Here is a 41,573-nt window from a genome sequence, read left to right as displayed (position 1 = left end):
CCCTGCGCTGACCAGGCGTGATGAAGGCGACGCCGCCGGTCGCCGTGGAGATGGCCAGCAGACCCCGGAACCGGGCCAGACGCTCGACCGCCTCCCATACCGTCTCGCCCTGCTGCAGGGCGAAGCGCTTGAAGGCGGCGCCGACGTCGGCGCGGACCTCGACCGCCAGACCGAAGGGCGAAATCAGGTCGTTGGCGATCTGGGACAGCGTCCGGTTCTTCCAGACACCGGGCGTGTTCATGGCCGAGCAGTCGACCAGGTCACAGGCCTTGTCGCGGCCCTCGACCGAAAGAGACCGGCTGCGCGCGTCGAAGCTGGGCGCGGCCACATCGACCCATCCGGTAATGACGACGTCGCCGCCGACCAGGACCTGACAGGAATCGCCCCGCTTGATCTGGCGCGGCTCGGCGGCCTCGGACGTCCGTTCGGCGTATTCCAGGCTGAAGGCCCCGGCGACGTCGCGGATGCCCTTGGACACGCTGACGGACGTCCAGGCGTCGAACTGGCGGCCGCCGACCTTCAGGACCACGACATCACCCATCGGTCAGGACCTCCAGGGCTGCGCCGCCGGCCACAAAACCGGGATGGGTGATCCGGTTGCGGTCCACGATCTCCTGGGCGCGGGCGGCGTCGCCATACAGGCGCTGGGCCGTCACCAGGGCCGGTTCTGTCGCCGTGGGACTGTAGCTATACAGGCGGGCCAGCGAGCCGCCGCGACGGGTCACGTCGCGCACCAGCGTCAGGCGCAGGGCGGTCAGCGCCTCATAACCCGCATCGTCGCCGGCGTCGGCCAGGAAAGAGGCGGCGTCGTCGATCCGGTCGGCCAGATCATCACGCACCGCGACGGCGTCGTCATAGGAATCGAACGTCAGTTCGGTCGCGGCCTGAACCGCCTCGGCCGAAGCCGTTAGCGTCACCAGCCGCGCCACGGCGTCACTGTTCGCTCTCTGCACCTGGCGCGCCGGCGTGGGCGCCCAGGGTTCCGACGACGGGGCGAAACCGATCAGGGCGCGCAGTTCGTTCAACGCGGCGCCGGGGGTGCTGGCCAGCAGTCGAAACGAGGTGATCAGACCTGTCACGGCGCCCGCCAGATCGGGCGCCGACCGGACCAGCGACAAGGCGTTCGATCGCAGGGCCTGGACGCGCAGGGTCGCTGACGACAAGGCGTCCTGCGCCCCGCCCAGGCGGGCCATGCCCGACTGAAGGCGGCCACCCAGCGACTGGATCTCGGCGGCCGCGCCGTCCGCCACGAAGCTGGGCAAGCCGCCGACGTTGAAGCCCGTTTCAAAGCCCTCTTCAGCCTCGATCGACGCTGCTTCAGCCGCCACCGCCGCCGAAGCGGCCGTGTCCTCTGACGGGCCGGCCTGGGCCGCCACGCCGCTCGCGATGAAGATGATCGAGAAGGCGGCCATGCCGCCGTCCTGGCTGCTCTCCCGCACCGAATAGCGGTCGCAGTTGACCTGAAGCGAGCCGCGATAGGGATGCACCAGAGTGCCTTGCCCCGGCTGCTTGCAGGCCGCGATCAGGGCGTCGCGCTGGGCCATGTAGTCGTCGCCCAGGACGAAGCAGTCCAGGCGGAACTCATCAGGGCCAAGGCCAAGGTCTTCGACGAAGACGTCGTCGCGCTGGGCGAACTCATGCACGACGGCGCGGCGGCCGCCGTCCTGGTCGGCCGACTCGATATGGAAGACGGCTTCGCGGAAGCTGCCGGGTCGAAGTTGGTCGCGCCAGCTCATCGTCCGTTCGCCCCACGATACTGGGCCGAGGTGTTCACCGGCACCTGCGCCGAGCTGGAGCGCGCGGTGACCGAGGCGGGCCGGCCGTCCTGGTGGACACGGACATCGACAGCGACCTGACCATTGGCCGGCCGACCGCCGCCAGGCGCTCCAGGGCGCGGACGGCCGCCGCCTGCAGGGGGATCGCCGCCCGGACGCAGATTGTTCACCGCGTTGGTGGCGACCTTCAGCATGAAGCCTGCGCCGGTCAGGATCATGCGGAACCACTTGGGCAGGCTGTTCCAGACCAGATCGACGCCCGCCTTGAAGATGGACTTGATGCCCTTCCAGACGTTGCCGAGGAAATCGACGAAGCCCGACCACATGTTCTTCAGGCCGGCGACGATCTTGTCCCAGCTACGATAGACGAACCAGCCGGCGACGGCCAAAGCTCCGATGATCGCGATGATCGCGATGACCGCCACGACCGGGGCGGCGGCGACGCCCAAGACCCCTGCGATGGTGGCGCCCAGGGACATCAGGGCCGTGGTCAGCCAGGTGATGGCGACCGCGCCAACGCCATCGACCAGACCCCGCAATCCGCCGATGGCGTTCATGAAGTCGATGAACCCGTTGGTTACTGCAATCACGCCCTGGGCCACACCGACCCAATCGACCTTGCTGACCAGCTCCTTCAGCGACGTCAGCAGCTGGACCATGCCGACGCTGATTTCCTTGGCCCACTTGGCCAGATCGCCGTTGGCGGCCGCCGCATTCACCTGGCTCAGCAAGGCGGCCAGCTCGACCTTCACGAAGTCGAACAGACCCGCGTCAGCGATCTGGCGCTGGAAGCTGGTCAGCATGTCCATCAGGTTGGACCACAGGCCGTTCATGGTCCCGGCCTGACGATCCATAGCGCCCGCGAACCGGCTGTCGAAGATGCTCAGCAGGTTGGTGCGGATGTCGTTTGCGGCCTTGCGCGAGGTGACGGTGACCTCCTGGCCGGCCTTCTGATAGGTCAGGGCCACCGCCTTGCCGGCCGCGCTGCCCCTGACGCCGAACTCCTTCAGCCGCTCGAACTCGCCGGTCTGGGCGTCCGCCAGCATTTCAACGGCCTGCATCAGCGGCTTGTTCATGGCGCTGGCGGCGTCGCCCAGGGTGCGCAGCGAGCCGTCCGTGGGGTCGATGCCATAGGCGCGCAGGGCCACGAAGGCCTGCATTACCTGGTCCAGTTCGTAGGGCGTGGTCTTGGCGAAGTTCTCGACCCAGCGCATGGAGGCCTGCGCCTTCTCTGACGATCCCTCGATCGTCTCCAGCACGGCCGCGAACTGTTCGAACTTCGCCCCTGTCTTGACCGCCCCGACAGACAAGGCGCCGAAGCTGAGCCCGGACAGGGCGCCCAGGGCGGCGCCCGCCTTAGCCGCCAAACCTGTGAGCCGCGACAGGGCGGCGCCGCCGATCCGGGCGGCCGAAGGCAGCTCGATGCGCAACGAGCGCGCAATCCTGCGGATAGGACCGGTCGCCCGGTCCACCGCCTGAATCAGAACTCTAAGATTGAGCTGCCCCATGAATGCGCTGGGCCTGCTTCAGCCAGAAGAGGACTTCGTCCGCCTCCATCTCCCACAAGGTGGGGGGCTGAATGCCGAAGGCCACCAGGTCCCCTAAGCTGTCTGCCCAGTCGCGGGGCCATTCGGCAAAAAACGCTCGACCTTCGAACCGAAGGTCTGCAGGTCCTCCATGCCCAGTTCGTCGATGACCTTGACCGGCTGGCGGGTCATACGGGCGATCAGCGCCAGCAGCTGCGAGCCCCTGGCGTCCTCGGGCAGGCCGTCCAGGGCGCGCAGGTCCTTGGCCTTGAACTTGTAGAGGACCAGCTCGCCGATCGTCTCGACCCGCTCTTCGCCGCCCGCAGGCTTCAGGGTGACCTCGATCGGTTCCTTCAGCGTGATGGTTTCGACAGGAATGGCGGCCATCAGACCATCTCCTCAGCCGGCGGGCCTTCAATCGTGATCTTGGCCTTGCCGTCGTTGTCCGTGGCGGTCGGCGGCGTGGTGTTCCAGCCGTTGGCGACGACCCAGGTCTGACCGGTGTCCGCCTCGAAGGTGAAGGTGACGTCGGCCCACCTGCGGATCTCGTCCAGCGAGGTGCCTTCCTTCACCGAGATCTCGCATTCCAGCTTCGACTGGACGATGGACGACTTGTAGCCGTGAATGGCGTTGGCGCCGGCGACCGTCTCTCGGCTCTCGCCGCCGATATCCAGAGACGCCCCCGGCAGGGTGTCCAGCAGCTTGCCGTTGGCCTTGATCTGGGCGCGGCCCATGACCCGCATCGACATTGTGTGTTCTCCTTTTGCCCGTCTCAGCGGGCGCTAAACGGGCGATTAGACGCGGAACTGGACCTGCCCGGCGAAGACGCGGAACTGGTTGACCAGGTCGGGCGGGATCAGCGCGTTGAGGCGGTTCGGGTCGTTGGGGTCGCGCTGGACGATCAGGTCGGCGATGAACTGGGGTAGGTTCTCGACCAGGCCGGCCGTCTCCCACTCCCTGAACAGGCTGATCAGCTCGGCCTTGATCACCTTGGGCGTCACGATGGCCTGACCGCTGCCATAGAGCGTCCCGTCATTGGCCAGCTTGTGGCGGCCGTACTTGGTGGCGATCCGCGCCCGCATGGACCAGCGCAGGTAGCTGAGGGTCAGCAGGGTGTTGACGTCCAGATAGGCCGTGTCGGGCAGGCCGAAGGCGTTGGTCTGATAGGTCGTGATCGGCCGTTCGATCAGCACCTGGCCGCCAGCGTCCACCGTAAAGGTCGAGATGCCCTCGCGCAGCAGCAGGTCCCGTTCCTCGCGGGTGAAGCGGTCGTTGACCGTGGGGGCCAGAACGCCCGGCAAAGGCAGGGTCTGGAACGGTCGGGCCGGGTCGATGGCGCCGTGATAGGACACGACGCCGGCATAGGCGGCCGCGATGACCGGCGACCAGGTCGGCGAGCCCTTCAGGCCGCCGATCGAGACGTGCGGACCGTTGCGGGTCGAACCTAGGGCGGTCAGCGCGCCGAAGGTCCCGGCGCTAAAGCTGTAGCTGAAGCCGTCGATCATCTTCAGCGGGCCGAACCGCTCGGCCAGCTCGGCGTCGATCAGGTCCAGGTTGGCCGTGTCGGTGTAGGGATTGACGAAGGTGTTGAACCAGTCGTCGCCGATCGCGGTGAAGACGGCGGCCATGTCGGGGTTGCCCGCGCCCGTCGCGCCGGCGGCGACGGCGACGGCCAGACCGGCCGGCAGGGTTTCGCCGCTGCGGTAGTTGACCCGCACGTCCAGCGCCTCGCCCGCCGCGCCCTTGTGGCGGCAGGTCAGGGTCACGACGGCGGCGGCCGACGCGGCGGTCACCGGCAGGTCCGGATTGTCGTTGATGGCGTCGGCCAGGGCGGTGGCCACGACCGTCGCGGTGTCGGCCGCCGCAACCGCCGCCTGGACGCGAACGCCGGCCACATACAGGTTGACGATGCCGGCGGCCGTGGCCGGCCCCGAAACCGTGACGGTCTTGGTCGCGGCGACGCCGGCGGCGTTGTCGGCCAGCGCCAGGCCCCAGGCTTCAGCCGTGGAATTGGCCGTCAGGAAGGCGGCGAACATCAGGGCCAGCATCGAGCCGCGACCGAACTGCTGGACGGCCTGATCGGCGGTGGCGATGCGCGTCGGCTGACCCGCGTTGGCCAGCCCGGCCGCCAGTTTCTGGCCCACGACCAGGACACGCTGGGGCTGGACACCGGCGCCGGAGCGAGCGCGCGACGCGTCGAACTCCAGATACTGGCCGGGGGTGCGCAGATCGAGCGGGATCGAGTTGAACGAAATGGACATCAGCTTTCCTTGGTCTTGCCGACGACGACAGCGTCTTCGTCAGCGATGCGGCGCTGCCAGTAGGCGGTCAGCTCGACGGTCTCGCCGGCGAGATCGAGCGGCCGGCCCGTTTCGGGGTGAAGCGGCCGGCGGCCGGGGGCGGGTTTCAATTTGGCCCTGCTCATTGGGTCTCCAGCTGCAGGTGGTCGGTGGCTTTGGCCTGGTCGTCGGCCGGGACCGCCTCGATGTCGGCGAAGGGCGGAGCGTCCCAGTTGGCGTGGAAGGTCGAGAAGTCGTCGAGCGGGCCGGAGAGGCCGCCGCCGATGGCGATGGGCAGGGCGGCCGAGAACTCCAGGGCATAAACCGACAGCTGGTTCTCGGTGATCGTCTGGGTCGGCCGCACTGATCGACACGGCCCCAGCTGCAGGGCGCCGATGTCCAGGCCGAGGCGCTGGCCATGGAGCAGGCGCGAGACGTCCAGGAGCAGCTGGTAGGAGCCGACTTCCTTGTCAGTCGCCCCGTGCCGCTGGGACTTCTCGTTGCGCAGGTTCCTCGCGGCCACCACCACCATGAACACGGCTTCGGCGTTTAGACTGCTGCCCGCGTCGGTCGGGCGGCGCCACCCGCCGAACACCACCCAGGCGCCGGGGAAGACGTGCCCCGCCTTGATCGTGTTCTTCAGATAGGCGTCGAACTCCTCGGGGTAGGATTCGAGGGTCCGGAACCGGTAGCCCAGGACGCTCTGGTCGCCAGCGGCCTGAAGCCGCGCCAGAATGGCGTTTTCGATCTCGGCGATGCCGGTCACGGCAGCACCTCGGCGATGTAGTCCTGGACGATGTCGTCGATCTCGTCTTCGTCGTCGGCGTCAACGCCCAGGAACGGCCGCGCCGGGATCACCACTTCCTTCGGCGACCTGAAGCCGATGCCGGGAATGACGAAGCCCAGATGGCCGTCGCCCTTGGCCGCGATGGTGGCGCCGTCCTGGTGAACGCCGGCGTAAATCAGGTTCGTGCCCCACTCAGCCGAGTCCCGGCTCGCGTTCCAGGTCATGCTCTGACGCAGACGGCCACTGTCCACCAGGGTCTGACCGCCGGTAGCCTTGGCGCGCAGGCTAGGCTCCCACGGGTCGCCGTCAGGCCCCTTCTGGGTTTCGAACCGGTGGACCGTCGATTCCTCGCCATAGGCGCCGATGCGGCCCATCAGCGGCTCCAGATCGCCTGTGCGGTCCAGCAGCTCGGCCATGGTGCGCTGAGCGCGGACGATGCCGTCCAGGGTGATGCCGGACGACACCATCACAGACCCCGCATGGAGGTGCGCGAGAAGATCCGGTCTTCGCTTTCGATGACCATGACGTCGTCACGGCCGGCCGGTTCAGTCGCGCCGCCGGCGTCGCCCTCGACCGGCAAGGTGATCACGCCCCTGGAGATGTTGGTCAGGGTCTTGATGGCGTCTTCGTACCGGCGACGGACCGAGTCAGTGACCTGAGCCGTGTAGAGGCGGTAACGGGCGATATCGCAGTTCAGGCCATTCAGGATCTTCGGCGCGCTGGCCAGCGGCAGCTTGTATTGGGCGCCGACATAGCCGTCGATCTCGGCGGCGCCGTCTTCGAGCGCCTTGGTCAGGACGGCCTGGTCCATCTCGCCGGTCGGCGGATCGGCGCGGTCCGTCAGCTGGACCAGCTCCTCCAGGCCGCACAGGGCGATCAGATCGTTGATGGTGGCGTACACGGCGGTCAGTTCCTGGTGGTTTGAGCCGGGGGCTCGGGGCTGGCCACGCTGGGATGGACAGACCGGAGGCTCCGGAGAGGACGCCGGCGGGGCGAACCCCGCCGGCGCTTACTCAGTCGGCCCTACTCTTGGTCGACTTGCCGCCCTTGGGTGCGGCGGCGGGCGGCGGCGCTTCCCCCTCGGCCGGGCCGTCTTCACCGCTGCTCGAAGCGGGGTCGGCGGGGGGCGCGGCGACCGTTTCCGGCGGGGGAGCGACCGGATCGCCGCTCCCCTCGATCGCCGTCTGCTCGCTCACGGTATTCACAGGGACCGCCAGGGCGGCGGCCAGTTGCTGGCTCAGCACCTCGATCCGGGTTTCGAAGTCCTCGACAGCGGCGGCGAACTGGGCGCGCTCGGTCGTGATCAGCTCGACCAGTTCAGGGATCACCAGGTGCTGGCGGTCCTCGGCGATGCTGATACCCAGGACAAACAGGTCCTGAGCGTTCACCAGCACCGCAGCGGTCAGGCTGGTAGGCACGCCGCTGGCGTCCAGCGTCTGCTGACCGCTTTCCATGGCCAGAACGGCCAGAAGACCGTCGCGCAGGGCGCCATCGAGCCGCGACCAGCTGCCGTCGTCGTTGTGCCCCTCGATAACCAGGACATCGTCCTGCAGCAGCGCGCGCTTCTGCTCGCTGGTCAGGCTGGAGGTCTCGACCTCCAGCCACTGGGTCCCCAGTTCCAGCCCGCCCCGGCGATAGGGCTGCCTGGACGCCTTGATGCGGATGAGAAGGTCCGTCATGGCGCGCCTCAGGGCAGACGCCGCGCTTCGATCAGCGTGACGTCCTTGTAGTAGATGTTGGATTCACCGCCGGCCTTGTTCTGGGCTTCGAACAGGGTCCGGGCGGCGGCGCGGGTCGAGGTGCCGTGGATGACGTGCGTCGGACGGATGCCCAGGGGCTCGCCCTCGTCATTCTTCAGGCCGGCCATGGCGTTGTAGGCCGCTTCGTAGTTGGCGGCGTTGACAGGGCCGGTGCAGCGGTGGGCCAGCTGCCACAGGGTGTAGCCGGCGGCCCCGCGCGCCTCGCCGCCCATCAGATACTCGCCCGTCTTGAAGACGTGGCTGTCTTCAGGATCGGTGACCATGGCGAAGCTGGGCGCCTTGCGGGCCTGATACAGGATCGGCTTCAGCGCCTTGGACAGATCGACCAGGTACCAGGCGGCGGTCGTACCGTCGCCGCTGACGTTGCTGGCCACGCCCTCGCCGACCGGATGTTCGTCGTCGAAGAAGTTCTGACCGTCGAAGCAGGCGCGGGCATGACCCAGGCTCAGGGCTTCGAAGACCAGCTGGTCCTTCAGGTTGCCGGCGTCCTGACCCCAGCCCGAAACGATCGGACCGTAGAGGCCCAGGTTGTCGTCCTCGATCTTGGTCTTGTGGATGCCTAGGGTCGCTTCGAAGTCGCGGTTGATGAGCTGGTAGCTCTTCTCCTCGACCGAACGGATCTTCTTTTCGCCGATCCATTCGCGGAAGATCGGCAGATCGCCTAGGAAGCCGTAGGTCTCGATTTTGGTGCTGGACGACACGTCCGTGGTGAGCGGACCAGAGGCGGGCGCCGCCAGCGCGATCCCCGCCTGGAAGTTCGTCTTGAAGCCCGTGCGCAGGGCTTCGAGGTTTGCGCGGTTGATGATCAAGAGGGTCGCTCCTTAGGCCCAGGCGGGCTTGCCGATGGACACGAAAACGCCCTCGGCGGTGACGTCTTCGATCGCCCCGGCCTTGGCGCGGGTCGAGTTGGGGGAGGTCTTGGCCACCGTGTCATCATCGACGATGTAGGCGGCCTTGCCGATGTCGGCGGCGGTGATGGCGTCGCCTGCGGCGGAGTTCTTGAAGGCGTAGGGCCGGCTGCGGTCCACCATGACGCTGACGTCGCCGTCCGCCGCGCCGCCCTTCTCGGTGGACTGCGCGATGCCGACAGCGACATAGGTCGCGGCGTCGGCGGCCTTGGCGGCGTTGTCAGCGCCCTGCCCCTCACGGCCGGGGCGAGCCTTGCCCGCCGCCAGGATGACCAGGCCGGACTGGATGATCGTCACGCCTGCGGCGATGGGAACGCGGAACAGGCCCGCGCCAGCCAGCGAGACGATCTTGCGGGGTTTGGTCAGGGCCATCAGGCGGCCTCCTCATCACGGGCCTTGGCGAATTCGGCCTCGTCCCAGCCCATGGTGGCGCAGACGGCCTTTTCGGCCGCCGACAGGTGACCCTTGGCCGGCGCGTCCTCGTTCGGGTCCTTGGCGCCCGGAATGACGATGACGGGGGCCTTGTCCACGATGGAGGCGAAGCGGACAGGGTCGGCGCTGTGAAGGGCGATGAAGTCTTCGCGGGCCGCCGGGGTGATCTTTCCGGCCTTGATGCCGGCGTCCACGGCCGCCTCGGCGTCGCGCTTGGCGGTGCCGGCCTTCAGGGTGTTGATCTCGGCCTGCATGGCCACGATCGTCTCGCTCGACGGGGTCGAGGCGCGGGCGGTGTTGATCGCCGTCACGATCTCGGCGGCGGGCGCGTCAGCAGCCAGACCGGCCGCCTGGGCGACCGTGGCGAGACCCGCGCCGGTCGTCTTCAGACCGGTGATCGCGGCGTGGATTTGCTCCTCCGTCGCGTCTTCGCCCAGGCCCAGGGCCTTGGCGAGCTTGCTCTTGTCCAAGTCGATGTCTCCATCTTGGGGGTGTTCGGCGCTGGCCACGGCGGCCAGTTCCAGGTTGGGGCTGTTGGTCAGCCCGGCGCGGAGGATCGCGCGAACGCGCCCCGACGTTTTCTCGTGGGTGAAGACCGGGCTGATGTAGCGGTACTCGCCCGCCTTCAGCTGGGCATGGGCGCTCTCCGTCCATTCGACGCGGCCCCAGATGCCGTCTTCACGGACCTGCAGTTCCTTGATCCAACCGGACGCCGGCGCGCGGCCGCCGACGCCCTTCTGGGCGCCGAAGTCGGTCTGGTGGTCGTAGTCGACGACGGGGTCGGCCGAGCCGGCGTAGGTCCTGGTGGCGGCGATGACCTGGGCGGCGTGAGCGGCGTCGGCCAGCTCATAGGGACCGCGACCGTCACGACCGCCGAACTTGCCGAACGGGATCAGCTGGACCCAGTCGGTCGGCTCGCCCGAGGCAATCGCAACGGCGGACATGACCGCGACAGCGGCGCCCACGACGATGGTGTTGGAAGGTTTCAAGTGAAGGTGGTCCCCGATTTCTCAGGGAACATGCCGGAACCGGCGGGGGGGCTTCAGGGTGCACCGGTGCACCCCGTCCCGCCTCGGCTTAAGAGGCCTTCACAGCCCTCTTAAACGACCGATCTGCGATAGGCTACATCGCCTGACAGGACGGCGACGATATGAAAGTCCGGTTCGGCTGAAGATCGGGCGCGCCAGCCGTCCGATCCGAACTCTGCCATGGTCTCGATCAGGCCGTCCGGGGTGGCCCATTCGCCGATGTAGCGGCGGACCAGCTGGCGTCGCCCATTCTCGGCCTCGCGCCAGGTCACCCGGATCTGATCCGGCTCAGCGATCGTGCGGGCGATCAGCTCCAGGCTGCGAAGCCGCAGCTGGGGCCACCGCGGTTCCACGCCGTCCAGCCGCTGCAGCATGGCCGGCCCCACGACCAGGTGATCGCCGGCGACGTCCTTCAGCACCCGGCCGCCCGCCGCATCGAGGCGGCCGAGGAAGGCGGCGGCGGCCTCCTCGAACGAAACGTCCGCCGGCAGGAGACGACCCTCGCGCGGCCCACCGGCGGCGTTGATCTCGGGCCGATCTGAACCGGCGGCGTCCGGCGCATCGGGCAGCGGGCGGGGCGTGACCCCGTCCAGGTAGGCCTTGCCGACATTGAAGTTGAAGCCGGGATCAATGCCGGTTTCGACCGTGGTGACCTCCCCTGTGCGAGGGTTGGTGTAGGCCCGAGACGGAAAGCGGGGCGGGTTCTGCGTCACGGTGAAGCCCCGACGCTCCAGCGTCCGCGCGCTCATCTGCGTTACCGTGCAACGGCAGCGCCAGCCGCACGGCGGATAATGGGTGTTCCACCAGGGATCGTCGGCCGGAAGGACGACGCCGTGCCAGGCGCGATGCTGGGGACGGGTTCGATCGTCCATGGTGGCCACGTAGCGCAGATAGGGCATGGCCGCCTTGACGCGCTCGATGCGCTGCCAGCGGCCGGCCTGATAGGCGCTGCGCATGTTGACGTCGAAGATGGTGCGCAGTCGGCGAGGCGAGCCCAGTTGCACCTCGCGAACCTCGCCCGTCAGGGGATCGGCCATGTCCCGGCGGCCCCACCAGCCCCGCGCCTGAAGCAGGGGCGTCAGTTCCTGGCGGAACTGCTGAAGGGTGGTCCCTTCGGTCAGCGCCTTGTCCAGGGCGGCGCGGATATCCTCCAGGACCTCGCGCTGCAACGCCTTGGCCACGGTGAAGGCCTTGGCGTGTTCTTCCTGCCAGACGTCCTCCCAGGCATAGGATTCGGCCAGCCCCTTCGACCGGAAGTAGGTGATGGCCTCTTCCGGCGGCAGGGGCTTCAGGGCGGCAGGGTCAGCCATGGCTCAGGGGCTCGATCTAGGCCAAGGCGATGCCGGCGCGGCCGGCGAGGAAGGCGCCCACGGCTTCCCGGTAATGCTCCAGGCCAGGCTGGACGTGGGAGCCTTCGAACGCCCAGACCTCTTCGATCCAGCCGTTCATGTTGTTGGTGCCCGCGCCACCGGCGTTGAGGATGCCGCCGACAGCGCTGGCCAGCTCGGCCTTATGGGCGATCAGGTCGCCCGTCGCGAAGTTGTTGAGGGTGTTCAGCCCCACAGAGCCCTTGCCCGATGCCTGGTTGTAGGCCGCGATGGCCAGATAGGGCTGACTGGAGGTGTAGGTGGTCGGGCTGATGACCTCGCCGCCGCCATGGATCAGACGAAGACGACGGTTCACGTCGCTGACCAACCAGGCCCGATCCCCCGTCGATGTCCTGGACGCCGCCAGGGTCTGGAATGAAGCGTCGGCATTGGGCGTGACCAGGCAGTACAGGGTGTAGGACGACGGGATCATGACCTGTCCGACGCAGGCCGCAGGAGCACTGCCATTGAACCGTGCTGCTGGACGGGCCGGGGCGCCGACCGTTCCATGGAATACAGCCCCCTGGGAAGTGAAGACGCCCGGACCGACGCCATCACGGTAGGAGACCCCCCGCCCGGTCGGATCAAGGTCCCGCGCGGAAAATCGCCACGCCAGTCCCGGCACCTCAAGCGCCTGAACCTCAAGGGCGGAAAGAGAAGGCAAAGACATGCCCAGGCTCGACCGGGCGCCGGTGCGAACGGCGATGCTCATACGATGATCTCCTGATGAAGGGCGAAGTTGGGCAGCAGCTGGCCAGAGGCGGGGCAGGCTTCCAGGGCGCTGTCATGAATGCAGCTGCGCGGCCCCGCGACTGATCCCTGCCGGGTGTTTGTTCCCGCGAACCAGGCGGTTCTGAACTTCCGGACGCCGTCCGTGGGGCCGCTCAGGGCGCCTTCGATCCTCACGCCGTCGTCTGACACGCGCAGGCTTCCGGGCACCACCACTGGAGAGGCGGCGCTGTCGATAAAGCTCAGGCCGAACGCCCCCGGATCATCGACCAGGCGCTGGGACAGCTGCAGAGGCGGGTTGGAAACGTCGAACCGGATCGAAAAGGCCAGGCCGTTGATCTCGGCGCTGAGCATCCGAAGCGGCCGGGGGTTGTCGAAGGCGCGATTACGGTCGCGGATCACGCGGGCGAAGGCCGCCGCGCGCTGACGATGGGTGGCGGACGGCGGATGGAAGAGGTCCTGATACGGCCCGAACTGATACTGGGGACCGACGCAGATCATGCGCGAGTTGGCGGCGTTGGCGTTGGCCTGGGCCAGCGAAGGTCCGGACAGGACGCCGCCGACAAACAGGCCGCGCTGCATGACGTACATGTTGAAGGTGGCGGCGCCCGTGATGCCGCCCAGGGCGACGACGTCGGCGGTCAGGTCGGTCAGCAGCTCCAGCTGCTTGGCCTGATAAGCCGCCTCTGTGTCGTTGATGTCGTTTTCGCCGTGGTCCCAGATCACCGCTTCCAGGAGGGGCGTCTTGCCGTTGGCGGCGCACCAGGTCTTCAGCGCGGTCAGCGAGGCGATGGCGTTGGCGTAGGGCGTCGTGCCCTTCTTCAGGGCGGCATAGGCCGAGTTGCCCTTGCCGAAGCTGGCCACATGATAGGTGGACCCGCCCGCCCGGCCGGCCGGGCCGTTCAGCATCCATCCCAATGAGGCCCAGCCCGTTTCACCGAAGTTGGGGCTGAGGGTCTGTTCATAGGCAGGAACCAGCGTCGTCAGGGACGCGGGAGTGATGGCGGCGGCGGCGATGCCCGCCGGCAGGACGCCCTGTTGCCACATCAGGACGGCGCTTGAGGGCGGCTCCGCCAGATAGCTGGCCGCGCCGTTATCGACCCCGCCGACCGACAGGCTCTGGCCCATGATCAGGATGATGCGCAGGAAGGCGTCAACGGGTTCGGAGCCCCGGCCGCGATAGGAGGCGTGGCGGATCGTACCGTCCGCACAGACCGCCCGGACCAGCCCCGGGGCCGCCACCTTCACCGCCCGCACCGGTTGGTCGAAGATCGAGAGGCGGCGCTCGGCCGAGCCATCAGCGATAAAGGCCTGACGACGGGTCAGAGCGCCATCGACCACGTCCAGAGGATAGGCGATCGGCGCATCAACGGCGGCCGGCGCATAGATCTCGCCGTCAGGACCGAAACCGCCGATGGCCGCACCCTCCTGGCTGATGAAGGGCGCGATCCAGCCCGACCGTCTGATCTGGCCGCCCGTGTGCATATCGCCGAAACTGCGCAGCAGGCCGGTGCGCTGATCCACCCACTGAAGGGCGCGGCCGTCCAAGCCCCGCACCACTGGCGTCAAGCCGCCCCGACCGCCGATGCCGGCGCCGACCGTGGCCCGCACCTCTTCACGGTCAGCCTCGCGGGCCGTGCGCAGGTTTACGGGCGACACCGCCAGGTCGGAGCCCTGGCCCTGCAAGGTCTGTTCGGCCGTCGCCAGGACCAGCGCCAGATTGGGGCCGACCCAGACCCATGCACCAGCGATGCCGGCATAGACGCCGTTGCCGTTTGGAACATCGCCGGCCGGATCATCATGCACCTCGCCTCGGGGGGCGACGCCGACCGGTTCGACGGCCAGCAGCTCGGCGCGCGTGGCTCGCAACACGACCGGCCCCAGTCCGGCGTCGGCCAGCCAGGCCAGCAGCGCTTCGGCCGCAATGGTGGTGGCGGGGCCTTCGCCACGCTGCATCAGGATGCGGTCGCTCGATTCCAGCGAGGCGGTTTCGCCCACCTGGTCCAGGGTGCGGGTGATAAGGGTGTCGGACATCAGCCCTCCAGAAGAATGCGATCAGGGGTCTGGCCGAGCGCCACGCCCGCTTCGGCCAGGATGAGACCGCCGAGGGACCAGGACTGGTCCCGCCAGCGGACGAAGCCGCCCTCGTTCGGCAAGTGGAGCGGGACGCTGGTGATCTCGCGGTGGTGGCCGCGCTGGGCCAGACAGGCGTTGACGATCGAAGCCGCCTGATTGCTGCCGGCGTACCAGGCCCGATAGGTCACCTCGCCGCCCGGCGGTCGCCAGACATGCAGGATGGTCGAGGGCGGCACGGCCCAGTCGCCCTCGATCACTCGCAGCCGATCAGCCGCCGCGATCAAGGGCGGACCTTCAACCAGCAGCCCGCCCCGAAGGCCCGGCGCCAGGTAGTCGAACCGGGGCGCATTGACCCCCACCACGACCGGCGCGCCGTTGGCGTCGCGGACCGTCGCCGCGCAGCTGCGCGTGAAGGTGAAGGTCTCGGCGAAGGGCAGCCCCACCAGCGGCGTCATGCGGGGCCGCCGTCCAGGGACTGGCCGACCTCGCCCATCAGGCGGGCGTTGAAGCCGGCGCGGGCCAGCAGATCGGCCAGTTGTTCGCCGTCCATCTGCTCGAACACGCCCAGCAGCCGGTCGCGGGCGTCTTCCACCGACGACGCTTCGGCCAGCATCTTCTTCAGCGGGTCGATGGTGGGAGCGACCAGGGCTTCCCATCCGGCGTCGAGAACCGCGACGGCGAACAGGTCAATGGCGTCTTCGGCCGGCTGATCGGTCGTGGCATGGACCGCCTTGGGCTCCGGCGCCGGCGTAAGAGGCTTTAAGAGGGGCTTCTGGGCCTTCTCCGGGCCTCTTGCGGGCGTCGGCACCACCCCGCCCGTTTCAGGGCCTTCCTGAGGCGTTGGGACGGATGGCGCTTCCGGCGAGGTCAACAGCTCTTCGTCGGCCTTCGGTTCGGGCGACCGGATCAGCTTTCTGGCCCAGGAGGCGGGCACCTTCAGGCCCAGGCGCACCAGCTTGTCCGTCGCGCTGGTGATGGCGGCCAGGTCAACGGCGTCTTCGCGACCGATGATGAGGCGCGGATAGGCCGGACGTGCGCCATGGTTCAGCATGACCAACGGCTGGATCAGCTGCTGGTTCAGGGTGGCCGCCAGCAGCTTGGCGTCGGCGCGCTCGATGTCGCCCCTGACGTCATTGTGGACCGTCCCCTGCGAACCGCCCAGGCCGCCGGCCTCGGCGTCCGTGGTCGCGGTCTGGCCCAGCACCGCCTTCGAGATCTGGCGGTCCAGGTACTCGCTCAGGTTCTGGAACAGGGCGCCGTCGCTGGCGGCCTGTTTGCCATCGACGAACTCAATGTCCGTGGTCTTGGGAATGATGCCGGCGGCGTCGGACCCGATCGAGGCCAGCGCCCGCAACAGGGCGCGTCGGTCATCGGCCGAGGCGCCTGTGTCGTAGCGGCCGAGGCGGAACGGGATGCCATAGACCTCGGCGAAGGCCACCCAGTCTTTCAGCGAGTAGTTCTTGAACAGATAGGCCCAGGCGACGGCGCGGGCCAGGCCGCCCCGGATCGGCAGACCCGACTTGGCCTTGTGCAGGTGGACCAGGTACTTGAACGGCTCCAGATCGACGCCGTCAGCCGAACCGTCGCGCAAACGCAGGGTCTCGCCGTCCACCCGGTCGAACTGGAACCAGTTGGGGTTCCGCCAGATCAAGCGCTTGGGCCACCACTGGCGTTCCGACATGTCCCAGACGATTTCGGAAGCCGAGTAGCCCTTGCCGATGGCGTCCAGGATGTCCTGAAGCTCGTCTTCCAGGGTGTCGCGCTTCAGCCAGTCGCGGACCAGCTTGGCGTCGGCTTCGGCCTCCGGCGTATCGTCGGCGGCCTCGACCGTGATGGGCAGCTGCGAGACTGCGCGCTTACGGGTGCCCAGGACCGACAGGTAATGAAGGTCCTTTTCCTCCATCGCCTCGGCCAGCTCCAGATAGCGAGTGGCGTCGCCATGCTCGGCCGCGCGCAGGATGCTGGCCAGGCGCACCGGGTCCATGCCGACTTCAGGATGGCCGCTCAGGATCGAGCGGACGCCGGTCGTGGTGGCGCCGGAAATCTCTTCCTTCAGCAGCCGGGTGCTGACCGGACGGCCGAGGTGATCGACTAGGCCGGGGTTTTTAGTCGGGGTCACCATGCGCCGCCTCGTCTTGTCTCATCAGCTTCCGCGAAGGCCCGCTGCAGGCAGGCGGGTTGGGTCTGGCCGTCTTCGTCGGTCGCAGGTTCCGGGGCATGACGGCCGGGCAGGCCCTCGTAGCCGCCATAGGTGATCGGATCGGAGCAGCTGGCCGTGTAGGCGAGGCAAAGGGACACGGCGAAGTCGCCGTGCCGCTGCAGACCGTCAGTGCCCTTGGTATGGGCGTTGTCGGGGACCTTGGGCACGCCCCGGATCATGCGGACCTGCCGCATGTCGTCCGTCAGGTCGGAATGGGCCGGGATCGCAATGGTGCGATCTTCAAAGGCCGCCTTCAGCGGCGGCATGTTATTCAGGTACCAGTCCTGGCTGAGCTTCACTTCTTCGATCAGGCCGCTGCCGAACTTCTGTTTCGTCTCCTGGGCCAGCGTCGCGCCGTTGCCGGTGGCGTCCAGCTTGCCGCCAGAGAAGCGCGGCAGGCGTTCGACCAGCCAGAACAGCACCTGCTTCTGCTGGTCGTAAGGAACATTCCGCATCTCGATGACGAAGGGCACAGTCCTGACCAGGTTGCGCTCCAGGGCGACAGGCGCGATCGAGGACACGTCGCCGGTCAAGGCGAAGTCCTGGCCGAAGGTGTGGCGCAGGTTCTTGTCCAGGCGCGCGACCTGGGGCGCCACGGACTGTTCCAGGAAGGCGTCGATATAGGACCGGCGCTCGGCCACCGGCTTGACGTCGAAACCCGGCGGGCACGCCAGGCGCAGGACCTTTTCCGGTCCGCCCGCCGTCGAGCAGGCCTCAATCACGGCGCGCGACAGATAGATGCCGGAGCCTTGCGACGGGACGCAGTCCAGCTCTTCGGCGGCGTCGGCGCCATAGAAGGCGCGGATCTCTGATCGCCACTGGGCCTCGGCCTCGGGCGACCACTCCTTACCGGTCATCAGACAGACGCGCTGATACAGGCCTTCTTCCAGCGCCTGGTCGAAGGTGCACCGGACAACGGCGCCGGGCCGCTTCTTGGCCCGGATATCGTTCAGCAAGACGTTGAAGGCGTTGTCTTCGCCATTGTGGGTCGAGATGACCAGGACCTTGCCGCCCCAGATCAGCAGGGCCATGGCGGCCTTCAGCAGGCCGTCCGGGTCATCGTGGAAGGCGAACTCATCCAGGATGACGTAACCCTGCTTGCCGCGCAGAGAGCGCGGCCGGCTGGAGAGGGCGACGATCTCGAAGCCAGAGGCGAAGGCGATCCGAAACGCCTTGATGTCCTTGTCGGGACCATCGGCGAAAACGAATTCGGACACCTCGGTCGCGGCATGGTCGAACGCCTTGGCCCACATGGCGCAGGTGTCGATAAACTCGCGCGCCATATCGAGGTTGTAGCCGATATAGAGGGTGTCCATCCCCTTGTCGGCCTTGCGCTTGGCCGAGGTCAGGACGGCGTCGGCCGACACCGCCCAGGTGAACCCGATGCGTCGGCTCTTGTCCGAAACCACCAGGTTGTGGGTCGCCGTCGCCTTCAGCAGGGCCTTCTGCGACGGCATGAGGATGTCGGGCAGAGCCTTGCCGTCGAACATGGCCGGCATGGCCTGCGTCGCCGCCCGGCGGGCCTCGGCCCATTGCGCCTCGGTGATGATCTCGCCGTCGAACGCCATCAGTCGTCGATGCCCAGGATCTCGCGCTTGATCTTGTCCACCGTGTCGGACGTCAGTCCGGCTTCACGCTTGGCCACACGATCCACGGCGGCGGCGGCTTCCTTGGCCGCCTCCTGCTTCAGGCGCATATGCAGGTCGGCGTCCGTCTTGCGCGCCGACGTCACCGCCTGGATGGCGCGCGACAGGAACATCAGATTCTCGGCGTCCAGGGTTTCACCTGGGCCGAGGTTGGCCATCAGGTCGAAGGCCAGCGACTGGAACCCCTGGACCAGCACCTGGAACCCCTTGCCGTCCGTCAGGTCCGGCCCGATCTGGGCGATGACCTGGTTAGCGACATCGCGTGACTGCTGAACCCGCTCGGCTAGGGCCTGAACCTTCTGGCTGTGACGGTGGACAGCCGAGCGCGACGGCAGGGGGACGTCCTGGTCGGCGAACTGGGCGTCCATGCGGTGCATGACCTCGTCCAGTTCCAGCCGGCCGGCGCGAAACTCCCGCAGCCAGTCTTCAAGCCTGTCCCGGACATCCGGCGGCAGTTTCTCGATCGAGGAACGGGCCATGGTCAGCCGCGCGGAGTGGGACGGCGAACGCCCGGCGCCGTGGCGCGGCCCATGGCCACGTCCTCGCCGCGTTCGGTCAGGGTGGCGACATAGAGGCCGCCCAAATCGGTGTGGCGGGTCAGGCCCTGTTCGCTCAGCCAGGCGATCACGCCGCGCACCTGATCACGGGTGGCGGACAGGCCCACGGTCGCAACCAGGTCGCGCAGGATGGAATCGTTGGCCTTGCACTCAGGACAGTCCAGCAACGCCCGCAAAAGCGCGATCCTGAGGTGTTCGGCGAAGTGGTCCTTGTAGCTCATTTCGACCGCACTCCGGCTTCCAGGAAATAACCTTCGATGCGCTGAAGGCCGGGAACCACCTGCTGATCCACGGTGCGCGCCACAGCGTGGATTTCGCCGCGTACCGTGGCCAAATCCGCCTTGTTGGGCACGTCGGCCAGCCGGCCATCGACACGGTCCAGGCGGCTTTCAGCTTCGTCGATGCGATCCATCAGCTTCTGGGCTTCGTCGGTGTCGCGCCACCGCTGGGCACGGCGGGCGACCAGGACGGCGCAGCCGGCGGAGGCGACCGCGCAGAAGGCCGTCACAAACTGCAGGGTCTCGGGCAGGGTCACGCGGCTACTCCGGTCGGGCGGCGTTCGGTCAGGCGCTGACAGGCGATGCAGCGGCGGGCTTGAGGTTGGGCCGCCAGTCGGGCGGCCTCGATCGGATCATCGCAGTCCGTGCAGATGCGCAGAGCTGGCGGCTCGCCCTTGTGGGAGGCGTTCTGGCGGCGGATCTCGGCCAGGCGGCGATCAACCTCCTGATCCGTCAGCCGCGAGGCGTGGTCGGCGTCGTCCATCAGCCCCTCGCAGTCTCCGGCTTGGGGCACTGGGCGCGGGCGTCGGTCAGCGCCTGAACCGCGCCCTCGCCCCAGGCGATCAGCTGGGCCAGCCATGCACCTCCGGCCGGGTTGTATTCGACCACGGCGTCGGCGGCGGGTTGAGGACGTTGGGCCGGCGCGTTCAGAAGTTCGGCCGGACAGGTGGTCACGACCTCGCGCCGCGTCTCGATGACGGGGTCGGCCGGGACCGACGCCGGCTCAATCCGATCGGCCGAGGTCGCGCAGGCAGTCAGCATCGCAGCGGCCGAGGCCAGCATCATTGCGCGGAGCGGAAGCGAGATCGTTTTGGGCACTCTGAATCCTTTGGGTCTGGGTGCGGCCGCGCGCTTCAGCGCGGGCGATGGCGCCGGCCTGATCGGCGCGGAGCTGGTCGAGGGCGGCGTTTGCGTCGTCACGTTCGGTCCGGGCGGCGTCGCGCTGGGCCGTTAGGGTCTTCACAGGCGTGGAACAGGCCGATCGCAGCGCGAACAGGTCGCCATTGGTCAGAGCCTGATCGCAGGTCGCCGCCTGCACAGCGCGGCGATGAACGGCGGCGACCGGCGCAGGACAGGCTTTGGCCGAGACCGAAGGGTCCTGTTGGTCCAGGGCGCGATCGCAGGCCTCATGTCCCGCGATCGAGGTCCGCAGGCCGCGCTCTTCGACGTTCTTGGCGTTGATCACGGCCAGCAAGGCGGCGGTGGACAAAAGGCCGCCCGCCGACAGGATCGTCAGGGCGCGCATCATGCCTGGTCCGCCGGAATACCGACGCCGGCGCGGGCGACGTCCACACGTCGAGCCGCCGCCAGCTGGGCCAGCTCATAGGTGGTGGCGCCGACGACGTAGATCAGGCCGACGAAGACGACCGTGCCGATCAGGCCATAGGCGATGCTCTGCAGGGCCATCGCCTGGCCGGCGCTGATATGCGGCGCCCGCAACGTCCAGACGACGCCGCCGACGATAGCCAGGGCGACGAAGGTGACGCTGAAGCTCCAGAGGCGGCGCCAGAACCAGTTGATCTCGTTGAGGCGAGGCGCGGGCTGGACACGAAGGTCGGTCATGCCTGACGCCCCTTGTTGGCGGCCCACCACGGCTCGACATCGAAGGTCGGGCAATCCTTCACCCACTCGCCCTTCGTGACCTTGCCGTCGCCGTTCCGGTCCGGAGAAAGGTCGCGGTGGCCGCAGACGCGGGCGGCGGGATAGCGGCCCGTCAGCTCCTGCAGCAGGGTCCTGAGCGCGTCATACTGGGCCGGGGTGAAGTTGGTTTCGGCGGTCATGTCCGGCTTGACGCCGCCGACCAGGCAGATGCCCAGGGAACCGTCGTTATGGCCGGCGACATGGGCGCCGATGACGTTGTCGGGCCGTCCCTTCTCGACCACGCCGTTGCGTCGGATCACATAGTGATAGCCGACGTCGCGCCACCCCTGCTTCTTATGCATGGCGCGGATTTCCGCGACGCCGAGGTCACGGTTGGCGGGCGTTGCCGAGCAATGGACAACGAGCAGGCGGATCGGCTTCATTTCAGGCCCCGAAAGGCCGCCGATCGAAACGATTTCGCGGCGGCCGAGTTGAGGCCTCAAGCTACGGGTATGGGCGGGGTCTGAGAGGGGTGCACCGGTGCACCCTGAGCGACCGGCTCAGAACAGGTCTGGCTGATCACGACGGCCGCTGCGACCGGGGCCGCCGTTCAGCTCGTCCTTTACATAGAACACATGTCGGCGCGAGACGCCAACACGTCGGCATATCTCTGGAACCGATCGGCCCGCCTCGATCAGCTGGGCCACTTGCGCGCGCTTGCCCAGAGCCATCGGGATTTCGATATGGCCGCCACCGAACTCGGCCGCGACGATCGCCGCCGCCTTGGCGCCCACCGTCTCCGTGATCGGGTGATGGGCACCGAGGAACTTGGGCACATACAGGCGGCCGCCGCCGAACAGGGCCGACAGGGCGGCGGCTTCGTCCTCGCCGATCAGTTTCAGCAGCTTCTGCCAGTCAGGAAGATCGTTCATCCGCACGGCGTCACTCCGCGCTGGATCGACGGATGGCGGCGCGGACCTGGTGCAGGTGCAGTTCCGCCTGAAGAGACCGTTGAACGGCCTCTTGAAGGGCTTTTTGACGGGCGCTGATCTCGCCATGCGGCGCGCAGCGGACCCGGCGTGTCGCCTCGGCCTGCTGGGCATGAGCGGAGGCAAGGTCCGCTTCCGCGTCCCTCAGCTCCGGCCATGACATCAGGTCCAGGCTCATGCATCACCCGGCGTCGGCGGTCGCGGCGGCGCGGATCTGATCGCCCAGCGAGCGGATGGCCTGGTCCAGGGCGGAATGGTCCGCCTGGAAGATGGCGCCCGGCTGACGGTCGATCGCCAGCCTCATGCCCAGTCTCTTGGCCTGAAGGCGCAGAAGCCCGACCTTCAGGACCTTCACCAGGTCCGTTCCACGCGGCAGGCCTGAGGTGTCCTGCGACCAGCCGGCGCGCTCGGCCATGGCCTTCAGGGCCTCGATCAGCTTGTAGCACTGGGCCTGATCGGCCCACTGGAGCTGTTCGACGCCCAGTTGACGTCGGGCGAAGGCTTCCAGCGCCGGTTCGGACGGGTCGCGAACCTCGCCCAGATGCCACAGGGACAGCCACAGGGCGCGGGCCTTCTTGGCGCTGGGATGGTCGGCGACAGGTCGGGCACGGCGCCCGATCCGGCCGCCTGTCACCACCTTCGGCGTCCAGCCCTTGGCCTTCATTTCATCCAGGACCAGGCCCAGTTGAGCGTCGGTGCAGTCGGCCGAGGACGTATGCCCCGTGAGGCGTTCCAGCATCAGGCGATAGGCGACGTCATCCAGCCCGAGGTCTTTGCGGGCAATCTGCACCTTGGCGACGTTGGCGCGGCGGGTCATGCGTCCGCTCCCTGCTTGGCAACCTGTCCGCCGCCGCGCACCCGCGCGGTCATGGTCAGCTTCTGGTCGACCAGGAACATCGGGCCGTCCAGGTCATCGAACTCGATGCGGGTAGTGAGACGGAACGGCCGGCCGCCATCATCCTGGAAGATGGCCACGAAGGTCGCGCCAAGCTGGGTCCGGCGGACCTGGACATGCGCCGGGGGCGTCCAGGCTAGGCCCAGCTTGAACAGCTCCGCGAAGCTGTCCTTCCAAGCGATCATCTGCGGCTTCTGTGGTTTGCGGCGGGTGGTTCGGCGGGCCATCAGGCGTCGTTCCTGGAACTGTAGGGCATGGCGACGCGACCCACGGTCGCGAGGGGCTTGGGGACAGGCTTCAGACCGGCGGCGACGCAGTGGTTGGCGCAGTAGCGCCGCGTCTCCACGGCCGTCTCGCCGCAAAGGTGGAAGTCTGGAGAGGCCGGGTCTCCGACCGGCCAGCTGCAGGTGGCGGCGGCCTTCTCGGCCTGAGGCGCAGGAGCCTGATGGCGCGGCCGGTTGGCCAGGGCGGCGCGGATCATGTCGGTGTGGTCGTGGCGCTTCGCCGGGGCGGGCGTGACCTCGGCCTGAGGGCGCGACGGGGCGACGACGGGCCGTTCGCCAGTTACGGCGGCCAGAGCGGCGGCGTAAGCATCCGGGCTCTGGCGGCCGACCTTTGACAAGGCCGTGGGATCGACGCCCAAGGTCAAGCAAAGACGCTTTTTCTTGCATCCGGTGACGTCGGCGACGGCGCGAACGGCGGGGATCAGGCTGCGACGCAGGGGCGAACCCTTCGCCTTGGCCGAGGTCAACGCCACGACGGGATCGTCACCCAGTGCGAAGGCGGCGGCGACGATGGCGCGCGCCACCATGTCGGAAGTCAAAGGCTGGATCACGCGGCGTCCCCCCTGATGCGCCAGACCACGCCGCCGTATCGGCGACGAAGCAGATGGCCATGCTCCTGATTGATGCGGTCGCGAGCGAACCTGGTTGGGGCGATAATGACGACGGCGCCGTCGATTTCTTCCAGTTCCAGACGTTCAAACCACGCGGTCCAGGTCGCGGTTGTCATATGCCCGCGAGCCCAGTCGAACGGGTGTTCGGGCGCGGGCTGAGCGGGCTCAGCCGGCGCCGGAACATCCGGGGTCATGTAGTCGTCGAAGTAGCGCTGGTTCAGCCATTTCCGGGCATGGGGGATCGACACGGGATCGAGCTTTTCGGCCTTCGCCACGGCGGCGTATCGTCCCGCCGCGACGATCAAGGCGTCGGCGCTTTCACCAGCCTTCAGCAGACGCGCGAACACCGCGAGCGCAGGCGCTCGCGGGTTCACCGGACGATGGGGATAGGCCGACCAGAAGCGATTGAAGGCCGCTTCTACATGGGCGGGATAGGTCACCGGCATGTCAGCCCCCCGCCTTCGCTGAAGCGAGCCTCAAGGCGTCTTCGCGGGCGGCTGACATGCCGGCCACCGCCTCCTGGATGACCGTCCACTCATTGGACGTCACCGTGGCGCGGTCGCCCTGGTCGCGAAGCCTGAGAATGCAGGTTTCGACAAGTTCCCGTTCGAAGTCCGACAGGATGGCGCCGTGGCGGCCCAGCAGGACGGCGGCGCGAAGCAACGCCACCGACTGCTCATGGCTCAGTCCGCCCTTCATCGTTTGGCCCCGAAAGCAGGGCGCATGACCAGATGAATGACGACTGCCGTCAAACCGAAGGTCAGGGCGACGGCCAGGCACCACGCCAGGGCGTGGATCAAGAGCTGCAGGAAGTAGTCGGCATAGACCCACCACATCAGCGGTCACCCCCCTTAATCTGGGCCAAGCTGGCGATGATGTCCTTGACGGCGGGGAAGCGCTCGACCGCTTCGCGCGCGCCGAGGGCGGCGGTCAGGTCCGCCACCATCTGCCGGGTTGCGAGGAACAGGGCGTGACCGGCTTCGGGCGTGACCGGCTGGTGGCCATAGATGGTCTGATAGAGGTCGGCCTTGTCCTTGAAGTTGGCGAAGACCGCCCCGGTGGACATGCCCATGTCATCGGCGATGGTGCGGATCGTCGCGGCGGCGTAGCCGCCCTCGGCCGCGAAAAGACGCTGTGCCGAATCCAGCGCCTTCTGGCGCGTGGAGGCCTTGGCCAAGGCGCGGCGGTTGGGGCGCGGCGCGGGGGTTTCCAGAACCGTTTCCATCAGGCGTCCGCCACGTCGATGGTGACCGGCGTCCACTTCGAGCGGGCGTCGTCGCGGCGATAGAACCGGACGTGTTCCTTCGTCCCTTCCACGCGGATCGAATCCTTGATCGCGCGCATGGCCGATTGCCACCGGTCGTCGGCGATCTCGTAGCGCAGCAGGCGGAACAGCTCGGCGCGGTTGACCAGCCCGGCCGTGTCGGTGCGGAAGGCATGGTGGACGATGCCGCGCAGCTCCGGACCGCTGTCGTTGGTCAGTTCGGTCAGATAGGCGTCAACCAGCGCCTTGGCCGCCTGCAGTTCCGGTCCGAACGTCAGACGTTCCTGCACCTGAAGGCGGACCTGACGGGTGCCGTCATAGCTGGTCAGCGTGACGTTCCCCTTCTCCCCGCCCAGCTTGGCGCCGTGTTCCTGGAACAGGACGGCCAGCAGGTCGGCCACGTCGTCCAGGGTGTGCTGTTTGAACCGGGCGATCTGGGCTGACAGCTCTTCGGCGTGACCCATGACCTTGCGGACCATGTCGTCAACAAGCTGGTCGCTGGCTTTCACCAGCTCGGCCGGGATCAGGGCGCCCTTGGCGTCGGTCCAGTAGGTTTTGCCGTCGAGTACGACCCGCCCGTTGGGTTGCGGAGCGGCCTCGATGGCGGTGTTTGCAGTCTGTTCGATCATGATTTCGGGTCTTTCAGAGGTTGGGTTTGGAGCCGGAAGAGGGTGTGAAACGGCCCGTCAGGGGCACTTCGAGGGGGCGGCGCAGCCAGATCAGCCGGATGAAGCGACCCCAACGGCGCAGAGCCGAAGGGCGCCTCATGCCCGGCCTCCGTCGATGACGCCGAGGCCGTGGACGTGGCGCATCCGGTTGGGGGCCGTCTGGGCGGCCAGCTGTCGCCCGGTCATCAGCCCCAGGCGGCGGACCAGGTGGGGAAGCATCGAGCGACCGGGGCGCTGGGTGGCCAGTGCGGCCAAGCCGGCGTCGGTCAGGACAATGGGCCTGTCTTCGGCTTGGTCGAGGTCCCGCACCGCCGAGGCCCGGTCGCGCATCCGCCGCATCAGCAGGGAGAAGTCGGCCTCCGTCAGGTTCTCCTCGACGCCACGCCGCCAGACCGTGCCGATGTCAGCCAGGAGGCCGTCCATGAGCTGATCGCGGGTTTCGCGGGCATAGGGGTTGATCTTCAACATGCATCCCTCCTCAAGCAGCCTGATGCGTCAGCTGACGCTGCTGGTAAGCGGCCTTGATGTGGCTGAGCGTTACGTCCTCATCGGTCGCGCGCGCCGTCAGGGTGGCCATTTCCATGACCTGGGCGATGGTCCGCAGACCGCCCGACTGCAGGGCGATGGTGCGCAGGAACTTGTCCTGGGCGGGCTTCTCGATGCCCCAGGCGCGGATGATCACGTCCAGATCGGCGGCGGTCGGATTGCCGTAATAGGCGGGCCAGGCCACGCGGCTGTGGATTTGGGCGAAGGCGGCGGTCTTCGCGCCGCGTTGCACCCGCTTCATGATCTCCGGGTTGCCCGCCAGGCACAGTCCGCACTTCAGGCGGTCATGGATCGCCCGCAGCTGTTCGACGGAATCGTCGTCGAGCAGCTGGGCTTCGTCGACGATGATCACGGCGTTCATGCCGTCCAGGCGATCGCAGATCGCCTCCACCAGGTTGAAGGCGCGCCCCCCATACTTCGAAGTCGATCCGCAGGACTTCAGAACCGCCTGCAGCATGGACGTCAGGCTGCGGTTGGCCGGGTCCATGGTGGCTTTGAAGGCGTTAGGCGTCTGGCTGCAGAACTGGTCGAAGGTGGCGGTCTTGCCGACGCCGGGGTTGCCGGCGATCACCACAAGCTTGCCACGCCGGGCGAACTGCAGTTGGGCCATCATCTGACGCGAAGTCGGGGTGACCTGATACGGCGGAACGATAGGCGCCTTCAGCTCCAGCTCCTGCCGGGCCTCTTCGGCCAGGAAGAAGCGGTTGACCGCCCACGCAATGCCAGCGTTGTCGCCCTTGTAGGTGTTGTTCACGAACGCCGACAGCGTCGTGGCGCCCACGCCGGTCGCCTTGTGCAGGTCTGTCCAGCTGAGGTCCCCGTAGTCCTTGTAGGCCTTCAGCTGAACGCGGAGTTCCTGGATTTCCGCGTCCGTGAAGCTCTCTTTGCCCCGATCAATGTTCATGCTAACCGCTTCCTTACGTGTGAGGCCTTTTGGGCCTGGACTTCAGGGCGCGACGGGCGGCAACCCGCCGCGCCCCATTTCATTCGACGACCCTGAATCGAGCGAGACGCTCCATCGCCATGGTCATTCGATCGTTGGTGCTGACCGGCTCTTCCGCCGCCTGTTGGACGGTCTGGGTGGTCGGCTTGAGGGCGGCGGCGGTGAGGCCGCGCTGACGGACTGGACGAACCACCTTGGGCTCGGGCGCCTCTTCCTCGGTTTCCGGAAGGTCCGGCATCATCGCAGCCAGTTCTTCGGCCGTGAGCAGCTGCTGAAGCTCGATCGCGCGGCGCGTGACCTTGCGTAGTTCGCCTTCCTGACGCGCCCGCTTTCCAGCGGCGGCGGCGTCGAGGAAGCCGGTCTTCTCAAGCAACGGCGCCGAGGTCAGATAACGCCCGTCCAGCGCATAGACGTGGACGTCCGAATGCAGATTGTCGGGGTCGTAGCGCAGGATCACCTTCTGGCCGGCGAAGGCGCTCAGGGCCGGCGACCACCAGATGTTCCCATAGGCGCCGACCGAACCGTCCTTGCGGTCGGTGGACACCGTCTTGGACGCCAGAAGGGCCAGACGCAGCTGCTCCGGACGCGCCTTGCCGATTGGCGACACCGCGTAAGAGGCGTTGAAGGCTTCATCAAAGCTGAGCCGCCCTGCGCAGGCCTCCGTCCGACGTCCTGACCGTGCATTGTGAGCGTCGATTCCCAACTGAACCACGCGGCGGAACGTGTCGAGGTCGATGGCCTTCGAACCATAGTTCTCGGGCTTGGCGTCAGGGCGGTTGCCGGTATAGGCGCCCGCGAAAGCCGGGTGCTTGGCGACGCTGTCGCACAGGTCCCTGAAGGCCCGTTCAATGGGCTTCGACGACCCTCTGAACGGCAGAGCCCAGTGCACCTTCACGCCCAGATCGGTCAGCAGGCCCGTGGGTTCTTCCGGCTTGATCTTGAAGCGGAAGCGACTGGTGGCGCCGCCGGTGATCATCTTCGAGGCGAAGGCGCGGCCGTTGTCCATCAGGCAGGCCTTGGGGATGCCGTAGTCAGCGAACAGGTCGGCGAACGCCAGCCTGGTCAGCACGGCGGACTCGGTTTCACCGATCCGCCAGCTCAGGATCTTGCGGCTGTAAACGTCCTGAATAGCGACCATCATGGGCCGCGCGATGGTGCCGTCCGGCCAGCGGACGAAGACGTCCCAGCGGTGGCCGTCGATGTTGACCAGCTCCAGGGCGTGAAGGTCGGCGACCGAGCGTTGTTGATGCGGGATCGTGGCGCGCAGGGCGTCCATGCCCTCGCGGCGAGCCACGATGACCCGTCCGTCCACCTCACGCTCCAGCTTGCGCTGCAGGGTCTTCACATGAGGCAGGCTCAGCCCCCGCGGAGCGCAGAACTCGCGCTGGCACCGGTGATAGCAGCTGGCGAAGGTCGGCCGTTCGGGGCGCAGATAGTCGCTGAGCAGAAACTGCCAGGCGTCGGCGTCCACCTCGGCCGCCTTGCCGCCGCCTTTGCGCTGGGGAGCCAGCAACGGCAACCGATCGCCCCGCTGGGCGCCCGCGACAAGGGTCAGATAGCCCCACAGGGTCGATTCTGCGACGTCATGATCGGCCGCGACGGTGGCGATAGCCGCCGTCCGGGTCAGGCCGGCCGCTTCCAGGGTGTCGAGCTTGTCCAGCATGGTCAGGCGCGACCGGGCCTCGGCCTTCACCGGCTCGCCTTGCTGGTCGAACCAGTTCCAGAGCTGGGCCTGGGGCGCGGGCGCGGCGCCGTCGTTGGCCGGGGTTTCCTCGGCCACCGCACGGACCTGACCGATCAGGCCCATGCGCGCCATGGCGGTGGTTGCCTGGGCCGGCAGGACGGCCACATTGTATTCCAGTCCGCCGCCGCGTCCCTGACGCGGACGCGCCAGAGGGAAGCCGCCCCGATCCGTCTTCAAGGCCCAGCGTTCGGATTGGGCCAGCTCGTTGATCTTGCGCTTGGCCGTGGACAGGCCGGGCAGTCGCAGAGCAGCCAGTTCGGCCGCCGTCCACCACACCCTGGGACCCCCGCCCCCCATCGTCATGGTCATCGGATAATGCCCCCGCGCGTGAGCGGCTGCGCCTCGGCCTTCAGGCTCTTCAGGCGTTGTTCGATGTTGCGTCTTTGGGTTTCCAGATGGCCGATCTCGGCCAGCAGGATTTCTTCGCCGACGACCACGGCGCAGCCGATCTTGCGCAGCAGGGCGTCCAGCACGTCGAAGCGCTGAGTGGCCACGATCAGGCCGAGGAACCGCGAGAACGACACATTGTGTCCGTCCCGAGCTTCGGCCGCATAGGCGTCGAGCATGAACTTGGAAATGTCAGCATCCATCAGGGCGCTGAGCTGGCCGGCGACCTCGAACCGGTTGCGCGGATCTTCGCGCAGGATGGTGGCGACGGCCGAGGCCACCTCACGCTCCATATGCGCCAGACCGCCCTCCGACACGTCGGGTCGCGGCGTGTTGAAGGTGAAGGCCATCTGGGCCGGATCAAGGGCGGGCTTGCGCTTAGCCATGGCGCATCGCTCTCCAGCGCTCGCCATAGGTCGTCACATGGCCCTTCTCGCGGACCCGGCGCATGTAACCGGCCCCCAGGCTGTCGGGACGACGGGTATCAGGCTTCATCAGGGCGCCGATGACGCGGATTTGCACACCCGCCGCGAAGAGCGAGGCGGCTTCCCGCTCGCGGGCGGTCAGCGGGGGGATGCCGGACAGCGCAAGCCGGACGTCACGAACGGAACGGCCCGCCATTTCGGCGATGTCCTCATGGGTGTCGCCCGCGCCCAGGCATTCCTTCGCCCAGGCCAGCTCTTCGTCATCCCACGGACGCATCAGTGCACCACCGGCGCGTCGTCCGGACGCTGCAGGATCAGGGCTTCAAACTTGGCCGCCAGCGCTTCGCTGACCGCCAATGCGGCTTCCAGGGTCAGGCCCGCCACCGCGTAAATGGCGGCGCCGTCGTAGAAGCGGATGAAGATGTCGCCGTCCGTCGAGGTGATGATGTCGATAGCGGTGGCGCGGCGGGCGGCGGTCATTGCGTCCCTCCGAACGTTTCGCCGTCGATCGTGATGACCACGCCCTTGGGCAGTTCGCCCTGGGCCAGCTGGCGCAGCACGTCCTTGCGATCCCGCGAGCCCAGGCGGGACCAGTTCGACACGATGGCTGACCACGCCTTCTGAACCGGCGACTTCACCGGCGCCTGTTTCAGCGTGGCGGCGGCGTCGGTGACGCCCTTGGCGGTGCCCTCCGCGATCAGTCCCGCGACCAGTCGTTGGTCGGCGTCCGACATGCGCGCCAGAGCGCGCAGCTGCGAGGCGTTGCCAGCGACGGCTGTTGCCCGGATGGTGGTCGCTACATCGGGGTTCAGGCCGCGATGTAGCTCAAGGTCGAGATAAATCGACCGCTTGGAAAGACCGAGCGTTTCAGCGACCTGCTCGGTGAAACGGTATGCGTGTGCAAGGTTTGCACTCGCATCTTGCGCGTCAGCTTTCAGGCGATCTGACCAACGTGCTTGAGCCGCGACAGATTGAGGCGTGGCGTCTTCTGAAACGCCCGCCCGCGCGCGTTCAATCTCGATCTGCTTGGCCACGAAGGCAGCGCGATCCAAAGGCGACAGCTCCTGACGGAACAGGTTCTCGCCGATCTCGCGGGCCTGACGGTCCAGGGCGTTGCGGTCCTGAATGTCGGCGTCGATCTGTTTCCAGCCCAGCAGGGTGGCCGCCGCCAGGCGGTGGCGACCGGCGGTCATGCCGAAGCCGCCGCCCTTGGTGCGGTAGATCTCGATAGGTTCGTCCTGACCGTCACGCTTCATCAGCGCGGCCAGAGCCTCGACCCATGCCTGGTTGAGCGGGCGCAGACCGCCCCTCGGGTCGATCTGGTCGATATCGACCACATAAATGGTGCGGGCGACCGGCAGCGCGTCAGACATGCTTCAACTCCGGCGCTTCATGCGGGGTGTCGATGCGAACGGCCTGCAGGCCGAGCGCGGTCAGTCGGATCGCCAGCTGGTCACGCTGTGTATCCGGCAACACGTCCAGCGCCTCGCGGCTGGCCTCGACCATCGACAGGGTCACGGCTGCGGCCGTCAGGCTGTCGCGGTGGTTCTCGGCCTTGGTCAGGTGGCTGCGCAGCCGGTCGCCGTTCGATCGGCACTCCAGGGCGGCCGAGCTGGCCGCCCGCCGAACCGCGACCAACTGGGCGCGAAGGCTGGCTTTGGGGAGACGTTGACGACCCATGTCTAACGGGCCTCCGCCGATAGACGGTGCGCATTTCGCTTAGTGCGCTTATTATCCCTCTTTAGGGACGAATCTCCCGCCTGTGCGGCGACGTAACGCCCTGGAAAGAGACGATGAAGCGGAAGCTCCAGATCATCAGCAATAGCCTGCTCAACCCGCGCAGATGCGCGTCCGCGAAGGACGTCCTTGACGGATTGCGTCGGCAGATCGTGGGCCTGCTCGAACGCGATCAGGGTGCCATAGCGCTTTCTGAGCGCCCCCTTGATGTCCTCTTTGTGTACCGACTTCGAAATCATGTCCCTCGCCTCGCGGGCGAATCCGCTTGTAGGGACAATGTATCCCTAAAAAGGGTTAGTCAACAATGACTGCGCCACATACGGACGCGGATGCGCTTTCTTTTGGGGAAAGATTGAGGGCCGCCATGGGCAGCACGCCCCAAGCGCACGTCAGGAAGCGCGCCGACATCTCTTCGACGTCGATGTCGCTCTATGTTCAGGGCGCTCGGGTGCCCAAGTTCATTGACGGGATCAGGCTGGCCCGCGCGCTTGGCGTGGACCCTGCATGGTTGGCGACGGGTGTAGGAAGTCCGAACGCTGCTAACGACGGCTACCTAGCCGTGCCCATCTATGATGTTCGATTAGCAGCTGGTGTTGCGTCATTTTCGGACGCAGCCGACCAGATAGGCGAAATGCCTTTTGATCGTCAGCTGCTCCGGGACCTGGGCCGATCCTCGGCAGAAGGTCTTGCAGTGTTCCAGGCCGAAGGCGACTCCATGTGGCCCACGATCCAAGATGGCGCTCGCGTCCTTACCGACCTCAAGGATACGCGCCTGAGGGAGGGGATTTTCGCCTTTCGAACAGGCGACGAGCTAAGGATCAAGCGGCTTCGCCGGCTAGTCGATGGCATCGAAATACGGTCGGATAATGAGCGCTACCCGCCCGAAGTCCTCAAAGGGGACGATGCGGATGAAGTGGTGATTATTGGCGCAGTGCTTTGGACTGGGAGCGTCCTATGAAGACCAAGCTGAACCGAACTCAACTAACCCTGTGCCTTGCCTTTGGTCTTGTCGCGATCCTGGGATGCGCGGCCATCATCAGCTTTGGGGTTCGCATGGACCAAGCAGGCAAAGAGCGGGAAGCTCGAATGGCAAGGCCTTGGTCTTCGCCTGAAGCTTGATCCTCGCGGCGGGCCCCCATGCCCGACGCCGCCAGGCGCATCCGACGCAGCCTTGAGCGCGCCAACGATCTGTTAGAGGCGGCCGAAAACCGAGTCCCAGTTCCGCCGCCTACCCGCCCGCCCGCAAACCCCGCCTCTTCACCGTCTAGGCCCGGAAATCCGGGCCTTTCGCGTTTTTGAATGAACTGGGACGCTTGCAGTCCCAGTTAGACGTCGGTTCGCGTCTAGAGAAGCACCATCACGGGCGGCGTAAGAGCTAGGGCGCCCGGCAAAGCGATCCGGCTCAAACCCTTTTATCGCGGGCCTAATAGGCCTTCAGGACCGACTTAAGAGCGCCGTAAGCACCGGCTTGCCACCAGGCGGCCACTCCGGCATGTCCTGTCCCGCCAGTGTCTAAATCGCGGGCCTCTCTAGACACTGCTTTCGAACGACGACCGCGAACAAAATTTTTTGGATGGGTCGGGAAAGGCAATGATTACGGGGTTTTGGTCCCGCCTGGTCCCGACCCATCCCGGCCCATCCCGCCCTTTTCGGTGACTCTAGCCAGTCCTGTCCTCACTCACTGGCGTCGTGAAAACGCCCGCAGGCCTTGAGCGCGGCAGCCAGCAGGGCGGCTTCGTCGCGCTCGCGCCGACCGATGACGCGCCCGGCGGCGAAGGCGACCGCGGCGTCGTCCAGATGGGCCTCGCCGGGGATTCGGTCGCGCGCCACGGCCAGATCATTGAGCGCGCCGAGTCGGTCCTGCAGCCGTTCCAACGCCTTCAGATAGCGGGGGCGGCGACGGCGGGCGGGGAAGAGGTCGGCGAAGAACTCGGCGGCGTAGCGCAGGCGCTTGGCGCGGATGCGCAGGTGATGGCGGGCCTCGGCGTCCAGATTGAACAGGTCGCGGGCGCGCTCTTCGACCTGACGGTGCAGCCGGTTCAGGGCCTCGGCGGCGAAGGGGGCGACGGGTTCGTCGGGCAGGGCCGCCGTCTCGATCCAGGCGGTCGCCTCCAGCATCAGCAGGGCGTAGCGCGGCGAGGCGACGGCCTTGAGCACGCGGTCATAGGCCTGTCCGCGCGCGGTCAGCAGATGACGCCCCAGGGGCGCGAGGTCCGGCGAGGGCGCCGCCAGCGCCGTCGGGTGGAAGACGTCGCGGATGAAGACGTCGAGATCGCGCGCGGCGTCGGCCTCGCGCGCCAGCCACTTCAGTTCGGTCTCGACGCGTTCGCGCTCTGCCTCGGCCAGCAGGGGCTTGAAGACGCCGACGGCGGCGCGCAGGCGGCGCAGGCCCACGCGCATCTGATGCACGGCCTCGGGGCGGCGCACGACCCGCAGCAGCTCGGCGTTGGCCGAGACCTGGGCCAGACAGGCCATGGCGATGCGGCGAAAGGCGGTCGCCGTCGATGCGTCGGGCGACAGGGGCGTGGCGACGGCGCGTCGGGGGCTGCGGCTCTCGCCGTCGGCGAGGCGCCAGCCGCGCTCGGCCTTGCTCTCGAACACTGGGACGATGGCCAGGTCGCGCGCCAGCCGTCGGGCGAGGCTGAACAGGGCGGCGGGTTGGCCCGCCTTCAACTCCAGCTCCAGTTCGTAGATGGGTTCGCGGCGGTCGCCTGCGGACAGGTCACCGGCGTCGAAGGCGACCTCGATTCGCGCGCCCTCCCAGTCGACCATGCGGATGCGGCGCACCACCGTCGTGGCGAAGCGGGGCGACAGGTCGCGGCGGCCCTTCAGCCGTTTGTGGGCGGGCGTGGCCCTGAGCGCGGCGAGGTCCAGGGCTTCCGTGGGGACAGGAACCTCCCACTCGTCGCGGGCGGTCTGGCCGGGGGCGGTCTGGCGCTTCAGGGTCTGGACGAAGCCGCCCGGCGTGGCGCGCACCCTCAGGCCGCACCCCACCGCGCGCAGGACGCCGTCGGGGGTGTCGAAATAGACCGAGCGGAGCGACTGGCTGGTCTGCGGGCCTTGCAGCGCCGGATGCCCCGACAGGCGCACGACCGCCCCCGGTCCGAGCCGGAACTTCAGTTCGGTTTCGGTCGCGGGCGAGGCCATGGGGCTATTCTAGGCCCCTCGCCGTCATCCCGGAAGCGGCGAAGCTGGGGCGCCTGAGCACTCCCTTGTTTCGTCATCCTCCGGCGAGCGGAGCGAGACCGGGGGATGACGGAAGAAGAACCTCAGTCCCGCGCCACCTGGAATCCCGCAAACGACTGGCTGACCGGCATCAGCTCCAGGGCGTTGATGTTCAGGTGCGGCGGCAGGCTGGCGACCCAGAACAGGGTCTCGGCGATGTCCTCGCCGGTCATCGGCTGGGCGCCGCCGTAGAGGGCGTCGGACGCCGCCTGATCGCCGCTGGTGCGGACCAGGGTGAACTCGGTCTCGGTCATGCCCGGCTCTATGGAGGTGACGCGCACCCCGGTGCCGTGCAGGTCCGAGCGCAGGCCCAGCGAGAACTGGCGTACGAAGGCCTTGGTGCCGCCATAGGCGTTGCCGCCCTTGTAGGGATAGGTCGCGGCCACCGAGCTGATGTTCAGGATGGCGCCCTTGCGCGCGATCAGGCGCGGCAGCAGGCGGCGGGTGATGGTGACCAGACCGGTGATGTTGGTGTCGATCATCTGACGCCACTGGTCCAGATCGGCGTCCTGGGCGGCGGCGGTCCCCAGCGCCAGCCCGGCGTTGTTGATCAGGACGTCGATGTCGCCAAAACCCTCGGGCAGGGCGTCCAGGGCGGCGTCGATGGCGGCCTCGTCGCGGATGTCGAAGACGAGGGGATGGACCACCTCGGCGCCCAGTTCGGCGACCAGATCATTCAGTCGGTCGGCGCGGCGGCCGGTGGCGATGATCTTCCAGCCCGCCGAGGCGAAGCGGCGCGCCGCGGCCTGTCCGATGCCCGCCGTGGCGCCGGTGATGAGGACGGTTCCGCTCATGGTCTGCTCCTGTTCGCTGTCGGGGCTGTCTAGCGCCGCCTTGGCTCGGGCTCAAACGACGAAACGGCCGACGCCCCCTTTCAGGAACGCCGGCCGCTTGCTCCGGGGAGAGCAGGGGAGGGTCGTCAGGCGGCCCGGTTCTTCACCAGGTCGTCGACGACCGAAGGGTCGGCCAGGGTCGAGGTGTCGCCCAGGGCCCCGATCTCGTTCTCGGCGATCTTTCGCAGGATGCGCCGCATGATCTTGCCGGATCGGGTCTTAGGCAGGCCCGGCGCCCACTGGATGACGTCGGGGGCGGCGATGGGGCCGATCTCCAGCCGGACCTGGGCGACCAGGGCCAGACGCAGGGCCTCGGTCGGCTCGATCCCTTTGTTCAGGGTGACATAGGCGTAGATGCCCTGACCCTTGATGTCGTGGGGGAAGCCGACCACGGCGGCCTCGGCCACGTCGTCGTGCAGGACCAGGGCGCTCTCGACCTCGGCCGTGCCCATGCGGTGGCCCGAGACATTGATGACGTCGTCGACCCGGCCGGTGATCCAGTAGTAGCCGTCCGCGTCGCGGCGGCAGCCGTCGCCGGTGAAATACTTGCCCGGATAGGTCGAGAAATAGGTCTCGAAGAAGCGCTGGTGGTCGCCGTAGACCGTCCGCATCTGGCCCGGCCAGCTGTCGGTGATGCACAGATTGCCCTCGGTCGCGCCCTCCAGAACCGTTCCTTCGGCGTCGACGATCTGCAGCTCGACGCCGGGCAGGGGCCTGGTCGCCGAGCCGGGCTTGAGGTCCGTCGCGCCGGGCAGGGGCGAGACCAGCACCCCGCCGGTCTCGGTCTGCCACCAGGTATCGACGATGGGCAGGCGGCCGTCGCCGACCACCTCGTGATACCAGCGCCAGGCCTCGGGATTGATCGGCTCGCCGACCGAGCCCAGCAGGCGCAAGCTCTTGCGGCTGGTCGCCTTCACCGGGGCGTCGCCTTCGCGCATCAGCGAGCGCAGGGCCGTGGGGGCGGTGTAGAAGATCTCGACTTGATGCTTGTCGATGACCTGCCAGAAGCGGCTGACAGTCGGATAGTTGGGCACGCCCTCGAACAGCAGGGTCGTGGCGCCATTGGCCAGCGGCCCATAGACGCCATAGGAGTGACCGGTCACCCAGCCCACGTCGGCGGTGCACCAGAAGACCTCGCCGGGGCGGTAGTCGAACACCAGCTCGTGCGTGTAGCTGGCCCAGAACAGGTAGCCGCCGGTGGTGTGCAGCACACCCTTGGGTTTGCCGGTCGAGCCCGAGGTGTAGAGGATGAACAGCGGGTCCTCGGCCTGCATCGGCTCGGGATGGCAGTGGGCCGTGACCTTGGCGGCCTCGGTCTCATAGTCCCGGTCGCGGCCCTCGACGAAGCCCACGTCCGCGCCGGTGTGGCGGATCAGCAGGACCCCGTCGACGCCCGAAACCTTCTCCAGCGCCTTGTCGACATTGGCCTTCAGCGGGACCTTCTTGCCGCCGCGGCAGCCCTCGTCGGCGGTGATGACGAAGGTCGAGCCGCAGTCCTCGATGCGCCCGGCGATGCTGTCGGGCGAGAAGCCGCCGAAGATGACCGAGTGGACCGCGCCGATGCGGGCGCAGGCCAGCATGGCGTAGGCGGCCTCGGGGATCATCGGCAGATAGATGGTGACGCGGTCGCCTTTGCGGACGCCGTTGGCCTTGAGCACATTGGCCATGCGGCAGACGCGCTCGTGCAGTTGGCCGTAGGTGACGTGTTCGCTGTCGGTCGGCTCGTCGCCTTCCCAGATGATGGCCGTGTCGTCAGCCCGATGGGGCAGGTGGCGGTCGATGCAGTTGGCCGAGACGTTCAGCACCCCGTCCTCGAACCAGCGGATGCGGAAGTCGGCCTTGCTGAAGGAGACGTCCTTGATCTTGGACGGGAAGGTCATCCATTCGAGGCGCTTGGCCTGCTCGCCCCAATAGGCGTCGGGGGTCTCACGCGCCGCGATCCGGGCCGCCTCATAGGCGTCGCGGTCCATGTGGGCGCGGGCGGCCAGGTCGGCGGGGACGGGATAGATTTCCGGATCAGTGGACACGCGTTTCCTCCAGTCTCGTTCTTTTTCTTATTCAGAAGCCGTATTTGGCGAACAGGATCAGGCGGGTCATGTCGCCGTCCAGTCCCGACTCCAGCTTGCGGTCAGCGAACATCAGTTCGGCGCCGATATCAAACGCGGTTACCGGCGACCAGATCAGATTGGCATGGATGCTCTGGGCCGAGCGGTTGGCGCCGGTCCCGGTCAGCAGGACGTCGTTGTCGACGCGCTGGGCCGACCAGACCAGGCTGGAGCGCCAGCCCGGCGTCCAGACGTGGCGATAGGCGGCGAAGCCGGCGATCACGCCGATGGCGTCCAGCTCGCCCGAGGCGTCCAGCACCGCGTCGTTGGAGAAGTTGAGCCCCAGATAGCGACCCACGCCCTCGCCGCCCGACAGCATGAAGCGCAGGTCGTCCTGAGCGCCGACCTTGAGCTTGGCCGAGGCCGACAGGCCCCAGCCGGTCGCCGTGTCGTCGACGGCGCTGGCCGGGTTCTCGTATTTCAGCTGACGCAGCAGACCGGCGAACTGCAGGTCGCCCCAGGGGCGGCTGATCGCGTAGCGGGCCGTCAGGTCGGGCAGGCTGTTGTCGTCGGCGATGATGCGTGCGCCGCCGCCGAAGGGGGTGACGGTGGTCTCGGGGTTCTCGACCGCGATCGAGAAGGGGCCGCGCGTGTAACGGACCTGCACCTGGCGGGCGAAGACCGTGCCTTCGGCAGCGCCGACGAAGTCGGCCGATTCCGGCAGGACGGCGGTGTTCTGGAAATTGGTCCACTCCTGACCGATCAGCCAGTTGTCGATGGTGACGAAGGCGCGGCGCAGGGCGGGGGTGGAGGCGCTGGTGATGCGCTGGTCGCCGGTTCCGGGCAGGCTCTGGAAGTCCATCTCCAGACGCGTCCCGACCTTGTGGCCGCCGACCAGACCGTCGGTGGTCAGCCAGAAGCGCGTCTGACGGGCGTTGAAGTCCGTGGCCGCGTCTTCTTCGGCCCCGCCGACCGGAATGGAGCCGGGCAGGTGATAGTCGCGCAGCAGGTCGCCGTTGGCCGGATCGCCGCCGGAATAGCTGGAGGCGGTGGCGTCGACCTTGATGAAGCCGCCGAACCTGACCGTGTGGTCGCCGATGCGGAAGCCCTCTTCGCGCGGGGCGGGGGCGGAGACGGGCGTCGCGGCGGGGCGAGCTTCGAGGCGGATGATGTCCTGCGCCATGGCCTGGGACTGCGTCGTCTGCTGGGTTCGCGCGGCGACGACCTCGGCCTTCAGGCTGTTCAGCTCGGCCTCGAGCTGGGCGATGCGCGCCTCGAGGGCCGCATTGGCGTCCTGCGCCCAAACGGCGCCGGGCGCGAACAAAAGCGCAGCCGCAGCCGCGCCGCCGAGCAGGCGGTGTCTTCCCATGTCGTTATCCTCCCGGGTTCATCTGATGCGAACCTCGAGACCGCAGCATTCCGCGCGAGGGCGGTTTGCGGCCATTAGCCATTGGTCTAGTTTCGACCAAAGTCGAGGCGCGGCATGGTGTCGTCACAGCGCGGCCTCGACCCGAAAAAGAACCGCGCGCGGGAAGGACGTTCATGGATCGCATCGTCGTCGCCGACGACCACCCTTTGTTTCGGGCGGCGCTCAGATCGGCCGTCGAAAAGGCCGCGCCCGGCGCCATGATTGCGGAATGCGCCAGTCTGGCCGAGGTTCAGACCGCCCTGGCCGAAGCCGCGACCGACCTCCTGCTGCTGGACCTCAAGCTGTCGGACAGCGAGGGCATGACGGGCCTCAGCCGCGTCCGCGCCGAGCACCCCGCCGTGCCCGTCGCCGTGGTCTCGGCCAGCGAGGAGCCGCCGACCGTGCGCCGCGCCCTGGCCCTCGGCGCCGCCGGCTTCATCCCCAAGTCCGCCGCCCTGCCGGTCATGGTCGAGGCCATCCACGCCATCCTGTCCGGCGAGGCCTGGGCGCCCGATGTCGGCGCAGCCGGTCCCGAGGAGGGCGATCTGGAAGCCCGCATCGCCAGCCTGACGCCGTCCCAGCTGCGCATCCTCGAAGGTCTCAAGGCCGGGCGGCTGAACAAGCAGATCGCCTTCGACCTCGGCGTCACCGAAGCCACAATCAAGGCCCACCTGACCAGCGTCTTCCGCAAGCTGGGGGTGCAGAACCGGACGCAAGCGGTGATTTTGGCGCAGTCGATCGACCTGTAATTCCCTTCTCCCCTTGCGGGAGAAGGTGGCCCGTCCGGGAGCGTCCTTCAGAAACCGCTCATCCCGGCGAAGGCCGGGATCCAGATTGTAAGGCGCGCTGCTGACAGCAGGTGACGCCATAGCGCCATTTGAAGCCAGCCTCCCGTCAAATGATCTGGATCCCGGCCTTCGCCGGGATGAGCGGATTTTGGAAAACCCCGACGCGCCTTCTCCCTCAAGGGGAGAAGGATTCTAACGCGACAGGAAGGCCTTCAGCGCCGCCGGCTTGACCGGCTTGGGCAACAACGTCGCGCCCGCCGCTGCGGCGGTCTCCTTCAGCCCCTCGCGGGTGTCGGCGGTGACCAGGCCGATGCGGCGCAGGCCGCGCGCCCTCAGGGCGGCGACCACGCTCAGCCCGTCCGCCCCGTCGCCCAGATGCAGGTCGACCAGGGCCGCGTCGAACGGCCCTTGGGCCGCGATGCCTTCGGCCACGGTCCGCGCTGTCGTCGCCTGCGCCCCCCAGCGGCTCAGCAGGGCGGACAGGGCGTCGAGGATGGCGGGCTCGTTGTCCACGCACAGCACCCGCAGCCCCGCCAGCGGCAGGCGGGCGTCGCCCTCGGCGAGCGGGGCGATCACGACCTGTGCTGCGGCGCGCGGGGCGCTGACGCGGAAGGTCGTGCCGCGCCCGACGCGGGAGGCCATCGACAGCGGGTGGCGCAGCAGGTTCGACAGCTTCTGCACGATGGCCAGGCCCAGACCCGCGCCCGGCTCGTCCACGGGGGCGCCGGGCAGGCGCACGAACTCGCCGAAGACGTTCTCGCGGTCGGCGTCAGGGATGCCGCGCCCGGTGTCGCAGACCAGCATCCGCACCGTCTCGCCGTCGCGCCGCGCCCCGACCAGCACCCGGCCCCGGTCGGTGTAGCGGATGGCGTTGCCGATCAGGTTCTGCAGCATGGAGCGCAGCAGGTCGTGGTCCGAGGCGACCCAGAGGCCCGACGGCATGACGGTCAGCCGCAAACCCTTGGCCCGGGCCATGGGGGCGAACTCGCGGCGCAGCTCGGCGAACAGGGCGTCCAGCGACAGGGGAGCCACGGCGGGCTGGACCCCGCCCGCCTCCAGCTTCGACAGGTTCAGCAGGGCCGTCAGCAGGCGGTGGGCGCTGTCGATCGAGCGGTCGGCGTTGGTGGCCAGCCCGCGCGCGGCCGAGCCGGGCGCCAGGGCCGGCTCCTCCTTCAGCGCGGCGATGAACAGACGGGCGGCGTGCAGGGGCTGCAGCAAGTCGTGGCTGGCGGCGGCGAGGAAGCGGGTCTTGGAGGCGGTGGCGTCCTCGGCCAGACGGCGGGCTTCTTCGAGCCGTTCGGTGCGGTCGGCGACGCGGGCCTCCAGCCGCTCGTTGGCCTCCTCCAGGTCACGGGCGGCGCGGCGCAGGGCGGTGATGTCGGTATAGCTGGTGGCGTAGCCGCCGCCGGGGATGGGCGCCCCGGAGGAGCGCAGGATGCGGCCGTCGGGCTGCTCGCGTTCGTGGTCGTGCGGGATGCGGCGCGACAGGGCCTCCAGCCGCCGCTCGACCCAGGCCTCGATGTCGCCAACGTCGGCGTCGCTCTCGCCGCGCTCGGCGTTCAGGCGATAGACGGCGGCGACGGGCAGGCCGACGTGGACGAAGCCGGCGGGCAGGTCGAACATCTCGACATAGCGCCGGTTCCAGGCGGTCAGGCGCAGGTCCTCGTCCACCACGCTGACGCCCTGGTCAATGTTATCGAGCGTGGTCTGCAACAGGTCGCGGTTGAACTGGACCGCCTGCGAGGCCTCGTCCAGCATCCGCACCACGTCCTCGGGCGCGCGGCCCCCGGCGGCCAGGGCGGCGGCGATGACGCGCCGGGCCGAGGCGGCGCCGACCGCCCCCGCCAGCATC

55 protein-coding genes are annotated in these 41,573 nt (G+C 67.9%); 3 read left to right on the top strand and 52 right to left on the bottom strand.

Annotated elements, in window-relative coordinates:
- From ACREEF_RS08605 to ACREEF_RS08375, 47 genes are all read right to left on the bottom strand, one after another.
- A partial coding sequence (locus ACREEF_RS08605; protein WP_431565185.1) for a phage baseplate assembly protein occupies positions 1-541 on the bottom strand: 541 nt, incomplete at its 3' end.
- On the bottom strand, positions 534-1,736 hold the full coding sequence (locus ACREEF_RS08600) for a DNA circularization protein (RefSeq protein ID WP_431565184.1): 1,203 nt from the start codon (positions 1,734-1,736) through the stop codon (positions 534-536). The genes ACREEF_RS08605 and ACREEF_RS08600, both read right to left, overlap by 8 nt.
- Positions 1,733-3,205: a tape measure protein gene (locus ACREEF_RS08595; protein WP_431565183.1), complete on the bottom strand. Its 1,473-nt coding sequence runs from the start codon at positions 3,203-3,205 to the stop codon at positions 1,733-1,735. Before ACREEF_RS08595 ends, ACREEF_RS08600 begins: the two co-directional genes overlap by 4 nt.
- A gap of 171 nt (positions 3,206-3,376) precedes the next feature.
- Positions 3,377-3,688 carry a phage tail assembly protein gene (locus ACREEF_RS08590; RefSeq protein ID WP_431565182.1) on the bottom strand — a complete coding sequence of 104 codons (312 nt, stop codon included), beginning with the start codon at positions 3,686-3,688 and terminating at the stop codon, positions 3,377-3,379.
- Complete coding sequence (locus tag ACREEF_RS08585) at positions 3,688-4,050, bottom strand: phage tail tube protein (RefSeq protein ID WP_431565181.1); 363 nt, start codon at positions 4,048-4,050, stop codon at positions 3,688-3,690. Before ACREEF_RS08585 ends, ACREEF_RS08590 begins: the two co-directional genes overlap by 1 nt.
- A gap of 45 nt (positions 4,051-4,095) precedes the next feature.
- Positions 4,096-5,562 (bottom strand): phage tail sheath subtilisin-like domain-containing protein, encoded by a 1,467-nt coding sequence (locus ACREEF_RS08580; RefSeq protein ID WP_431565180.1) that lies wholly within the window; start codon positions 5,560-5,562, stop codon positions 4,096-4,098.
- Positions 5,562-5,726, bottom strand: a complete 165-nt coding sequence (locus ACREEF_RS08575; RefSeq protein WP_431565179.1) for a DUF2635 domain-containing protein — start codon at positions 5,724-5,726, stop codon at positions 5,562-5,564. The genes ACREEF_RS08580 and ACREEF_RS08575 overlap by 1 nt, the downstream gene beginning before the upstream one ends.
- Positions 5,723-6,346 carry a phage protein Gp37 gene (locus ACREEF_RS08570; RefSeq protein ID WP_431565178.1) on the bottom strand — a complete coding sequence of 208 codons (624 nt, stop codon included), beginning with the start codon at positions 6,344-6,346 and terminating at the stop codon, positions 5,723-5,725. The genes ACREEF_RS08575 and ACREEF_RS08570 overlap by 4 nt, the downstream gene beginning before the upstream one ends.
- Positions 6,343-6,834 (bottom strand): phage virion morphogenesis protein, encoded by a 492-nt coding sequence (locus tag ACREEF_RS08565; protein ID WP_431565177.1) that lies wholly within the window; start codon positions 6,832-6,834, stop codon positions 6,343-6,345. Before ACREEF_RS08565 ends, ACREEF_RS08570 begins: the two co-directional genes overlap by 4 nt.
- On the bottom strand, positions 6,834-7,268 hold the full coding sequence (locus ACREEF_RS08560; protein ID WP_431565176.1) for a gp436 family protein: 435 nt from the start codon (positions 7,266-7,268) through the stop codon (positions 6,834-6,836). Before ACREEF_RS08560 ends, ACREEF_RS08565 begins: the two co-directional genes overlap by 1 nt.
- Positions 7,269-7,380: 112 nt before the next feature.
- Complete coding sequence (locus ACREEF_RS08555) at positions 7,381-8,046, bottom strand: hypothetical protein (RefSeq protein ID WP_431565175.1); 666 nt, start codon at positions 8,044-8,046, stop codon at positions 7,381-7,383.
- A gap of 8 nt (positions 8,047-8,054) precedes the next feature.
- The gene (locus tag ACREEF_RS08550) at positions 8,055-8,936 is read right to left on the bottom strand and encodes a Mu-like prophage major head subunit gpT family protein (RefSeq protein WP_431565174.1); all 882 of its coding nucleotides are present in this window, start codon (positions 8,934-8,936) and stop codon (positions 8,055-8,057) included.
- Positions 8,937-8,948: 12 nt separating this feature from the next.
- Entirely contained in the window at positions 8,949-9,407 is a 459-nt protein-coding gene (locus ACREEF_RS08545) for a hypothetical protein (protein WP_431565173.1), read from the bottom strand.
- Positions 9,407-10,456, bottom strand: a complete 1,050-nt coding sequence (locus ACREEF_RS08540) for a phage protease (protein ID WP_431565172.1) — start codon at positions 10,454-10,456, stop codon at positions 9,407-9,409. The genes ACREEF_RS08545 and ACREEF_RS08540 overlap by 1 nt, the downstream gene beginning before the upstream one ends.
- A 110-nt stretch (positions 10,457-10,566) precedes the next feature.
- The gene (locus ACREEF_RS08535; RefSeq protein ID WP_431565171.1) at positions 10,567-11,805 is read right to left on the bottom strand and encodes a phage minor head protein; all 1,239 of its coding nucleotides are present in this window, start codon (positions 11,803-11,805) and stop codon (positions 10,567-10,569) included.
- Between the two features lie 16 nt (positions 11,806-11,821).
- On the bottom strand, positions 11,822-12,574 hold the full coding sequence (locus tag ACREEF_RS08530; RefSeq protein ID WP_431565170.1) for a hypothetical protein: 753 nt from the start codon (positions 12,572-12,574) through the stop codon (positions 11,822-11,824).
- Positions 12,571-14,625, bottom strand: a complete 2,055-nt coding sequence (locus ACREEF_RS08525; protein ID WP_431565169.1) for a hypothetical protein — start codon at positions 14,623-14,625, stop codon at positions 12,571-12,573. The genes ACREEF_RS08530 and ACREEF_RS08525 overlap by 4 nt, the downstream gene beginning before the upstream one ends.
- Positions 14,625-15,122, bottom strand: a complete 498-nt coding sequence (locus tag ACREEF_RS08520) for a hypothetical protein (protein WP_431565168.1) — start codon at positions 15,120-15,122, stop codon at positions 14,625-14,627. The genes ACREEF_RS08525 and ACREEF_RS08520 overlap by 1 nt, the downstream gene beginning before the upstream one ends.
- Positions 15,119-16,789: a DUF935 domain-containing protein gene (locus ACREEF_RS08515; protein ID WP_431565167.1), complete on the bottom strand. Its 1,671-nt coding sequence runs from the start codon at positions 16,787-16,789 to the stop codon at positions 15,119-15,121. Before ACREEF_RS08515 ends, ACREEF_RS08520 begins: the two co-directional genes overlap by 4 nt.
- Positions 16,783-18,435: a terminase large subunit domain-containing protein gene (locus tag ACREEF_RS08510; RefSeq protein ID WP_431565166.1), complete on the bottom strand. Its 1,653-nt coding sequence runs from the start codon at positions 18,433-18,435 to the stop codon at positions 16,783-16,785. Before ACREEF_RS08510 ends, ACREEF_RS08515 begins: the two co-directional genes overlap by 7 nt.
- Positions 18,435-18,992 (bottom strand): phage protein Gp27 family protein, encoded by a 558-nt coding sequence (locus ACREEF_RS08505; protein ID WP_431565165.1) that lies wholly within the window; start codon positions 18,990-18,992, stop codon positions 18,435-18,437. Before ACREEF_RS08505 ends, ACREEF_RS08510 begins: the two co-directional genes overlap by 1 nt.
- 2 nt (positions 18,993-18,994) lie before the next feature.
- Entirely contained in the window at positions 18,995-19,291 is a 297-nt protein-coding gene (locus ACREEF_RS08500; RefSeq protein ID WP_431565164.1) for a VpaChn25_0724 family phage protein, read from the bottom strand.
- On the bottom strand, positions 19,288-19,605 hold the full coding sequence (locus ACREEF_RS08495; protein ID WP_431565163.1) for a DUF2730 family protein: 318 nt from the start codon (positions 19,603-19,605) through the stop codon (positions 19,288-19,290). The genes ACREEF_RS08500 and ACREEF_RS08495 overlap by 4 nt, the downstream gene beginning before the upstream one ends.
- A complete protein-coding gene (locus tag ACREEF_RS08490) occupies positions 19,602-19,832 on the bottom strand; it encodes a TraR/DksA family transcriptional regulator (protein WP_431565162.1) in 231 nt (76 codons plus the stop codon). Before ACREEF_RS08490 ends, ACREEF_RS08495 begins: the two co-directional genes overlap by 4 nt.
- On the bottom strand, positions 19,832-20,110 hold the full coding sequence (locus tag ACREEF_RS08485) for a hypothetical protein (protein WP_431565161.1): 279 nt from the start codon (positions 20,108-20,110) through the stop codon (positions 19,832-19,834). The genes ACREEF_RS08490 and ACREEF_RS08485 overlap by 1 nt, the downstream gene beginning before the upstream one ends.
- A complete protein-coding gene (locus ACREEF_RS08480) occupies positions 20,073-20,597 on the bottom strand; it encodes a hypothetical protein (protein ID WP_431565160.1) in 525 nt (174 codons plus the stop codon). Before ACREEF_RS08480 ends, ACREEF_RS08485 begins: the two co-directional genes overlap by 38 nt.
- A complete protein-coding gene (locus tag ACREEF_RS08475) occupies positions 20,594-20,911 on the bottom strand; it encodes a hypothetical protein (protein WP_431565159.1) in 318 nt (105 codons plus the stop codon). The genes ACREEF_RS08480 and ACREEF_RS08475 overlap by 4 nt, the downstream gene beginning before the upstream one ends.
- Positions 20,908-21,372, bottom strand: a complete 465-nt coding sequence (locus ACREEF_RS08470; RefSeq protein WP_431565158.1) for an N-acetylmuramoyl-L-alanine amidase — start codon at positions 21,370-21,372, stop codon at positions 20,908-20,910. Before ACREEF_RS08470 ends, ACREEF_RS08475 begins: the two co-directional genes overlap by 4 nt.
- A gap of 117 nt (positions 21,373-21,489) precedes the next feature.
- Positions 21,490-21,861: a helix-turn-helix domain-containing protein gene (locus ACREEF_RS08465; protein ID WP_431565157.1), complete on the bottom strand. Its 372-nt coding sequence runs from the start codon at positions 21,859-21,861 to the stop codon at positions 21,490-21,492.
- 10 nt (positions 21,862-21,871) lie between these two features.
- On the bottom strand, positions 21,872-22,096 hold the full coding sequence (locus tag ACREEF_RS08460; protein WP_431565156.1) for a hypothetical protein: 225 nt from the start codon (positions 22,094-22,096) through the stop codon (positions 21,872-21,874).
- A 3-nt stretch (positions 22,097-22,099) separates the two neighbouring features.
- A complete protein-coding gene (locus tag ACREEF_RS08455; protein ID WP_431565155.1) occupies positions 22,100-22,735 on the bottom strand; it encodes a gp16 family protein in 636 nt (211 codons plus the stop codon).
- Entirely contained in the window at positions 22,732-23,040 is a 309-nt protein-coding gene (locus tag ACREEF_RS08450; protein ID WP_431565154.1) for a hypothetical protein, read from the bottom strand. The genes ACREEF_RS08455 and ACREEF_RS08450 overlap by 4 nt, the downstream gene beginning before the upstream one ends.
- Positions 23,040-23,648: a GcrA family cell cycle regulator gene (locus ACREEF_RS08445; RefSeq protein WP_431565153.1), complete on the bottom strand. Its 609-nt coding sequence runs from the start codon at positions 23,646-23,648 to the stop codon at positions 23,040-23,042. The genes ACREEF_RS08450 and ACREEF_RS08445 overlap by 1 nt, the downstream gene beginning before the upstream one ends.
- Positions 23,645-24,154, bottom strand: a complete 510-nt coding sequence (locus ACREEF_RS08440; RefSeq protein ID WP_431565152.1) for a DnaA N-terminal domain-containing protein — start codon at positions 24,152-24,154, stop codon at positions 23,645-23,647. The genes ACREEF_RS08445 and ACREEF_RS08440 overlap by 4 nt, the downstream gene beginning before the upstream one ends.
- 1 nt (position 24,155) lies before the next feature.
- On the bottom strand, positions 24,156-24,407 hold the full coding sequence (locus ACREEF_RS08435) for a hypothetical protein (protein WP_431565151.1): 252 nt from the start codon (positions 24,405-24,407) through the stop codon (positions 24,156-24,158).
- Positions 24,404-24,544, bottom strand: a complete 141-nt coding sequence (locus tag ACREEF_RS08430) for a hypothetical protein (RefSeq protein ID WP_431565150.1) — start codon at positions 24,542-24,544, stop codon at positions 24,404-24,406. Before ACREEF_RS08430 ends, ACREEF_RS08435 begins: the two co-directional genes overlap by 4 nt.
- Positions 24,544-24,933, bottom strand: coding sequence for a TetR/AcrR family transcriptional regulator (locus ACREEF_RS08425; RefSeq protein WP_431565149.1), 390 nt, complete (start codon positions 24,931-24,933; stop codon positions 24,544-24,546). Before ACREEF_RS08425 ends, ACREEF_RS08430 begins: the two co-directional genes overlap by 1 nt.
- Positions 24,933-25,601, bottom strand: a complete 669-nt coding sequence (locus ACREEF_RS08420; protein ID WP_431565148.1) for a DUF3164 family protein — start codon at positions 25,599-25,601, stop codon at positions 24,933-24,935. Before ACREEF_RS08420 ends, ACREEF_RS08425 begins: the two co-directional genes overlap by 1 nt.
- A gap of 135 nt (positions 25,602-25,736) precedes the next feature.
- The gene (locus ACREEF_RS08415; protein ID WP_431565147.1) at positions 25,737-26,108 is read right to left on the bottom strand and encodes a hypothetical protein; all 372 of its coding nucleotides are present in this window, start codon (positions 26,106-26,108) and stop codon (positions 25,737-25,739) included.
- Positions 26,109-26,118: 10 nt separating this feature from the next.
- Positions 26,119-27,090: an AAA family ATPase gene (locus tag ACREEF_RS08410; protein ID WP_431565146.1), complete on the bottom strand. Its 972-nt coding sequence runs from the start codon at positions 27,088-27,090 to the stop codon at positions 26,119-26,121.
- A 79-nt stretch (positions 27,091-27,169) separates the two neighbouring features.
- Entirely contained in the window at positions 27,170-29,182 is a 2,013-nt protein-coding gene (locus ACREEF_RS08405; protein WP_431565145.1) for a transposase domain-containing protein, read from the bottom strand.
- Positions 29,179-29,646: a hypothetical protein gene (locus ACREEF_RS08400; RefSeq protein WP_431565144.1), complete on the bottom strand. Its 468-nt coding sequence runs from the start codon at positions 29,644-29,646 to the stop codon at positions 29,179-29,181. The genes ACREEF_RS08405 and ACREEF_RS08400 overlap by 4 nt, the downstream gene beginning before the upstream one ends.
- Entirely contained in the window at positions 29,639-29,962 is a 324-nt protein-coding gene (locus tag ACREEF_RS08395; RefSeq protein ID WP_431565143.1) for a hypothetical protein, read from the bottom strand. The genes ACREEF_RS08400 and ACREEF_RS08395 overlap by 8 nt, the downstream gene beginning before the upstream one ends.
- Entirely contained in the window at positions 29,962-30,165 is a 204-nt protein-coding gene (locus ACREEF_RS08390) for a hypothetical protein (protein ID WP_431565142.1), read from the bottom strand. Before ACREEF_RS08390 ends, ACREEF_RS08395 begins: the two co-directional genes overlap by 1 nt.
- Complete coding sequence (locus ACREEF_RS08385; protein ID WP_431565141.1) at positions 30,162-31,058, bottom strand: ParB/RepB/Spo0J family partition protein; 897 nt, start codon at positions 31,056-31,058, stop codon at positions 30,162-30,164. The genes ACREEF_RS08390 and ACREEF_RS08385 overlap by 4 nt, the downstream gene beginning before the upstream one ends.
- The gene (locus ACREEF_RS08380) at positions 31,051-31,365 is read right to left on the bottom strand and encodes a hypothetical protein (protein WP_431565140.1); all 315 of its coding nucleotides are present in this window, start codon (positions 31,363-31,365) and stop codon (positions 31,051-31,053) included. Before ACREEF_RS08380 ends, ACREEF_RS08385 begins: the two co-directional genes overlap by 8 nt.
- Before the next feature lie 2 nt (positions 31,366-31,367).
- Positions 31,368-31,661 carry a helix-turn-helix domain-containing protein gene (locus ACREEF_RS08375; RefSeq protein ID WP_431565139.1) on the bottom strand — a complete coding sequence of 98 codons (294 nt, stop codon included), beginning with the start codon at positions 31,659-31,661 and terminating at the stop codon, positions 31,368-31,370.
- A gap of 125 nt (positions 31,662-31,786) precedes the next feature.
- Between ACREEF_RS08375 and ACREEF_RS08370 the strand changes: the two genes are divergently transcribed.
- A complete protein-coding gene (locus ACREEF_RS08370; RefSeq protein WP_207821623.1) occupies positions 31,787-32,380 on the top strand; it encodes a LexA family transcriptional regulator in 594 nt (197 codons plus the stop codon).
- Positions 32,377-32,541, top strand: a complete 165-nt coding sequence (locus tag ACREEF_RS08365) for a hypothetical protein (RefSeq protein ID WP_207821626.1) — start codon at positions 32,377-32,379, stop codon at positions 32,539-32,541. Before ACREEF_RS08370 ends, ACREEF_RS08365 begins: the two co-directional genes overlap by 4 nt.
- Before the next feature lie 555 nt (positions 32,542-33,096).
- Here the strand turns inward: ACREEF_RS08365 and ACREEF_RS08360 are convergent.
- The 4 genes from ACREEF_RS08360 to ACREEF_RS08345 form a co-directional block, all read right to left on the bottom strand.
- Positions 33,097-34,569, bottom strand: a complete 1,473-nt coding sequence (locus ACREEF_RS08360) for a CHAD domain-containing protein (RefSeq protein WP_431565138.1) — start codon at positions 34,567-34,569, stop codon at positions 33,097-33,099.
- 122 nt (positions 34,570-34,691) lie between these two features.
- Entirely contained in the window at positions 34,692-35,441 is a 750-nt protein-coding gene (locus ACREEF_RS08355) for an SDR family NAD(P)-dependent oxidoreductase (protein WP_431565137.1), read from the bottom strand.
- A gap of 125 nt (positions 35,442-35,566) precedes the next feature.
- Complete coding sequence (acs, locus tag ACREEF_RS08350; RefSeq protein WP_431565136.1) at positions 35,567-37,507, bottom strand: acetate--CoA ligase; 1,941 nt, start codon at positions 37,505-37,507, stop codon at positions 35,567-35,569.
- Positions 37,508-37,538: 31 nt separating this feature from the next.
- A complete protein-coding gene (locus ACREEF_RS08345) occupies positions 37,539-38,894 on the bottom strand; it encodes a DcaP family trimeric outer membrane transporter (RefSeq protein ID WP_431565135.1) in 1,356 nt (451 codons plus the stop codon).
- Positions 38,895-39,067: 173 nt separating this feature from the next.
- Between ACREEF_RS08345 and ACREEF_RS08340 the strand changes: the two genes are divergently transcribed.
- A complete protein-coding gene (locus tag ACREEF_RS08340) occupies positions 39,068-39,682 on the top strand; it encodes a response regulator (RefSeq protein WP_431565134.1) in 615 nt (204 codons plus the stop codon).
- 231 nt (positions 39,683-39,913) lie between these two features.
- On the opposite strand, the gene ACREEF_RS08335 is transcribed toward ACREEF_RS08340, so the two are convergent.
- Positions 39,914-41,573 (bottom strand): hybrid sensor histidine kinase/response regulator (locus ACREEF_RS08335; protein WP_431565133.1); only part of this gene is annotated, 1,660 nt, incomplete at its 5' end.

This window comes from Brevundimonas sp., assembly GCF_050729455.1.
Taxonomy (GTDB): Bacteria; Pseudomonadota; Alphaproteobacteria; order Caulobacterales; family Caulobacteraceae; genus Brevundimonas.
Note: the sequence above shows the minus strand (reverse complement) of the source record. Positions and strands in the feature narration are given on the sequence as shown.

What these genes read in the sequence shown, in the direction of transcription:
- ACREEF_RS08600 (WP_431565184.1), bottom strand. Translation starts at nt 1,736, where the DNA reads ATGAGCTGGCGCGACCAACTTCGACCCGGCAGCTTCCGCGAAGCCGTC.
- ACREEF_RS08590 (WP_431565182.1), bottom strand. Translation starts at nt 3,688, where the DNA reads ATGGCCGCCATTCCTGTCGAAACCATCACGCTGAAGGAACCGATCGAG.
- ACREEF_RS08585 (WP_431565181.1), bottom strand. Translation starts at nt 4,050, where the DNA reads ATGTCGATGCGGGTCATGGGCCGCGCCCAGATCAAGGCCAACGGCAAG.
- ACREEF_RS08580 (WP_431565180.1), bottom strand. Translation starts at nt 5,562, where the DNA reads ATGTCCATTTCGTTCAACTCGATCCCGCTCGATCTGCGCACCCCCGGC.
- ACREEF_RS08575 (WP_431565179.1), bottom strand. Translation starts at nt 5,726, where the DNA reads ATGAGCAGGGCCAAATTGAAACCCGCCCCCGGCCGCCGGCCGCTTCAC.
- ACREEF_RS08565 (WP_431565177.1), bottom strand. Translation starts at nt 6,834, where the DNA reads ATGGTGTCGTCCGGCATCACCCTGGACGGCATCGTCCGCGCTCAGCGC.
- ACREEF_RS08555 (WP_431565175.1), bottom strand. Translation starts at nt 8,046, where the DNA reads ATGACGGACCTTCTCATCCGCATCAAGGCGTCCAGGCAGCCCTATCGC.
- ACREEF_RS08545 (WP_431565173.1), bottom strand. Translation starts at nt 9,407, where the DNA reads ATGGCCCTGACCAAACCCCGCAAGATCGTCTCGCTGGCTGGCGCGGGC.
- ACREEF_RS08535 (WP_431565171.1), bottom strand. Translation starts at nt 11,805, where the DNA reads ATGGCTGACCCTGCCGCCCTGAAGCCCCTGCCGCCGGAAGAGGCCATC.
- ACREEF_RS08530 (WP_431565170.1), bottom strand. Translation starts at nt 12,574, where the DNA reads ATGAGCATCGCCGTTCGCACCGGCGCCCGGTCGAGCCTGGGCATGTCT.
- ACREEF_RS08525 (WP_431565169.1), bottom strand. Translation starts at nt 14,625, where the DNA reads ATGTCCGACACCCTTATCACCCGCACCCTGGACCAGGTGGGCGAAACC.
- ACREEF_RS08520 (WP_431565168.1), bottom strand. Translation starts at nt 15,122, where the DNA reads ATGACGCCGCTGGTGGGGCTGCCCTTCGCCGAGACCTTCACCTTCACG.
- ACREEF_RS08515 (WP_431565167.1), bottom strand. Translation starts at nt 16,789, where the DNA reads ATGGTGACCCCGACTAAAAACCCCGGCCTAGTCGATCACCTCGGCCGT.
- ACREEF_RS08510 (WP_431565166.1), bottom strand. Translation starts at nt 18,435, where the DNA reads ATGGCGTTCGACGGCGAGATCATCACCGAGGCGCAATGGGCCGAGGCC.
- ACREEF_RS08505 (WP_431565165.1), bottom strand. Translation starts at nt 18,992, where the DNA reads ATGGCCCGTTCCTCGATCGAGAAACTGCCGCCGGATGTCCGGGACAGG.
- ACREEF_RS08500 (WP_431565164.1), bottom strand. Translation starts at nt 19,291, where the DNA reads ATGAGCTACAAGGACCACTTCGCCGAACACCTCAGGATCGCGCTTTTG.
- ACREEF_RS08490 (WP_431565162.1), bottom strand. Translation starts at nt 19,832, where the DNA reads ATGGACGACGCCGACCACGCCTCGCGGCTGACGGATCAGGAGGTTGAT.
- ACREEF_RS08485 (WP_431565161.1), bottom strand. Translation starts at nt 20,110, where the DNA reads ATGCTGACTGCCTGCGCGACCTCGGCCGATCGGATTGAGCCGGCGTCG.
- ACREEF_RS08480 (WP_431565160.1), bottom strand. Translation starts at nt 20,597, where the DNA reads ATGATGCGCGCCCTGACGATCCTGTCGGCGGGCGGCCTTTTGTCCACC.
- ACREEF_RS08475 (WP_431565159.1), bottom strand. Translation starts at nt 20,911, where the DNA reads ATGACCGACCTTCGTGTCCAGCCCGCGCCTCGCCTCAACGAGATCAAC.
- ACREEF_RS08470 (WP_431565158.1), bottom strand. Translation starts at nt 21,372, where the DNA reads ATGAAGCCGATCCGCCTGCTCGTTGTCCATTGCTCGGCAACGCCCGCC.
- ACREEF_RS08465 (WP_431565157.1), bottom strand. Translation starts at nt 21,861, where the DNA reads ATGAACGATCTTCCTGACTGGCAGAAGCTGCTGAAACTGATCGGCGAG.
- ACREEF_RS08460 (WP_431565156.1), bottom strand. Translation starts at nt 22,096, where the DNA reads ATGAGCCTGGACCTGATGTCATGGCCGGAGCTGAGGGACGCGGAAGCG.
- ACREEF_RS08455 (WP_431565155.1), bottom strand. Translation starts at nt 22,735, where the DNA reads ATGACCCGCCGCGCCAACGTCGCCAAGGTGCAGATTGCCCGCAAAGAC.
- ACREEF_RS08450 (WP_431565154.1), bottom strand. Translation starts at nt 23,040, where the DNA reads ATGGCCCGCCGAACCACCCGCCGCAAACCACAGAAGCCGCAGATGATC.
- ACREEF_RS08440 (WP_431565152.1), bottom strand. Translation starts at nt 24,154, where the DNA reads ATGCCGGTGACCTATCCCGCCCATGTAGAAGCGGCCTTCAATCGCTTC.
- ACREEF_RS08435 (WP_431565151.1), bottom strand. Translation starts at nt 24,407, where the DNA reads ATGAAGGGCGGACTGAGCCATGAGCAGTCGGTGGCGTTGCTTCGCGCC.
- ACREEF_RS08430 (WP_431565150.1), bottom strand. Translation starts at nt 24,544, where the DNA reads ATGTGGTGGGTCTATGCCGACTACTTCCTGCAGCTCTTGATCCACGCC.
- ACREEF_RS08425 (WP_431565149.1), bottom strand. Translation starts at nt 24,933, where the DNA reads ATGGAAACGGTTCTGGAAACCCCCGCGCCGCGCCCCAACCGCCGCGCC.
- ACREEF_RS08420 (WP_431565148.1), bottom strand. Translation starts at nt 25,601, where the DNA reads ATGATCGAACAGACTGCAAACACCGCCATCGAGGCCGCTCCGCAACCC.
- ACREEF_RS08415 (WP_431565147.1), bottom strand. Translation starts at nt 26,108, where the DNA reads ATGTTGAAGATCAACCCCTATGCCCGCGAAACCCGCGATCAGCTCATG.
- ACREEF_RS08410 (WP_431565146.1), bottom strand. Translation starts at nt 27,090, where the DNA reads ATGAACATTGATCGGGGCAAAGAGAGCTTCACGGACGCGGAAATCCAG.
- ACREEF_RS08405 (WP_431565145.1), bottom strand. Translation starts at nt 29,182, where the DNA reads ATGACCATGACGATGGGGGGCGGGGGTCCCAGGGTGTGGTGGACGGCG.
- ACREEF_RS08400 (WP_431565144.1), bottom strand. Translation starts at nt 29,646, where the DNA reads ATGGCTAAGCGCAAGCCCGCCCTTGATCCGGCCCAGATGGCCTTCACC.
- ACREEF_RS08395 (WP_431565143.1), bottom strand. Translation starts at nt 29,962, where the DNA reads ATGCGTCCGTGGGATGACGAAGAGCTGGCCTGGGCGAAGGAATGCCTG.
- ACREEF_RS08390 (WP_431565142.1), bottom strand. Translation starts at nt 30,165, where the DNA reads ATGACCGCCGCCCGCCGCGCCACCGCTATCGACATCATCACCTCGACG.
- ACREEF_RS08385 (WP_431565141.1), bottom strand. Translation starts at nt 31,058, where the DNA reads ATGTCTGACGCGCTGCCGGTCGCCCGCACCATTTATGTGGTCGATATC.
- ACREEF_RS08380 (WP_431565140.1), bottom strand. Translation starts at nt 31,365, where the DNA reads ATGGGTCGTCAACGTCTCCCCAAAGCCAGCCTTCGCGCCCAGTTGGTC.
- ACREEF_RS08375 (WP_431565139.1), bottom strand. Translation starts at nt 31,661, where the DNA reads ATGATTTCGAAGTCGGTACACAAAGAGGACATCAAGGGGGCGCTCAGA.
- ACREEF_RS08370 (WP_207821623.1), top strand. Translation starts at nt 31,787, where the DNA reads ATGGGCAGCACGCCCCAAGCGCACGTCAGGAAGCGCGCCGACATCTCT.
- ACREEF_RS08365 (WP_207821626.1), top strand. Translation starts at nt 32,377, where the DNA reads ATGAAGACCAAGCTGAACCGAACTCAACTAACCCTGTGCCTTGCCTTT.
- ACREEF_RS08360 (WP_431565138.1), bottom strand. Translation starts at nt 34,569, where the DNA reads ATGGCCTCGCCCGCGACCGAAACCGAACTGAAGTTCCGGCTCGGACCG.
- ACREEF_RS08355 (WP_431565137.1), bottom strand. Translation starts at nt 35,441, where the DNA reads ATGAGCGGAACCGTCCTCATCACCGGCGCCACGGCGGGCATCGGACAG.
- ACREEF_RS08345 (WP_431565135.1), bottom strand. Translation starts at nt 38,894, where the DNA reads ATGGGAAGACACCGCCTGCTCGGCGGCGCGGCTGCGGCTGCGCTTTTG.
- ACREEF_RS08340 (WP_431565134.1), top strand. Translation starts at nt 39,068, where the DNA reads ATGGATCGCATCGTCGTCGCCGACGACCACCCTTTGTTTCGGGCGGCG.